The organism is Streptomyces sp. PH10-H1 (assembly GCF_030063355.1).
Lineage (GTDB): Bacteria > Actinomycetota > Actinomycetes > Streptomycetales > Streptomycetaceae > Actinacidiphila.
Map to the genome: position 1 here is coordinate 1 of NZ_JASISZ010000030.1, position 56,026 is coordinate 56,026.

52 protein-coding genes and 7 pseudogenes (1 of these 59 cut by a window edge) are annotated in these 56,026 nt (G+C 70.7%); 30 read left to right on the top strand and 29 right to left on the bottom strand.

What is annotated here, in order from left to right; translation table 11 throughout:
• Positions 1–161, bottom strand: a 161-nt coding sequence (locus QMK24_RS19100; protein WP_349361996.1) for a transposase domain-containing protein, incomplete at its 3' end; no start/stop codon positions are given.
• Positions 162–286: 125 nt separating this feature from the next.
• On the opposite strand from QMK24_RS19100, the gene QMK24_RS19105 reads away from it, so the two are divergent.
• Positions 287–904, top strand: coding sequence for a hypothetical protein (locus tag QMK24_RS19105; RefSeq protein WP_283467460.1), 618 nt, complete (start codon positions 287–289; stop codon positions 902–904).
• Between the two features lie 80 nt (positions 905–984).
• On the opposite strand, the pseudogene QMK24_RS19110 reads toward QMK24_RS19105, so the two are convergent.
• Positions 985–1,119, bottom strand: a pseudogene (locus QMK24_RS19110) (AAA family ATPase); the annotation flags it as partial.
• Positions 1,120–1,163: 44 nt separating this feature from the next.
• On the opposite strand from QMK24_RS19110, the pseudogene QMK24_RS19115 reads away from it, so the two are divergent.
• Positions 1,164–1,769: pseudogene (locus QMK24_RS19115) on the top strand (ABC transporter substrate-binding protein); the annotation flags it as partial.
• 206 nt (positions 1,770–1,975) lie between these two features.
• On the opposite strand, the gene QMK24_RS19120 reads toward QMK24_RS19115, so the two are convergent.
• Positions 1,976–2,383, bottom strand: coding sequence for a hypothetical protein (locus tag QMK24_RS19120; protein WP_283467462.1), 408 nt, complete (start codon positions 2,381–2,383; stop codon positions 1,976–1,978).
• A gap of 422 nt (positions 2,384–2,805) precedes the next feature.
• Here QMK24_RS19120 and QMK24_RS19125 point away from each other — a divergent pair, with 422 nt between their 5' ends.
• Positions 2,806–4,770 carry a sigma-70 family RNA polymerase sigma factor gene (locus QMK24_RS19125; RefSeq protein ID WP_283467463.1) on the top strand — a complete coding sequence of 655 codons (1,965 nt, stop codon included), beginning with the start codon at positions 2,806–2,808 and terminating at the stop codon, positions 4,768–4,770.
• Between the two features lie 64 nt (positions 4,771–4,834).
• Here QMK24_RS19125 and QMK24_RS19130 read toward each other — a convergent pair whose 3' ends face one another.
• A complete protein-coding gene (locus tag QMK24_RS19130) occupies positions 4,835–5,800 on the bottom strand; it encodes a helix-turn-helix transcriptional regulator (protein ID WP_283467465.1) in 966 nt (321 codons plus the stop codon).
• Between the two features lie 62 nt (positions 5,801–5,862).
• Between QMK24_RS19130 and QMK24_RS19135 the strand changes: the two genes are divergently transcribed.
• The 6 genes and pseudogenes from QMK24_RS19135 (at position 5,863) to QMK24_RS19160 (ending at position 13,634) form a co-directional block, all read left to right on the top strand.
• Positions 5,863–7,014 (top strand): epoxide hydrolase family protein, encoded by a 1,152-nt coding sequence (locus QMK24_RS19135; RefSeq protein WP_283467466.1) that lies wholly within the window; start codon positions 5,863–5,865, stop codon positions 7,012–7,014.
• A gap of 162 nt (positions 7,015–7,176) precedes the next feature.
• Positions 7,177–8,128, top strand: a pseudogene (locus QMK24_RS19140) (LysR family transcriptional regulator).
• Positions 8,129–8,227: 99 nt separating this feature from the next.
• A pseudogene (locus QMK24_RS19145) lies at positions 8,228–9,393 on the top strand (NAD-dependent formate dehydrogenase).
• Between the two features lie 120 nt (positions 9,394–9,513).
• Positions 9,514–10,179: an NAD-dependent epimerase/dehydratase family protein gene (locus QMK24_RS19150; RefSeq protein ID WP_283467468.1), complete on the top strand. Its 666-nt coding sequence runs from the start codon at positions 9,514–9,516 to the stop codon at positions 10,177–10,179.
• A gap of 110 nt (positions 10,180–10,289) precedes the next feature.
• Positions 10,290–10,952, top strand: a complete 663-nt coding sequence (locus tag QMK24_RS19155; RefSeq protein WP_283467470.1) for a DUF6629 family protein — start codon at positions 10,290–10,292, stop codon at positions 10,950–10,952.
• A gap of 138 nt (positions 10,953–11,090) precedes the next feature.
• Positions 11,091–13,634, top strand: a complete 2,544-nt coding sequence (locus QMK24_RS19160; RefSeq protein ID WP_283467471.1) for a galactose oxidase family protein — start codon at positions 11,091–11,093, stop codon at positions 13,632–13,634.
• A 53-nt stretch (positions 13,635–13,687) separates the two neighbouring features.
• On the opposite strand, the gene meaB is transcribed toward QMK24_RS19160, so the two are convergent.
• The 4 genes from meaB to QMK24_RS19180 form a co-directional block, all read right to left on the bottom strand.
• On the bottom strand, positions 13,688–14,683 hold the full coding sequence (meaB, locus tag QMK24_RS19165; protein WP_283467472.1) for a methylmalonyl Co-A mutase-associated GTPase MeaB: 996 nt from the start codon (positions 14,681–14,683) through the stop codon (positions 13,688–13,690).
• A gap of 4 nt (positions 14,684–14,687) precedes the next feature.
• Positions 14,688–16,940 carry a methylmalonyl-CoA mutase gene (gene scpA, locus QMK24_RS19170; RefSeq protein WP_283467474.1) on the bottom strand — a complete coding sequence of 751 codons (2,253 nt, stop codon included), beginning with the start codon at positions 16,938–16,940 and terminating at the stop codon, positions 14,688–14,690.
• Positions 16,940–18,832, bottom strand: a complete 1,893-nt coding sequence (locus QMK24_RS19175) for a methylmalonyl-CoA mutase family protein (RefSeq protein ID WP_283467476.1) — start codon at positions 18,830–18,832, stop codon at positions 16,940–16,942. The genes scpA and QMK24_RS19175 overlap by 1 nt, the downstream gene beginning before the upstream one ends.
• A 71-nt stretch (positions 18,833–18,903) precedes the next feature.
• A complete protein-coding gene (locus tag QMK24_RS19180) occupies positions 18,904–19,410 on the bottom strand; it encodes a GNAT family N-acetyltransferase (RefSeq protein WP_283467572.1) in 507 nt (168 codons plus the stop codon).
• A 265-nt stretch (positions 19,411–19,675) separates the two neighbouring features.
• Here QMK24_RS19180 and QMK24_RS19185 point away from each other — a divergent pair, with 265 nt between their 5' ends.
• From QMK24_RS19185 to QMK24_RS19210, 6 genes are all read left to right on the top strand, one after another.
• Positions 19,676–20,662 carry an AraC family transcriptional regulator gene (locus QMK24_RS19185; protein WP_283467478.1) on the top strand — a complete coding sequence of 329 codons (987 nt, stop codon included), beginning with the start codon at positions 19,676–19,678 and terminating at the stop codon, positions 20,660–20,662.
• A gap of 504 nt (positions 20,663–21,166) precedes the next feature.
• Positions 21,167–22,429, top strand: coding sequence for a cytochrome P450 (locus tag QMK24_RS19190; RefSeq protein ID WP_349307906.1), 1,263 nt, complete (start codon positions 21,167–21,169; stop codon positions 22,427–22,429).
• Between the two features lie 75 nt (positions 22,430–22,504).
• Positions 22,505–22,699 (top strand): ferredoxin, encoded by a 195-nt coding sequence (locus QMK24_RS19195; protein WP_283467479.1) that lies wholly within the window; start codon positions 22,505–22,507, stop codon positions 22,697–22,699.
• A 256-nt stretch (positions 22,700–22,955) separates the two neighbouring features.
• The gene (locus tag QMK24_RS19200) at positions 22,956–23,549 is read left to right on the top strand and encodes a TIGR03086 family metal-binding protein (RefSeq protein WP_283467481.1); all 594 of its coding nucleotides are present in this window, start codon (positions 22,956–22,958) and stop codon (positions 23,547–23,549) included.
• 118 nt (positions 23,550–23,667) lie between these two features.
• Entirely contained in the window at positions 23,668–24,609 is a 942-nt protein-coding gene (locus QMK24_RS19205) for a sigma-70 family RNA polymerase sigma factor (protein ID WP_283467483.1), read from the top strand.
• A 33-nt stretch (positions 24,610–24,642) separates the two neighbouring features.
• Positions 24,643–25,107 carry a winged helix-turn-helix transcriptional regulator gene (locus QMK24_RS19210; protein ID WP_283467485.1) on the top strand — a complete coding sequence of 155 codons (465 nt, stop codon included), beginning with the start codon at positions 24,643–24,645 and terminating at the stop codon, positions 25,105–25,107.
• Between the two features lie 4 nt (positions 25,108–25,111).
• On the opposite strand, the gene QMK24_RS19215 is transcribed toward QMK24_RS19210, so the two are convergent.
• A complete protein-coding gene (locus QMK24_RS19215) occupies positions 25,112–25,561 on the bottom strand; it encodes a PaaI family thioesterase (RefSeq protein WP_283467487.1) in 450 nt (149 codons plus the stop codon).
• Between the two features lie 134 nt (positions 25,562–25,695).
• On the opposite strand from QMK24_RS19215, the gene QMK24_RS19220 reads away from it, so the two are divergent.
• Positions 25,696–25,995 carry a GNAT family N-acetyltransferase gene (locus tag QMK24_RS19220; protein ID WP_283467489.1) on the top strand — a complete coding sequence of 100 codons (300 nt, stop codon included), beginning with the start codon at positions 25,696–25,698 and terminating at the stop codon, positions 25,993–25,995.
• Here QMK24_RS19220 and QMK24_RS19225 read toward each other — a convergent pair.
• From QMK24_RS19225 to QMK24_RS41855, 5 genes and pseudogenes are all read right to left on the bottom strand, one after another.
• On the bottom strand, positions 25,911–26,324 hold the full coding sequence (locus QMK24_RS19225; RefSeq protein ID WP_502962622.1) for an LLM class flavin-dependent oxidoreductase: 414 nt from the start codon (positions 26,322–26,324) through the stop codon (positions 25,911–25,913). The genes QMK24_RS19220 and QMK24_RS19225 overlap by 85 nt on opposite strands.
• A gap of 107 nt (positions 26,325–26,431) precedes the next feature.
• A pseudogene (locus tag QMK24_RS19230) lies at positions 26,432–26,728 on the bottom strand (LLM class flavin-dependent oxidoreductase); the annotation flags it as partial.
• A complete protein-coding gene (locus QMK24_RS19235; RefSeq protein ID WP_283467490.1) occupies positions 26,725–28,137 on the bottom strand; it encodes an NtaA/DmoA family FMN-dependent monooxygenase in 1,413 nt (470 codons plus the stop codon). The pseudogene QMK24_RS19230 and the gene QMK24_RS19235, both read right to left, overlap by 4 nt.
• 21 nt (positions 28,138–28,158) lie before the next feature.
• Positions 28,159–29,394: an LLM class flavin-dependent oxidoreductase gene (locus tag QMK24_RS19240; RefSeq protein ID WP_283467492.1), complete on the bottom strand. Its 1,236-nt coding sequence runs from the start codon at positions 29,392–29,394 to the stop codon at positions 28,159–28,161.
• A gap of 75 nt (positions 29,395–29,469) precedes the next feature.
• Positions 29,470–29,601 (bottom strand): putative leader peptide, encoded by a 132-nt coding sequence (locus QMK24_RS41855; protein WP_502989156.1) that lies wholly within the window; start codon positions 29,599–29,601, stop codon positions 29,470–29,472.
• A 62-nt stretch (positions 29,602–29,663) separates the two neighbouring features.
• Here QMK24_RS41855 and QMK24_RS19245 point away from each other — a divergent pair, with 62 nt between their 5' ends.
• The gene (locus tag QMK24_RS19245; protein ID WP_283467574.1) at positions 29,664–30,767 is read left to right on the top strand and encodes a glutaminase; all 1,104 of its coding nucleotides are present in this window, start codon (positions 29,664–29,666) and stop codon (positions 30,765–30,767) included.
• Positions 30,768–30,891: 124 nt separating this feature from the next.
• Here the strand turns inward: QMK24_RS19245 and QMK24_RS19250 are convergent, their stop codons facing one another.
• Together QMK24_RS19250 and QMK24_RS19255 are read right to left on the bottom strand one after the other, a co-directional pair.
• Complete coding sequence (locus QMK24_RS19250) at positions 30,892–31,449, bottom strand: dihydrofolate reductase family protein (RefSeq protein ID WP_283467493.1); 558 nt, start codon at positions 31,447–31,449, stop codon at positions 30,892–30,894.
• Positions 31,450–31,979: 530 nt separating this feature from the next.
• Entirely contained in the window at positions 31,980–32,234 is a 255-nt protein-coding gene (locus QMK24_RS19255; protein ID WP_283467494.1) for a hypothetical protein, read from the bottom strand.
• A 373-nt stretch (positions 32,235–32,607) separates the two neighbouring features.
• Here QMK24_RS19255 and QMK24_RS19260 point away from each other — a divergent pair, with 373 nt between their 5' ends.
• Positions 32,608–33,045 (top strand): phosphatase domain-containing protein, encoded by a 438-nt coding sequence (locus QMK24_RS19260; protein ID WP_283467496.1) that lies wholly within the window; start codon positions 32,608–32,610, stop codon positions 33,043–33,045.
• A gap of 13 nt (positions 33,046–33,058) precedes the next feature.
• Here QMK24_RS19260 and QMK24_RS19265 read toward each other — a convergent pair.
• Positions 33,059–33,250, bottom strand: a pseudogene (locus QMK24_RS19265) (mycothiol transferase); the annotation flags it as partial.
• A gap of 227 nt (positions 33,251–33,477) precedes the next feature.
• Positions 33,478–34,617, bottom strand: coding sequence for a TetR/AcrR family transcriptional regulator (locus QMK24_RS19270; protein ID WP_283467497.1), 1,140 nt, complete (start codon positions 34,615–34,617; stop codon positions 33,478–33,480).
• Positions 34,618–34,814: 197 nt separating this feature from the next.
• Here QMK24_RS19270 and clpX point away from each other — a divergent pair, with 197 nt between their 5' ends.
• Together clpX and QMK24_RS19280 are read left to right on the top strand one after the other, a co-directional pair.
• On the top strand, positions 34,815–36,116 hold the full coding sequence (clpX, locus tag QMK24_RS19275; protein ID WP_283467500.1) for an ATP-dependent Clp protease ATP-binding subunit ClpX: 1,302 nt from the start codon (positions 34,815–34,817) through the stop codon (positions 36,114–36,116).
• Positions 36,117–36,169: 53 nt separating this feature from the next.
• Positions 36,170–36,895, top strand: coding sequence for a class I SAM-dependent methyltransferase (locus tag QMK24_RS19280; RefSeq protein ID WP_283467501.1), 726 nt, complete (start codon positions 36,170–36,172; stop codon positions 36,893–36,895).
• 24 nt (positions 36,896–36,919) lie between these two features.
• Here QMK24_RS19280 and QMK24_RS19285 read toward each other — a convergent pair whose 3' ends face one another.
• A complete protein-coding gene (locus QMK24_RS19285) occupies positions 36,920–37,714 on the bottom strand; it encodes a CAP domain-containing protein (RefSeq protein ID WP_283467502.1) in 795 nt (264 codons plus the stop codon).
• Positions 37,715–37,942: 228 nt separating this feature from the next.
• Positions 37,943–38,479, bottom strand: coding sequence for a hypothetical protein (locus QMK24_RS19290; RefSeq protein WP_283467503.1), 537 nt, complete (start codon positions 38,477–38,479; stop codon positions 37,943–37,945).
• 35 nt (positions 38,480–38,514) lie between these two features.
• On the opposite strand from QMK24_RS19290, the gene QMK24_RS19295 reads away from it, so the two are divergent.
• Together QMK24_RS19295 and QMK24_RS19300 are read left to right on the top strand one after the other, a co-directional pair.
• A complete protein-coding gene (locus QMK24_RS19295; RefSeq protein WP_283467505.1) occupies positions 38,515–39,231 on the top strand; it encodes a response regulator transcription factor in 717 nt (238 codons plus the stop codon).
• Positions 39,228–40,658 (top strand): sensor histidine kinase, encoded by a 1,431-nt coding sequence (locus tag QMK24_RS19300; protein WP_283467506.1) that lies wholly within the window; start codon positions 39,228–39,230, stop codon positions 40,656–40,658. The genes QMK24_RS19295 and QMK24_RS19300 overlap by 4 nt, the downstream gene beginning before the upstream one ends.
• 36 nt (positions 40,659–40,694) lie before the next feature.
• Here QMK24_RS19300 and QMK24_RS19305 read toward each other — a convergent pair whose 3' ends face one another.
• Positions 40,695–40,910, bottom strand: a complete 216-nt coding sequence (locus QMK24_RS19305; RefSeq protein WP_283467507.1) for a hypothetical protein — start codon at positions 40,908–40,910, stop codon at positions 40,695–40,697.
• A gap of 50 nt (positions 40,911–40,960) precedes the next feature.
• Positions 40,961–41,380, bottom strand: a complete 420-nt coding sequence (locus tag QMK24_RS19310; RefSeq protein ID WP_283467508.1) for an SRPBCC family protein — start codon at positions 41,378–41,380, stop codon at positions 40,961–40,963.
• Between the two features lie 303 nt (positions 41,381–41,683).
• Between QMK24_RS19310 and QMK24_RS19315 the strand changes: the two genes are divergently transcribed.
• From QMK24_RS19315 to QMK24_RS19325, 3 genes are all read left to right on the top strand, one after another.
• Entirely contained in the window at positions 41,684–42,157 is a 474-nt protein-coding gene (locus QMK24_RS19315; RefSeq protein WP_283467509.1) for a VOC family protein, read from the top strand.
• A 161-nt stretch (positions 42,158–42,318) separates the two neighbouring features.
• Positions 42,319–43,824, top strand: a complete 1,506-nt coding sequence (locus QMK24_RS19320; RefSeq protein ID WP_283467511.1) for a metallophosphoesterase family protein — start codon at positions 42,319–42,321, stop codon at positions 43,822–43,824.
• 184 nt (positions 43,825–44,008) lie between these two features.
• Positions 44,009–44,680, top strand: coding sequence for a hypothetical protein (locus QMK24_RS19325; RefSeq protein ID WP_283467512.1), 672 nt, complete (start codon positions 44,009–44,011; stop codon positions 44,678–44,680).
• A 1-nt stretch (position 44,681) separates the two neighbouring features.
• Here QMK24_RS19325 and QMK24_RS19330 read toward each other — a convergent pair.
• Positions 44,682–44,795 (bottom strand): annotated as a pseudogene (locus tag QMK24_RS19330) (carboxymuconolactone decarboxylase family protein); the annotation flags it as partial.
• Between the two features lie 74 nt (positions 44,796–44,869).
• Here QMK24_RS19330 and QMK24_RS19335 point away from each other — a divergent pair.
• The gene (locus QMK24_RS19335; RefSeq protein WP_283467513.1) at positions 44,870–45,409 is read left to right on the top strand and encodes a 2'-5' RNA ligase family protein; all 540 of its coding nucleotides are present in this window, start codon (positions 44,870–44,872) and stop codon (positions 45,407–45,409) included.
• A 192-nt stretch (positions 45,410–45,601) separates the two neighbouring features.
• On the opposite strand, the gene QMK24_RS19340 is transcribed toward QMK24_RS19335, so the two are convergent.
• A complete protein-coding gene (locus QMK24_RS19340; RefSeq protein WP_283467515.1) occupies positions 45,602–46,003 on the bottom strand; it encodes a VOC family protein in 402 nt (133 codons plus the stop codon).
• A gap of 117 nt (positions 46,004–46,120) precedes the next feature.
• Here QMK24_RS19340 and QMK24_RS19345 point away from each other — a divergent pair, with 117 nt between their 5' ends.
• Entirely contained in the window at positions 46,121–47,101 is a 981-nt protein-coding gene (locus QMK24_RS19345; protein WP_283467518.1) for a helix-turn-helix transcriptional regulator, read from the top strand.
• A gap of 25 nt (positions 47,102–47,126) precedes the next feature.
• Here the strand turns inward: QMK24_RS19345 and QMK24_RS19350 are convergent, their stop codons facing one another.
• Together QMK24_RS19350 and QMK24_RS19355 are read right to left on the bottom strand one after the other, a co-directional pair.
• The gene (locus QMK24_RS19350; protein WP_283467520.1) at positions 47,127–47,624 is read right to left on the bottom strand and encodes a hypothetical protein; all 498 of its coding nucleotides are present in this window, start codon (positions 47,622–47,624) and stop codon (positions 47,127–47,129) included.
• Between the two features lie 845 nt (positions 47,625–48,469).
• Positions 48,470–49,510, bottom strand: a complete 1,041-nt coding sequence (locus QMK24_RS19355; protein WP_283467522.1) for an ArsR/SmtB family transcription factor — start codon at positions 49,508–49,510, stop codon at positions 48,470–48,472.
• Between the two features lie 59 nt (positions 49,511–49,569).
• Between QMK24_RS19355 and QMK24_RS19360 the strand changes: the two genes are divergently transcribed.
• Entirely contained in the window at positions 49,570–50,805 is a 1,236-nt protein-coding gene (locus tag QMK24_RS19360) for an MFS transporter (protein WP_283467524.1), read from the top strand.
• Between the two features lie 35 nt (positions 50,806–50,840).
• Here the strand turns inward: QMK24_RS19360 and QMK24_RS19365 are convergent, their stop codons facing one another.
• Positions 50,841–51,419, bottom strand: coding sequence for a DUF6817 domain-containing protein (locus QMK24_RS19365; RefSeq protein ID WP_283467526.1), 579 nt, complete (start codon positions 51,417–51,419; stop codon positions 50,841–50,843).
• A 244-nt stretch (positions 51,420–51,663) separates the two neighbouring features.
• Here QMK24_RS19365 and QMK24_RS19370 point away from each other — a divergent pair, with 244 nt between their 5' ends.
• Positions 51,664–52,371 (top strand): hypothetical protein, encoded by a 708-nt coding sequence (locus QMK24_RS19370; RefSeq protein ID WP_283467530.1) that lies wholly within the window; start codon positions 51,664–51,666, stop codon positions 52,369–52,371.
• A 59-nt stretch (positions 52,372–52,430) separates the two neighbouring features.
• Here the strand turns inward: QMK24_RS19370 and QMK24_RS19375 are convergent, their stop codons facing one another.
• Positions 52,431–52,634, bottom strand: a complete 204-nt coding sequence (locus tag QMK24_RS19375) for a hypothetical protein (protein ID WP_283467533.1) — start codon at positions 52,632–52,634, stop codon at positions 52,431–52,433.
• A gap of 30 nt (positions 52,635–52,664) precedes the next feature.
• The gene (locus QMK24_RS19380; protein ID WP_283467535.1) at positions 52,665–54,635 is read right to left on the bottom strand and encodes an ABC transporter ATP-binding protein; all 1,971 of its coding nucleotides are present in this window, start codon (positions 54,633–54,635) and stop codon (positions 52,665–52,667) included.
• 797 nt (positions 54,636–55,432) lie between these two features.
• On the opposite strand from QMK24_RS19380, the gene QMK24_RS19385 reads away from it, so the two are divergent.
• Positions 55,433–56,026 carry the 5' portion of a VOC family protein gene (locus QMK24_RS19385; protein WP_283467575.1) on the top strand. Its footprint extends 222 nt past the window's final position, so 594 of the gene's 816 nt are visible here — the first part of the coding sequence; its start codon is at positions 55,433–55,435; its stop codon lies off the right edge, out of view.

Genomic DNA, 56,026 nt, shown 5'->3' on the forward strand with positions numbered 1-56,026 from the left:
ATCAGCCGAGCCGGCAGCAGCCGAGACCGCCGCTCCACCCGCCCGCACGCCTCCAGCACCTCGTCCACCAGCCCCGCCGGATACACCCGGGCCAGCAGCCCAACATTCACCACAGCACGCAACTCAGGCCCCACAACCGCCCCTGAACATCCGTCATACACGATGAAGGAGCAGGTTAACCTAACGGCATTGGATCCGTATCAAGCTTCTCGGCGACCGCCCCGAGCCGCTGTCGGGCTGCTGGATCCACTGGATGGCGGTCCCTACCGGAGATCAGCAGGGAATCATGGATCTCCTCGGCCTGACCCAGCCGCGGCCAGTCACCTTCGCGCTGGCCAACGATGTCGTTAACGCCGACAGCCATGATGGCCCGACAGATGGCCCCGGGTGCTTCGCTCGGGTATTCGTCAGCCCCGAGCTCGACGGCTGGACCTTCGTGGCCGGCCGGTGGTGTGACCCGATCGACAATGAACGCGCCGACGAAGTACTCCGGGCCTGCGAGGGGCTCAGCACCCGTTACAGCCAGGCACAGGCGTACTACTACGGCGCCCAAGGAGACGGATCCGCGTGGGTCGTCGCCGAGAATGGTGTCGTCATCCGTCGCTGCAGCGAGACCGGTGACGGCGATGACCACCTGCTGACCATCGGCGACCCCCTGCCGTACGAGCGGGACCGCCGCGTCCAACTGGGACTGTGTCCCGAATGGGACGCGGCCCAGGCATCGGAAGGCGAGGAAGACGATTGGAAGTGGGCCGTGTTCGATATGGCTCCGGCCCTCGCCCAGGCCATCGGCCTCAGCCCCCTGGCCGTCCACTCCGACCTCCCGATGCGCGGAACAGGGGTACTGGCCCTCACCCCGTACGGAACCGCTAACGGGGTACCGCCTGGTGCCTACCGCATCTGACGAACCACGACGCTGCAGCCACGAGCGGCGTCGGCAGACCATCGATTACGCAGAGCTACTTGTCACTTCGCGGCAGCTTCGGGAGTACAGGGCCGCGACAGCGCGCGCAGCAGGGTGGACTTGCCGCAGGCGTTGGGCCCGATGATGACCGTGAAGGACTGGTCGGGAATGACGACCGAGAGGTTCTCGGTGATGACGCGCTGGTCGTAGGCGATTGTGAGGCCCTCGGCGGTGAGCCGCGGGTCTCCGGGACGGTGGGCCCGACGCCCTGTGGTACGTGCCGGACGACAGCAAGAAGGAGATCCTCTCCCTCGCCCCCAGCGTCGCCCTCACCACCGCAAGCGTCCCGCTCACCGAGCCGATCCGGCGCTACGCCGAACTCGCCGCCTCCCTCGGCGCCGACCTGAAGGCCGCCAAGGTCACCGATGCCAAGGCCCGCTTCGAGAAGGCCTCCGAGACCCTCCGCCGTGCCGCCAAGGGCAAGGGCGGCCTCAAGGTCCTCGCGGCCTCCGCCAGCGCCGACCTGTTCTACGTCTCCACCCCCGGCATCTACACCGACCCCAGTTGCTTCCGGTCCTTCGGCCTGGACCTCATCACCCCGGAGAAGGTCACCAGCGGCTTCTTCGAGAACCTCAGCTGGGAGAACGCCGGCAAGTACCCCGCCGATCTGATCCTGCTCGACGACCGCACCGCCGCGCTTCAGCCGAAGGACCTGGCGGCTAAGCCCACCTGGGCCCGGCTCCCGGCCGTCAAGGCCGGCCAGATCACCCCCTGGGCCAGCGAACCGCGCTTCTCCTACGCCGGCTGCGCCCCGCTGATCGAGCGCCTGGCCGCCGCCGTCGAGAAGGCGGCGAAGGTCGCATGAGCGCCGCGCCGTTCCGGTTCTTCGGCCTCCACGACGACACCGGCCCGGCCTCCCGGCCAAGGTGTGGATCGAGATCCCGCACGCGGAGGACCGCCGCGAACTGCCCAGCCGGGCGGGGACCGTGGTGACCTGGCTCGTCGGCGACGAGCTCCTCGCCGAGGCGGCCGCCTGAACGGTGTCGGAGGGGGCGAGGGCGGGCGCCGGCGCTATCCCGTGGTGCAGGCGATGGACAGCCGACCCGCCGCGTCCGCGAGCGGTGCGACGTCCGGGCCCCTGCCGTCCCTGGCACGGTCCCTGGCGTGAACGAGCGCGGTGGACAGATCGTCCACGGCCCTGCGGACGTCCACATGAACGGTGTTGCCGCCGACCTCCCGGAGGTCCTTCTCGATCTTCGCCAGGGACGCGGAGGTGTCCTGGCGGCGGCTCTTCTCCGACAGCTGGCCGATGTTGGTGGCCGCCGACTGCAGGTCCTGCACATCGCCGGCGATCCTGGTCGCGACCTTGGCGCAGTCGAGTGCCTTGTCCATGCCGTCGCAGGCGGCAAAGACGGGGACGGCCAGGAGCAGCGACAGCGTGGCGACCATCGGGCGCCTCATCATCATCCGCTGGGGCATGTGCGGGACTCCTCCCCGAGGGGCACGGCGAACTGCCCTCACCACTCTCGCAGCGCGCACCTCAAGCAGTACTCGAGCCCCGGCCCCGGGTGGGCCAGAACGGGACATCCGGCCCCGCACCCGCGGGGAATGGCTGATTCGCGAGGGAGGGGCGAGGCCATCGACCTGTGAACCGACCCTTCCGGGCGCGCGGCGTGTGCCGCAGGTCCGGACGGCCGACGTCTGAACGGCCGAACGGGCCTTCCCTCGTCGGGTCGCCGGGTGATGGAATGCCCGGCGAGAAGGAGAGTCCGGAAAAGCCTGACGTTTTTCTGTTGTCCGGATGCCGTGCGGGAGTCTCCTTATCGGCAGGCAGGTGCCGAGCCCCGCCGGACGGCGCACGGGGGACGGGATCACGGGCGAACGGCAGGGAGCGAAGCGCGATGCGAGAAACCTACCGGAGCGGACCGGACACCGGCACGGTGATCGCGGCCCGTGGCGGCGACCAGCGGGCGCTGGACGCACTGCTGGCCCAGTGCGTCCCACTCGTCTACAACATCGTCGGACGGGCGCTCGACGGGCACAGCGATGTCGACGACGTGGTCCAGGAGACGCTGTTGCGGATCGTGCGCGGGCTGCCCGGCCTGCGGGATCCGGGGTCCTTCCGGTCCTGGATGGTCGCCATCGCAGTGCACCAGGTGCGCGACCGGGAGCAGTACCAGCGGGCTGCCCGGCACCACCGCGCCGACCTGGAGACGGCGGAGCAACTGCCCGACCCGGGATCCGACTTCGCGGCGGTCACGATCCTGCGGCTCCGTCTCACCGACCAGCGCCGCGAGGTCGCCGAGGCGACCCGGTGGCTCGACGGAGACGACCAGGCGCTCCTCGCCCTGTGGTGGCTGGAGCAGACGGGCGAACTCGACCGGGCCGAACTGAGCGGCGCCCTGGGCCTGTCAGGAAGCCATGCCGCGGTGCGCGTCCAGCGGATGAAGGAACAGATGGAGTCGGCCCGCATGGTAGTGCGCGCCCTCAACCACACGGGCCATGCGGGCGGTTGCGCCGCGCTGGGCGCCCTCACCCGCGGCTGGGACGGCACGCCGAGCCCGCTGTGGCGCAAGCGCCTCGCCCGTCATGTGCGCGGCTGCGCCGCCTGCGGGGGACAGGTCGGCGAGCTGCTGCCCATGAACCGGCTGCTGGGCGGACTGCCGCTGCTGGTGCCACCGGCCGGCCTGGGCGCGCATGTCCTCCGGGCCGTGTCCCCGAACGCCGCCATTGCCCACGCCGTTCTTCCCCATACGGCTGTTGCGCACGCCACCGGACAGGGCGCCGCGCCCGGGAGATCGCACGCCGCGCACCCGCGGCGGCCGCGCGGACTGCGGTCGGCGTTCCGGCGTCCTCCGGTGGCGGGCGCGGCGGCACTCGCGGCCGCGGCGGTCATCGTCGCGAGTGCGCTGGTCGCCGCTCATCTGACCGCGCGTCCTGCGGGTCCACTCGCCGCCGACGCGAGCCCCGGACCGCGAGTCTCCACCGCGGCCCCCGTCACCCCATCGGCCGCGCCGCCCTCCGTCGTACCGCCCACGACCGCCACGCCCTCCCGCATCACCCCGACCGCCGCCCGGCCGGGTTCCCCGTCCCGGCTTCCGGCCCCGGCGGTCACCGTCCCGGCGGCGCCCTCGGCGAAGAAGGGGGTGGGCGTGTGGACGTTTCCCGGCGTGGACCAGGCGCTGACCCAGTCAAGGGCGAGTTGGTACTACACCTGGTCCACGCAGCACCAGGGGATCGCCGGCTCCGGCGCGGCCGGCTTCGTCCCGATGATCTGGGGCGCCGCCTCCGTCACCGACACCGCCCTGTCCCAGGCCCGCGCCAACGGCCCCTATCTGCTCGGATTCAACGAACCCGACATGGCCGCCCAGTCCAACATGACCGTGGACCAGACCCTGTCCCTGTGGCCGAAGCTCATATCGGCCGGCCGGACGCTCGGCAGCCCGGCAGTGGCCTACGGCGGTGACACGCCCGGAGGCTGGCTCGACCGCTTCATGTCCGGAGCCGCCACGCGCGGCTACCGCGTCGATTTCATCGCACTGCACTGGTACGGCGGCGACTTCAGCACCCCCAGCGCCGTCAGTCAGCTGAAGTCCTATCTGCAGGCCGTCCACGACCGCTACCACAAGCCGATCTGGCTGACGGAGTACGCGCTGATCGATTTCTCGCAGGGCACCCGCTTCCCCACCCCGCAGCAACAGGCCTCCTTCGTCACCGCCTCCACCGCCATGCTCGCGGCCCTCCCCTTCCTGCAGCGTTACGCCTGGTTCGGCCTCTCCGCCCTGGACACCGGGCCGAGCAGCGGACTCTTCCGCAGCGGCGCGGTCGCGACCGAAGCGGGCAGGGCGTTCCGCGACGCCCATTGACGACCGTTGAAGACCGGGCGCCCAGCCCCAGCCCAGCCCCGACACCGTCAGCCGCCCGGCCGGTTCAGCCGGGCGGAGCGGACCGGGCGTAGCGGCCGGCCAGTTCGCGCAGATGGGCCAGGAGTTCCGGCGGGCCGGTGACGTCGAAGTCGTAGCCCAGCATGCCCAGATGGACGCCCAGCGTCTCGACCGAGTCGGCGCCCGTGTCCAGAACGCAGCTGTTCGCGTCGACCGCCTCCACCACGCCCACCGCCGGGTTGATCCGTTCGAGCACCGCGCCGGCCGGGGCATGCACGGTCACCCGCGACCGGTAGCGCCATGACGCGGCCGAGACCCGCTGGGAGACATAGGCCGCCGCGTCGCCACCGGGCAGCTCGCGTGGGGTGAAGCGCGGTCCGGCCGGCAGCCGCGGCTCGATCCGGTCGACCCGGAAGATCCGCCAGTCGTCGCGCTCCACGTCCCATGCCACCAGGTACCACCGGCGGCCCCAGTTCACGAGCCGGTGGGGTTCCGCGATCCGCCGGGTGGCGGAGCCGCTGTGGTCCCGGTAGTCGAAGCGCAAGCGCTCGTGGTCACGGCAGATGGAGGCGAGGGTGGTCAACAGCTCGGTGTCCACGGCCGGCTGGGGCCGGTCGGCGGGTACGGGCACGGTGTACGCCTGCAGGGCCCGGACCCGGCGGCGCAGTCGTGACGGAAGTACCTGCTCCAGTTTGGCCAGCGCCCGGAACGAGGTCTCCTCCATACCGGCCATGGCGCCCTGGGCCACCGTGCGCAGGGCGATGGTGACCGCCACGGCTTCGTCGTCCTCCAGCAGCAGCGGCGGCATCGCGGTCCCGGCGGCCAGCCGGTAGCCGCCGGCGGCCCCACGCGAGGCGTCGACGGGATAGCCCAGCTCCCGCAGTCTGTCGATGTCGTTGCGCACGGTGCGGCCGCTCACCCCCAGCCGTTCGGCCAGTTCGGAGCCGGGCCATTCGCGGGGCATCTGGAGCAGGGACAGGAGTCGCAGCAGACGTGCGGAGGTTTCCAGCATGGGAGCGAGTCTTCTCCTTAATTAGGAAGCAGACTTTCCTAGTGCCAGCCTACTCTGAGGTCATGAAGAAGAGCGAGAACACCAGCAGCGTCCAGGCCGAGATCCGCCCCTTCCGTATCGAGATCCCGGAGGCGGATCTGGACGATCTGCGCGACCGCCTCCACCGCACCCGCTGGGGCACCGACGTCCCCGGCACGGGCTGGACCCGCGGAGTGCCGGTCGACTACCTCAAGGGCCTCGCCACGTACTGGGCCGACGGATACGACTGGCGGAAGGCCGAGGCGGGGCTCAATGAATTCCCGCAGTTCCTCACTGACATCGACGGCCAGACGATCCACTTCCTGCACGTGCGTTCCCAGAACCCGCGGGCTCTCCCGCTGGTCCTGATACACGACTGGCCGGGGTCCTTCACGCAGTACAGCGAAGCCATCGGCCCGCTCGCGAAGGACTTCCACGTCATCGTCGTCTCCACCCCCGGCGTCGGCTTCTCCGGCCCGCTCAGCAGCACCGGCTGGACCACCGGCCGGATCGCCGCCGCGTACAACGAGCTGATGGCCCGGCTCGGTTACGAGCGGTACGGCGTCCAGGGCGGCGGCGGAGGCAGCTGGATCGCCACCGAGATGGCCCGGCAGGCCCCGGACCAGGTCGTCGGCGTACACGTCAACGGCTTCATCACCTTCCCCTCGGAGGACCCTGCGGACTTCGCCGGCCTCACCGAGGCCGAGCAGGAGCGGCTGGCGCGGCTGCAGAACTTCCGGGACGACATGATGGGCTTCAACATCTTGCAGTCGACCCGCCCGCACACCGTCGCCCACGGCCTGCACGACTCGCCCGTCGGCCAACTCGCCTGGATCGTGGAGAAGTTCAAGGAGTGGACGGACGCCGAGGCGGCGCTTCCCGAGGACGCGGTGGGACTCGACCACCTGCTCACCAACATCAGTGTGTACTGGTTCACGGGAACGGCCGGCTCCTCCGCGAACCTCTACTACGAGTCCTCCCACGATGCGACGGCCTGGACTCCCAAGGATCGCGGCACCGTTCCCACCGGCGTCGCCGTCGCCCTCTCCACGGACATCGCGATCCGCCGCTTCGCCGAGCGCGAGAACAACATCACCTACTGGTCGGAGCTGGAGCGCGGCGGCAACTTCCTCTCCCTGGAGCAGCCCGAACTCTTCGCCGGTGACGTCAAGGCCTTCTTCGCCACCCTCGACTGACCCGTCGCCGGCGCGCGCCACCCGCGGGATGTCCGGGTGGTGCGTGCCAGGTGGCCGGCCGGTCGCGGTCGCAGGCTGTACAACGGGGCCGCCCGGACGGGCCCAGCGCCGAAAGGGACCCCGCCCGACATGGGGCCGGGGACGGCGGAGCAGCATGACCGCATGCTGTTGCGCCAATTGGAGTATCTGGTGGCCCTCGCCCGGGAACGGCACTTCGCCCGGGCCGCGGCCTCCTGCTACGTATCGCAGCCGTCGCTGTCCGCCGGGATCCGCAGGCTGGAGCACGAGCTGGACGTCCCCATCGTGCGGCGCGGCCATCGCTTCGAGGGCCTCACCCCCGAAGGAGAGAGGGTGCTGGTCTGGGCACACCGGATCCTGGCCGAGCGGGACGCACTGAGCCAGGAGCTGTCGGCGATGCGCGGCGGGCTCACCGGGACGCTGCGGCTGGGCGCCATTCCCACCGCGCTCACCGCGGCCTCCCTGCTGACGACACCATTCTGCGAACGGCATCCGCGGGCCCGCGTCTCGCTCGAGTCCCTGTCGTCGCAGAGCATCGGCCGGCGGCTGGAGGCGTTCGAACTCGACATCGCGCTGACCTATCTGGACGACGAGAGCCTGCGCAACGTACGCAGGATCCCGCTGCACGAGGAGCGCTATCTGCTGCTCACGCCGCAGGACGGCGAACTGGCGGGCGGGCCGGTGGCGCGCTGGGCACAGATCGCCGGCGTGCCGCTGTGCCTGTTGTCGCCCCGGATGCGCAACCGGCGGATCATGGACGAGTACTTCGCCGCCGAGGGCGTCACGGCCCCCCCCCGCGATCGAGACCGACACCGTCGCGGGCCTGTACGCTCATCTCGCGAGCCGCCGGTGGTCCAGCGTCATCTCCCATGCCTGGCTGCACATGTTCGGCGTCCCGGAGGGCATGCGCGTCGTCCCCCTGCAGAGCCCCGCGCACGGCCCCCGGGTCGGACTGGTGCTGGCCGACCGCAGCCCGGAGCCCATGCTGGCGCGGGCTCTGCTCGACGTGGCGAGAGGGGCAGGGGTGCGCGACGCGCTCGACCACCTGCTGGACGCCTACCTCGGCCCGTCCACGCAGGCCGGGGGCGGTCGATAGGCCGCTCCTATCCCGGCATAGCGAGGTTCGCTTTGACCCTGGGGGGCGCCCGCGAGGACGGTGAAGTCATCTTCCCGTACCGGATGAGGAGCCGCAGTCATAGCCCAGGTTCTGTGCGTGCTGTACGACGACCCGATCGACGGATACCCCACCTCGTACGCCCGCGAAGACCTCCCGCGCATCGACCACTACCCCGGCGGCCAGACCACTCCCACGCCGCAGGGCACGGACGTCACCCGCGGCCATCTCCTCGGGAGCGTCTCCGGCGAACTCGGCCTGCGCCACTTCCTGGAGAGCCGCGGCCACACCCTCGTGGTGACCTCCGACAAGGACCGCGACGGCTCGGTGTTCGACCGGGAACTCCCCGACGCCGACATCGTCATCTCCCAGCCGTTCTGGCCCGCGTACCTGACCGCAGAACGTATCGCCCGGGCGAAGAACCTGAAACTGGCGGTCACCGCGGGCATCGGCTCCGACCACGTCGACCTCGACGCCGCCATCGCGCACGGCATCACCGTCGCCGAGGTCACCTACTCCAACAGCATCAGCGTGGCCGAGCACGTCGTCATGATGACGCTGTCGCTCGTCCGTAACTGTCTGCCCTCCCATCAGTGGGTCCTCAACGGCGGATGGAACATCGCCGACTGCGTGGCCCGCTCCTACGACCTGGAGGGCATGCACGTCGGCACGGTCGCCGCCGGTCGCATCGGCCTGGCGGTGCTGCGCCGGCTGGCTCCGTTCGACGTGCGCCTGCACTACACCGACCGCCACCGGCTCCCGGACTCCGTCGAGCGGGAGCTCGGTCTCACCTTCCACCCCAGCGCCGCCGACATGGCCCCGCACTGCGACGTCATCACCATCAACGCACCCCTGCACCCGCAGACCGAGGGGCTCTTCGACGACAAGCTGATCGCCGGCATGAAGCGCGGCGCCTATCTGATCAACACCGCCCGGGCCAGGATCTGCGACCGGGAGGCCGTCGACCCTGCGCAGCGGACAGCTCGCGGGCTACGCCGGCGATGTCTGGTTCCCGCAGCCCGCCGGGACCCGACCACCCCTGGCGCACCATGCCCCACCACGGCATGACCCCGCAAATCTCCGGCTCCTCCCTCTCCGCCCAGGCCCGCTACGCCGCCGGGACCCGGGAAATCCTCGAGTCCTGGTTCGCCGACGCGCCCATCCGCGACGAGTACCTCATCGTCGACAAGGGCGCGCTGGCCGGAACCGGAGCGCACTCGTACTCCACCACTGCCGCCGCCTCCTGACCCCGCGGCCCGACACCACCGGCCTCCGCCCACCTCGCAGCACGAGGGGTGGGCGGAGGCCGGTCACGACACCGGATCGCGCACGAGGACCGCGCAGGAGGATCGCGTACAGTCGAGCACGTGAAAGTGATCATCTTTGGTGCATCCGGCATGGTCGGCCAGGGGGTCCTGCGCGAGTGCGTAGTGGATGACCGGGTGGAGAGTGTGCTGCTGGTGAGCCGTGCACCGCTCGGCCGCAGTCACCCGAAGATCCGGGAAGTGATCCACCGGGACTTCACCGACTTCTCCGCGATCGAGGACGAGTTCGCCGGTCTTGACGCGTGCTTCTTCTGCCTGGGCGTCTCGGCGGCCGGCCGGAGCGAGGAGGAGTACCGGCGCGTCACCCACGACTACACTCTCGCCGGGGCGCGGTCGCTCTTCGCGCACAACCCGTCCCTGACCTTCGCCTACGTCTCGGGGGAGGGCACCGACAGCACCGAGCAGGGGCGTTCGCTGTGGGCCCGGGTGAAGGGCCGGACGGAGAACGACCTGCTCGCCCTGGGCTTCCACGCGTACATGTTCCGTCCCGGCTACATCCAGCCCCGGCACGGAGCGAGGTCCAGGACCCGCTGGTACCGGTTGTCGTACGCGCTGACGTCCTGGCTCTACCCGGTCCTGCGGCGGCTGGCGCCCGGGTACACCACGACCACCGAACATCTGGGGCGCGCCATGCTCGCCGTGGTGGACCTGCAAGGCAACGGCGAGCGTATCCTCTACAGCCGGGAGATCAACCGTCTGGGTGCCTGACCCGATTCCGGTCCCGGGACAGCGGTGTCACCAGCGGAAACCGCCGTCCTGGTCGTACGGTTGCGAGCGGTGGGCGATGATCCACTCTCCTCCGATCCCTGGGCGACGCCATGTGCTGGAGCGCGACAGCCGACCTCGCGGCGGGTGCCGGCATCGCCGCGATCGGAATGGCGTGCGTGACGCGAGTCAGCAGGGTCCGCGATCTGCTGCTCGCCGCGCTGCCGCTGCTCCTCGGTGCCCACCAGATCATCGAGTCCGTCGTCTGGCGGTCCGGCGGCGGCGCGGGCCCGACCACCACGGCCTGGGCCGTCATCGCTCTTCCGCTGCTGCCGGTGTGGGTGCCGCTCGCGGTGCTGCTCGCCGCACCGGCGCGCGCCCGGCTCCGGCTGCTGGTCCCTGCCGCTGCCGGGCTCGCCACCGCCGCGACCCTCGCGTACGCCCTTGTCACCGGGCCCGTGACGGCCGCCGTCCGGGGCCACACCGTCGGCTACGGACTCGGCCTGCCGCACTCGCCGCTGATCATTGCGGGATATCTCCTCGCCACCATCGGCTCCCTGCTGCTCAGCGGTGAACCGCTGCTGTGGCTGCTCGGAGTGCTCGTCGCGGCCGGGTCGGTGATCTGCTCGGCGCTGTGGCGGCTGGAGTTCATCTCCACCGGTTGCGCCTTCGCCGCCGTCGCGTCCGTCGTCCTGTACGCCTGGGTACGGCGGCGCCCCACGGGTCCCCCGCCGGACGGTATGTGTCGGGTGGATCGTCCGACGAACCGTCACTGACGCGGCGCCCGTGGGCGCGTAGGCCGGATTCGCCCCTTTACGGTTGCGGCTTCGCATGGCAGGGTCATGCATTCGTTGGTGTGCTCGGGGGGCGCCGTACTTGGGGGTGCGGCGCAACCGACGTCTCTGGGGGATGTTGTGCTGTCTTTCTCGTCTCATCTGCAGTGGTTGCTCCGGCTGCGGTCGCGGGGTCTCGTCCTGATCGCTCTCGCCGCGGCGGTCGCCGCCTTCGTTCCGCTCGCGGGAGCGGGTGGTCCCGCCGCCGCGGACACCCGCAGAGCGGTGCCCATGGTGGGCGGCACCGCGCCGCCACCCGCTCCGCACCACGGTGTGGCGCCCGCGTCCGCGATGGTGCCGATCGCGCCGGTCCTGTCCCGGACCGGCTGGACCGCCTCCGCGAGCGACGAGGAGACGGCCGCCCAGGACAACCGCGCCGCCAACGTCCTGGACGGGGACGCCAACACGCTCTGGCACAGCAAGTGGTCGGCGCCCGCCACCCCGCTGCCGCACAGCCTCACCATCGACATGCACCGCACCACCGTGGTGTCCGCACTCGTCTACCGGCCGCGCGCCGCGGGCGCCAACGGCAGGGTCGGCGTCTACGCCATCGCCCTGAGCGCGGACGGGCAGACGTGGACACCGCCGGTCGCCACCGGCACGCTCCCCGACGACAGCACCATCAAGACGCTGAACTTCGCCGCCCAGGGAACCCGGTTCGTCCGGCTGACCGCCACCACCGAGGCCGGGCACCGCGGTCCGTGGACGTCGGCCGCCGAGATCAACCTGCTGGGCGACCCGGGCCTGCCCGCCTCCGTCGTCGAACTGCCGGTGACGGGCTGGACCGCCGCGGCCAGCGACGAGGAGACCGCCGCCCAGGACAACCGGGCCGCCAACGTCCTGGACGGCAACGCCGACACGTTGTGGCACAGCAAGTGGTCCGGCACCCCTGCCGCGCTGCCGCACTCCATCACCCTGGACATGCACCGCACCCAGATGGTGTCCGCGATCAGCTACCAGCCCCGCGCCTCCGGGGTCAACGGCCGTATCGGCGCCTATGCCGTCGCCACCAGCCTCGACGGGATCACCTTCGGCGCTCCGGTGGCCACCGGAACGTGGAAGGACGACGGCACGGTCAAGAGCGCCAGCTTCACGGCGGCGGTCACGGCACGGTTCGTGCGGCTCACCGCCACCAGCGAGGCGGGTGGGCGCGGCCCGTGGTCCTCCGCCGCCGAGATCCGGCTCAGCGGCCCCGCCAATCCCGCCGCGGCCGGCTCCTGGGGCCGGGTCACCGGCTTCCCGCTCGTGCCGGTGGCCACCGCGCTGCTGCCGAACAACAAGCTCCTGGCCTGGTCGGCGTATGCCACCGACCGGTTCGGCGGCAGCAACGGATACACCCAGACCGCCATCATGGATCTCACCACCGGCCAGGTCACCCAGCGGCGCGTCGACAACACCGGTCACGACATGTTCTGCCCCGGCATAGCGATGCTCGCCGACGGCCGGGTCCTGGTCACCGGCGGCAGCAACGCCGCCCGTGCCAGCATCTACGATCCGCGCACCGACGCCTGGTCCGCCACCGCGGACATGAACATACCCCGCGGCTACCAGGCCATGACGCTGCTCTCCAACGGCGACGCGTTCGTCCTCGGCGGATCCTGGAGCGGCGGCCAGGGAGGCAAGGACGGCGAGGTGTGGTCCGCGGCGACCGGCACCTGGCGCAAGCTGTCGGGCGTACCGGTCACGACCACCATGACCGCGGATCCCGCCGGGCCCTACCGGGCCGACAACCACCAGTGGCTCTACGGCACGTCCAACGGCCGGGTGCTCCAGTTCGGGCCCAGCAAGCAGCTCAACTGGATCAGCACCACCGGTGACGGCGCCATCACACCGGCCGGGGTCCGCTCCGACAGCCCGGACGCGATGAACGGCAACGCCGTCGCCTACGACATCGGCAAGCTGCTCACCCTCGGTGGCGGCACCGCGTACCAGAACGTCAACGCCACCAGGCGCGCCTACACCATCGACCTCAACAAGGGTCCCCAGCCCATCAGTACCCGCACCGGGGACATGACCTTCGCGCGCGCCTTCAGCAACAGTGTCGTCATGCCGGACGGCAAGGTGGCCGTCTTCGGCGGCCAGTCCCTCCCCGTGCCGTTCAGCGACGCCACCTCGGCCATGACACCGGAGATCTGGAACCCGGCCACCGGCGCGTTCACCCCGCTGGCCACCATGGCCGTGCCGCGCAACTACCACAGCGTCGCGAACCTGCTGCCGGACGGCCGAATATTCTCCGGCGGCGGCGGACTGTGCGGCGACTGCGCCACCAATCACTTCGACGGAGCGATCTTCACCCCGCCCTACCTGCTGAACGCCGACGGCACCGAGAAGCCGCGTCCGGCCATTACGAGTACCCCGCCCGCGTCGGCGGCGTACGGCGCCAAGCTGACGGTCACGACGAGCAAGCCGGTCACCGCATTCTCCCTCGTCCGCACCGGAGCGGCCACCCACTCCACGGACAACGACCAGCGGCGGGTTCCCCTGGTGTCCCGTCAGATATCCGCCGGGGTCTACGAGTTGACAATCCCGACCGACCCCGGGGTGGCGACTCCCGGCAACTACCTGCTCTTCGCCCTCGACGCCGCAGGAGTGCCCAGCATCGCCAGAACGATCACGCTCGGCTGACGAGGAGGCGGCCCGGGAGTGCGGCGCGCGCGAGCACGTCGCCTCCCGGAGGGTCAGCCGGTACCGGTCGGCTGGAAGGCGGCGAGCAGGCGCTCGGCGGCCAGGGTCGCGGTGAGTGTGCCGTCGCGGACCTGCCGCTCCAGGGCGGGGGCGAGGCCGCGGACGTCGGGGTGCTCGCGCATCCGGGCCAGGAGCTGGTCACGGACCATGGACCAGGTCCAGTCGATCTGCTGATCGCGCCGCTTCGCCTCCAGCCGGCCATTGGTCTGCAGCACGCGCCGGTGCTGTTCGAGACGTTCCCAGACGGCGTCGAGCCCGCTGTTCTCGCGCGCGCTGCAGGTCAGCACGGGCGGTGTCCAGCCGGCGTCCAGGGGCTGCAACAGCCGCAGCGCGCCGGCCAGTTCCCGGGCTGCCGACGCGGCCTCGCGCTCGTGCGGACCGTCGGCCTTGTTGACGGCCACGATGTCGGCGAGTTCCAGGACGCCCTTCTTGATGCCCTGCAACTGGTCCCCGGTGCGGGCCAAAGTGAGCAGCAGGAAGGAGTCGACCATGTTGGCCACCGAGATCTCGGACTGGCCGACGCCGACGGTCTCGACGAGAACCACGTCGTAGCCCGCCGCCTCCATCACGATGATCGACTCGCGGGTGGCGCGGGTCACGCCGCCCAGCGTGCCGGAGGTGGGGGAGGGCCGGATGAAGGCCGCGGGGTCCGCCGCCAGCCGTTCCATACGGGTCTTGTCGCCCAGAATGGAGCCGCCGGTCCGGGTGGAGGACGGATCGACGGCCAGGACGGCGACCCGGTGGCCGAGACCGGTGAGCAGGGTGCCGAGTGCGTCGATGAACGTGGACTTGCCCACGCCGGGCACTCCGCTGATGCCGACCCGGCGGGCCGTGCCCGAGTGCGGCAGCAGCTCGGTCAGCAGCCGCTGGGCCAGCTCGCGGTGGGTGGCGCGGGTGGACTCCACGAGGGTGATCGCCCGGGCGATGTGCGAGCGGGATCCGTCGAGGACGCCCTTGGTGTAGCTGTCGATGTCGATCGTGGGTGCCATCGGCTCACAACTCGTGGCCGAGAGTGGTGGCGAGGGTGTTCAGCAGATCGTAGGCGGCGTCCGGGATGACGGTGCCGGGCGGGAAGACCGCGGCGGCGCCCGCCTGGTGGAGGGTCTCGATGTCCTGCGGCGGGATGACCCCGCCGACGACGATCGTGATGTCCTCCCGGCCCGCCTCGGCCAGTTGCTCGCGCAGCGCCGGCACCAGCGTCAGGTGTCCGGCCGCGAGTGAGGAGACACCCACGATGTGGACATCGGCCTCGACCGCCTGCCGGGCCACCTCGGCCGGGGTCTGGAACAGCGCGCCGACATCGACGTCGAACCCGAGGTCGGCGAATGCGGTGGCGATCACCTTCTGGCCGCGGTCGTGGCCGTCCTGGCCCATCTTGGCGACCAGGATGCGGGGGCGGCGGCCCTCGGCCTCGGCGAACGCCTCCGCCAGCTTGCGGGTGCGCTCCACGCCGGGGGACGTTCCGGCCTCGTCCCGGTACACACCGGTGATGGTACGGATCTGGCCGACGTGCCGCCCGTAGACCTCTTCCAGGGCCAGTGAGATCTCGCCGACGGTCGCCTTCGCGCGCGCCGCGTTCACCGCGAGCGCGAGCAGGTTGCCCTCCATGCCGCCGCCGGGCCGGCTCCCGGCTCCGGCGGCCGCGGTCAGCGCGCGCAGCGCGTCCTGGCAGGCCGCCTCGTCCCGCTCCTCGCGCAGCCGCCGCAGTTTCTCGATCTGCTGGGTGCGGACGGAGGAGTTGTCGACCTTGAGCACATCGATCTTCTCGTCGGTCGCGACGCGGTACTTGTTGACGCCGATCAGCGCCTGCCGCCCGGAGTCGATGCGCGCCTGGGTGCGGGCCGCGGCCTCCTCGACACGCAGCTTGGGGATGCCCGCGTCGATGGCCTTGGCCATGCCGCCCGCCGCCTCGACCTCCTCGATGTGCTGCCAGGCGCGCCGTGCGAGGTCGTGGGTGAGCCGCTCGATGTACGCGCTGCCGCCCCACGGGTCGATCACCCGGCAGGTGCCCGACTCCTGCTGCAGGAACAGCTGGGTGTTGCGGGCGATACGGGCGGAGAAGTCGGTGGGCAGTGCCAGCGCCTCGTCCAGGGCGTTGGTGTGCAGCGACTGGGTGTGCCCCTGGGTGGCCGCCATGGCCTCGACACAGGTGCGCGGAACGTTGTTGAACACGTCCTGCGCGGTCAGCGACCAGCCCGAGGTCTGCGAATGGGTGCGCAGCGAAAGCGACTTGGGGTTCTTTGGATCGAAACCCTTGACGAGCTTGGCCCACAGCAGCCGGGCGGCGCGCAGCTTGGCGATCTCCATGAAGAAGTTCATGCCGATCGCCCAGAAGAACGACAGCCGCGGTGCGAAGGCGTCCACGTCCAGCCCGACCTCCAGCCCCGCCCGCAGGTACTCGACACCGTCGGCCAGGGTGTAGGCCAGTTCCAGGTCGGCCGTCGCCCCGGCCTCCTGGATGTGGTAGCCGGAGATGGAGATGGAGTTGTAGCGCGGCATCTTCTGCGAGGTGTAGGCGAAGATGTCGGAGATCACCCGCATCGACGGCTGCGGCGGGTAGATGTAGGTGTTGCGGACCATGAACTCCTTGAGGATGTCGTTCTGGATGGTCCCCGCCAGCTTCTCCGGGGGCACACCCTGCTCCTCGGCCGCGACGATGTAGAGGGCAAGGACCGGCAGTACCGCACCGTTCATCGTCATCGACACGCTCATCCGGTCCAGCGGGATGCCGTCGAACAACTGCCGCATGTCGTAGATGGAGTCGATGGCCACGCCCGCCATGCCGACATCGCCCGTGACCCGCGGATGGTCGCTGTCGTAACCGCGGTGGGTGGGCAGGTCGAAGGCGATGGACAGCCCCTTCTGCCCGGCCGCCAGATTGCGCCGGTAGAAGGCGTTGGACTCCTCGGCGGTGGAGAACCCGGCGTACTGGCGGATCGTCCACGGCTGGTTGACGTACATCGTCGGGTACGGGCCGCGCAGATACGGCGCGATGCCCGGGTAGGTCTCCAGGAAGTCGAGACCGGTCAGGTCGTCGGAGGTGTACAGCGGCTTGACGCCGATGCCCTCCGGTGTCTGCCACACCAGGTCGTCGTCGTCCTTGCCGGTGCTCTCCCGCACGGCCGCCCGCCACTGGTCCCCGGTGACGCCGCCACCGGACGTGCCCGCGGCGGTCGTACCTTCCGGCTCCAGGCCGATGTCCGCGAAATCCGGGATCGGTCCCTGCTGCCCCGTGCTGCCCTGCATCACGCCACTCCCATGCGGTCAAGGACGGAGGCGAGGACGGCGACCGCGTCGCCGCCCGCGAAGACGAACTCGTCGACTCCGGCCCGTAGATACGCTTCCCGCTGCCCGCCCGGGCGGCCCGCGAGGAACACCCGCCGCGCGCCTGCCTCGACCAGGGCCGCCGCGACCTCCCCGGCCTGCTCGGCGTACAGCTTGTCGCTGGAACACAGACACGCCACCGTGGCGCCGCTGCGCGCGAACGCCTCGGCGGCCGATCCCGCGTCGACCGTCACCGGGTCATGGACGGTCTCGATGCCGCCCGCCTGGAAGAGGTTGGCGGCGAAGCTCGCGCGGGCGGTGTGCGCCGCGGCGGGGCCCAATGCGGCCAGGAATGCCCGCGGCCGGGCGCCGGTGGCAGCCAGATGGGCGTCGGAGCGGGCCCGGAGGATCTCGAAGGCGTCGTCGCGCCGGACCTTCGGCAGCCCGCCCTCGCCGTCGGCGCCCGGATCCGGCGCGGCCTCGCGCTCCACCGGCGGTTCGGCGAGATTCGGGAACTCACTGACGCCCGTGATCGGCTCGCGGCGGTGCGCGAGGTCCGCGGACCGCTTCTCCCACGTGTCCTTCAGCCGCTCGGCGACCAGGCCGGACCGCAGGGCCGCCGCCTGTCCTCCGGCGCGTTCGATCTCCTGGAACCAGGCCCACGCCGCGTGGGAGAGTTCGTCCGTGAGCTGCTCCACGTACCAGGAGCCGCCCGCCGGGTCGATGACCCGGGCCAGATGCGACTCCTCCATCAGGATCGACGAGGTGTTGCGGGCGATCCGCCGGGCGAAGGCGTCCGGCAGGCCGAGCGCGTCGTCGAAGGGCAGCACGGTGACGGTGTCGGCGCCGCCCACGCCCGCCGCCACGCACGCGACGGTGGTGCGCAGCATGTTCACCCACGGGTCGCGCCGGGTCATCATCACCGGCGAGGTCACGGCGTGCTGTCGCTGCGCCCCCGCGGCTGACGCCGCCCCGCTCGCCTGCGCCACCCGGGCCCACAGCCGCCGCGCCGCGCGCAGGGTGGCGATGGTCAGGAACTGGTCGGCGGTGGCCGCGTACCGGAACTCCAGCTGAGCGCAGGCCGCGTCAACGGTCAGTCCCGCGCCGGTCAGGTCCCGCAGATACGCGACTCCGGTGGCGATGGAGCAGCCCAGCTCCTGCGCGGCCGAGGCGCCGGCCTCGTGATAGGGCAGCGCGTCGACCGTCATCGCCCGCAGCCGGGGGTGGTCCCGGTCGCACAGCGCGGCCAGCTCCGCGGCGGCCGCGGAGTGCGCCTCGATGTCGGTGTGCCGGCCGGAACGGGCCGCGTATCCCAGCGGGTCCGCGCCGAGGTTGCCGAGCGCCGCGTGCGGTGACACCCCGCTCGTCGCGTGGTGCCGCAGCAACTCCTTGGCGGCGGCCTCGAAATCGGCGCCGGCGTCCAGCACGATGGGCGCCAGGTCGAGGTAGACGCCCTCGAGCGCCGCGGGGATCCCGGACACGGGAATCCCGCCCTCGCCGACGACGAGCCATACCGAGGTGACGCCGTTCTCCAGGTCGGAGAGCACGGCTTCGTTCGTGCGCCGGGGGTCGGGCCGGGAGTGCCGCTGGCGTACGTCCCACCCGGCGGCCGCGGTGCCCTCCGGCCGCCCGGCACGGACGAACGGGGGAAAGCCGGGATAGCCGGCATCCGCTCTGCTGTCCTGTGCGGTGTACAGCGGACGGATGGAGATCCCGTCCTGGAGCTCGGTGGACAGCGTTTCCTCGGCCGGGGTACCCGGGACCGCTGTGCCCGCTTTGTGGAGGACGCCTTCGACAAGGCGTTGCCACTGCTCGCGGGTCGCGTCGGGGAACTCGTCGGCCAGAGGGAGTCCGTGATCAGGCAGGACCGTCATGGGGAAAGGCTAGGGCAGCCGCTAGAGGCAGGGCAGGCCCACGGCTGTGACCTTGCCCTCCTTCTCCGAGGTCACCGGTCTGTCAGGGGTCTGCCAAGGGGTCGTCCGACGACGGAGCTGCGACGTTCCAGCAGCACGACGTCCCGCCAGACGCCGTGCTGCCGGGCGACGCGCTCGCGGGTGCCGATCACGCGGAAGCCCGCGTGGGCGTGCAGCCGGAGGCTCGCCGTGTTCTCCGGGAAGATCCCGGACTGGACGGTCCAGATGCCGGCCGCTTCGGTGGACGCGATCAGCGCATGGAGCAGGGCGCGGCCGACCCCGCGCCCGCGCGCCCGGGGGTCCACGTAGACGGAGTGCTCCACCACTCCTTCGTACACCCGGCGACTGGACACCGGTGAGACGGCCACCCACCCCAGGACACGACCGTCATGACCGTCGACTGCGACCATCCGGTGCGCGGTGAGCCGTGCCGCGTCGAAGGCCGGCCACCGCGGCGCCTCCGTCTCGAACGTGGCGTTGCCCTCGTCGATCCCGGCCTGGTGGATCGCCAGCACTTCGGCCGCGTGCTCCGCGAGCATCATGCCGATCCGCAGCCCGGGTGAGGGCGCCGGTTCCGCCGCGCGAGCCGCGCCGTGAGCTGAGGGAACGTCCGCCATGGGGGACCACCGTCCTTCGGGGGAGCAACGGCGCCCACGGTAGCCGCCGTGATCGTGCGCGGCGGCGTCGCGTGACTGTGGCCGGAACCTGAGCGACACGGTACTGACGACCTGCATAGCCTTGGCGGGGGCGGCAACCGGCGACCCCCACGCCGGAGATGGCGTGCCGCGATGAGAGAGGTCGGGGATGCGCGTGTCCCAGCAGTGGGAGCCAGGCCCGCTGTCCTTTCGCACGGCAGATCTGGACGAGGCCCGGATCAAGATCGGTGAGATGTTCTATGACAACGTCATGGACCGGCTGGAGCCGCGGGGGGTGTTCGCGGCCCGGTTCGACGTCGCCCGGCTGGGGCCGTTGACCGTGGGTGATCTGAGCTGCGGTACCGATGTGCGGATGCGCTTCGGTGAACTGGGCGCGTACCACGTCGCTGTGCCGCTGCGCGGGCAGGTGTCCTGGAGCCAGGGAACGCGCGTTTCGGCCCAGGCGACCCCGGCGCGGGCGGCGGTCTTCCACCCCGAGGGATCGACCGCGGTGGAGCGCTGGAGCGGCGACTGCCGCGTGCTGGCGGTGAAAATCGAACCTTCCGCGTTGCAGAGTCATCTTGAGCTGATGCTGGGCAGGACGGTACGCGCGCCGGTGTCCTTCGCTCCGGAACTCGATGTGACCCAGGGAGCCGGCTACACCTGGGCGCAGCTCGCCTGGGTCGTCGCGCGGGACCTGCACGACGACCAGGGCCTCCTCCAACAGCCGCAGATGGCCAAGCAGTTCCAGGAGGCTCTGCTGAGCGGGCTGCTCCTCGCGGCCGATCATCAGTACCGTGAACAGCTCGCCCGACCGGCGACGTCCTTGCGGCCGGCGCCCGTCAAGCGCGTCATGGACGCGATCCAGGAGCGGCCCGACCATGCGTTCACCATGTCGGAACTGGCCGCCATCGCCCGTGTCAGTGTCCGGTGGCTCCAGGAGGGCTTCCGTCAGCACGTCGGCATGTCGCCGATGGCCTATCTCCGCGACGTGCGGCTGACCCGCGTGCACGACGACCTCCGCGAGGGCGACCCCGCCGAGCTGCGCGTGAGTGATGCGGCCTACCGGTGGGGCTTCACCCATAGGAGCCGATTCGCCGGCAGCTATCGCGCGCGTTTCGGTGAATCCCCCTCGCATACCCTGTATTCGTCCTGATTCCGGCCACGGCGGGTCCCGCAGGCGGGGTCAGGACCAGGCCGCAGCGCATTTCGTGCCATGGCCGCGCGGAGCGGATCAAGGTGCGGGGGCTTCGTGGCTAGCGTGCTCCTCACGGTGCCGTGCCGGCATTCCAGGTGCGCCTGGGAGCACGGTCGGCGATGCTCGGACGGCGGGCCGGGGACACGGCTCGCAGCGCAGGCGGCGAGCGCGCTGCCCCGGGATGCCGGCGCGGCACCGGTTCGTCCGGAGGCGGCCGGCCGGGTGGAACGCGCGGTCAGCGGGGCCGGCCGTTCGACGGCCCGCCCCTGCCGCGGTGGCGGCAGGCGATTACGGCAAGCGCTGCCGACCGGCGGCGCGCCGAGGAGAACCGGCCAGGTCCCGGAGAGTCGCGGGTGTCCGGAACGCGCCCTACCGCTACCGGCTCCCGACGATCTACCGTCGAGATTGGTTTCCTCGGGCGACCATTTATTCGGGGGTTCCCACCGGAGGTGCACGCTCTCCATGACCCACGCCGATGCCACACCGTTCCGCCCCGGCCAATCACCCGTACCGTCCGCCGGCCAAGCCGTACATCCCGCCCACCCCGCCTACCCGGCCCACCGCGGCTGTCCGATGGACCCGCCGGCCCTGCTCGGCGCGTTGCGGGAGCAGGCGCCCGCGTCCCGGGTCACCCTCTGGGACGGCAGCCGGCCCTGGCTCGTCACCCGGCACGCCGAGGCCCGGCAGGTCCTGCGGGACGAACGGTTCAGCGCCGATGCCAGGCGCGACGGCTTCCCGTTCGTCTCGCCGTCCGTGACCGGCCTGCGCGACTCGCCCCCTTCGTTCATCAGGATGGATCCGCCGGAGCACGACCGGCAACGGCGCATGGTGACACAGGAGTTCATGATCAAGCGCGTCGCCCGGCTCGGTCCCCGCGTCGAGATGATCGTGGCCGGTCTGCTCGACGACCTGATGGCGACGGGGCCGCCGGCGGACCTCGTCGAATCGTTTGCCCTGCCCCTGCCATCGCTGGTGATCTGCGAACTCCTGGGCGTGCCCTACGCCGACCACGACTTCTTCCAGGCCCACAGCCGTGTCCTGCTGAACCAGAAGACCCCCGCGGCAGAGGTCCGCGCCTCCCGCGACGAACTGAGCGGCTATCTGCACGACCTGGTCGTGGAGAAGGCCGTCCGGCCGCAGGACGATCTGCTCAGCAGGCTCCTGGCGGACCACACCCGCCATGACGACCTCACGGTGGACGACACGGTCGGCATGGCCCTGCTCCTGCTCATCGCCGGACACGAGACCACCGCCAACATGACGGCGCTGTCGGTCCTGGATCTGCTGGAACACCCACGGCAGTGGGAACTGTTGTGCGCGGACCCGGGCCGGGTACCGGGGGCTGTGGAGGAACTGCTGCGGCACCAGACCATCGTGCACACCGGGCTGCCCCGCGTCGCCCTGGAGGATACGGAGATCGGCGGCATCACCGTCCGGGCGGGTGAGGGCGTCCTGGTCTCGCTGGCTGCCGCCAACCGGGACGAACGGGCCTTTCCCGATCCCGACCGGCTCGATGTGCAGCGTCCCGGCCGCAGCCACCTGGCCTTCGGGTTCGGGGTCCATCAGTGCCTGGGCCAGCCCCTGGCCCGTCTGGAACTCCAGGTTGCCCTCGCCGGCATCGTGCGACGTCTGCCCGGTCTGCGGATCGGCGTCCCCGCCGGGGATCTGTCCTTCCGTCACACCATGGCGGTGTACGGGCTCTTCCACCTGCCCGTCGTCTGGTGAGCCATGTCGCCGCCGGAGCCCCGCCGCCCCAGCCGCCCCCGCTGCCCCGCCGCCCCCGTCATGAAGGAGTACCCCGTGCGCTTCACCGTGGACCGCGCCCTGTGCTGCAGCTCGGGCCTGTGCGTCCTGACCGCTCCCGATGTCTTCGACCAGGCGGACGACGACGGCCGGGTCGTCCTGCTGACGAGCAGCCCGCCGGACGGTGAGGAGGCCGCCGTCGAGGAAGCGGTCGCGTGCTGCCCGTCGGGGGCCATCAGCGTCACGGACTGAATCACGCGCCCGTTCCGGGGCGACGCCGTAGCCGACAACCCGAGCGCCCTCGGATCGGCGGAACACCCGTAATGCCTAACGGAGTTGGCCAGGAATCCGGTCGGCGCGCGCGTCCGCCCGGCCGCCTGCGGAGGTCTCGGATCCGGTGTCAGGATGCGCTGCCGACCCCCGTCCCCCAGGATGGCTCACGGCACAGCGGTCCGCTCCAGTGCTTCAGCGCCCCGGCGCTCGGCGCTCCAGAACCCGAGGAATGCCCATGGCCCGTTCCACCGATCCCCTCGCACTGCTGTCCCGGTCACTCGACCAGACGAGTGCGCTCATCGCCTCGGTCACCGACGACCAGCTGTCGCTGCCGACCCCCTGCCGCTCCTGGACCGTCGCCGAGCTGGTCGATCATCTGATCCAGGATCTGCCGCATTTCACCGAGCGGGCCAACGGCGGCACGCCGGCGCGGAGCGAGCCGCGGAAGGACGCCGGCGCCGGCAGGCCGGAGGCGTTTCGCGACGGTGCCGCCGAACTCGTCTCGGCCTGGCGGCGCGCCGGCGATCTGACGGGCACGATCGAGATCCCCGGAATGGGGGAACTCCCGGCCGGATTCCCCGTCGACCAGCAGCTCACCGAGTTCGCGGTGCACGCCTGGGATCTGGCGAAAGCGCTGGGCCGGCCCACCTCCCTCGACTCGCAGGTCGGCGAGTCCGCACTCGAATGGGCCCGGGGCGCGCTGCGACCGGAGTTCCGGGGCGAGGAAGGCGGGCCGAAGGTGTTCGGGCCCGAGGTGCCCGTACGGCCGGACGCGCCGGTGTACGACCGGCTCGCGGGATTCTTCGGGCGCGATCCCGGCACTGCCTGAGGGCTCCAGGGCCTCCGTCGCGGCCCGGGGATGAGGCGCGGGTCACATTCCCCGGTGGGGATGTCACACTCCTGACGCCCGTGCGCTCCTAGGAAGCAACCGCGACAGGAGGCCCCACGTGTCCGACACCTCGCCGCCCGGCAGCGCCCGGGAACGGGCGGAGGAGACCGCCACACCGGTGTTCGTCGACCACCGTGACCTGCTCTTCTCCATCGTCTACGACATGCTCGGCAGCGTCGCCGACACCGAGGACGTCCTGCAGGAGACCTGGCTGGCGTGGGCGTCCAGAATCGAGGCGCCCGGCGCGGAGGAGATCGTCAGCCCGCGCGCCTATCTGGTGCGGATCGCGGTGAACAAGGCCCTCGCCCGCCAGGCCGCCATCAGCCGCCGCCGTGAAACGTACATCGGCCCGTGGCTGCCGGAACCGCTCCTCACACCCCTCGTCGACACTCCCGCCCCCGGCGATGCCGCCGACGCGGTCGAGCGCACCGAGTCGGTGTCGATGGCGCTGCTGGTCGTGCTGGAAACCCTCACACCGCTGGAACGCGCGGTGTTCGTGCTGCACGAGCTGTTCGGCTACGCCCACACCGAGACCGCGGACATCCTCGACCGCAGTCCCGCGGCGGTCCGCCAGATCGCCCACCGTGCCCGTGAGCATGTGCACGCCCGGCGCCCCCGCTACCGGCCAGACCCTCAGCTGAGGCAACGGGTCACCGAGCAGTTCGCGGCCGCGGTGTCCGGCGGTGACCTTCAGGCGCTGCTCCAGCTGCTGGCACCGGATGTGACCCTGTGGGCCGATGGCGGGGGCAAGGCCACAGCCGCCGGCCTGTGGCCGGTCCACGGCCGCGGCAAGGTCGCCCGGGTACTGGCCGCGGGGTCCACCCGCACCCCCAGCGGCCTGGACATCCGTTACCGGCGGATCAACGGGGACCCCTCGGCGGTGCTGTTCAGCGGCGGTTCGCCCTTCGCCGTACTGGTCCTCGACCTGGCCCCGGCCGGCGAGCAGGTGTGCGGCATCTACTTCGTGACCAACCCCGACAAGCTCTCCCGGCTCGCCTGAGGACCCCGGAAGGCAGCGCGTACGATCGGCGGCATGCGGTGGAGCGATATAGGGGCGGAGCAGTGTTCGGTCGCGCGCGCCTTGTCGGTGGTGGGGGACCGCTGGACGCTGCTCGTGCTGCGCGACGCGTTTCACGGGGTGCGCAGGTTCGAGGACTTCCAGACGAGCACGAAGGCTTCGCGTCCGGTGCTGACCGAGCGGCTCGCCACCCTGGTCGAGCATGAGGTGCTGCGCCGGATCCGCTACCAGGAACGGCCCGAGCGGTACGAGTACCGGCTCACCGAGAAGGGGGTCGGCCTCTACCCCGTGATCGTCTCCTTGCTCGCCTGGGGTGACCGGTGGATGGCGGGCGACGAGGGACCGCCGTTGCGGCTGCGACACGATTGCTGCGGCGGCACGGCGACACCTGAGCTCGCGTGTCCCGACTGCGGGGAATTGATCGATCCGCGGGACTTGAGTCCCGTACTGCGGGAGCCGGGACCGGCTCCGCACCGGTGACGGTTCAGGGCTGCAGAATCATGCAGGTGGTGGTGGCGTGCGCGACCAGCTTGCCCCGTGCGTCCGTGACCCGTCCTTCCGCCGTGGCCATCCGCCGCCCGACGTGGATGGTCGTGCCCACGGCGGTGAGCCTGCCGGCATCCAGTGCGACGGCGCGGATGTAATTCACCTTCAGCTCCAGCGTGGTGTAACTGACGCCGGCCGCAAGGGTGGTGTGTACGGCGCAGCCCATGACCGAGTCGAGCAGGGTGGCGGCGATTCCGCCGTGCACGATGCCGAGCGGGTTGGAGAAGTCGGGCTTGGTGTCGAGGGAGAAGACGGTCCGGCCCTCCTCCAACTCCTCGACCTCCATGCCCATCAGCCGGCCGATGGACGGGGCATCCGCGGGCCGCTCCTTGAACATATGGCGCAGTAGTTCCAGCCCGGACATGGTGGCGTAGTCGAGGGTGCTCATCGTTCCTCCTGAGATACCGGCAGGTAGGGGGAGAAGCTATCGCGGAGAAGAAGGCCGACAGCGTCGACGCGGAGCTCCTCCCGCAGGGTCTGGACACTCCCGGCCACTCGATCCTGGTCCTGGAGAGCGCGGGAGTGGAGATCGGGACCGGTTGGCTGAAACACCACCACATCCCGGGTGTGACCTTCGGCTTTTCACTGGAGATCGATGCGGAGCACCGCGGCCGGGGGTACGGCAGGGCCGCGATGGCGGTGGGGGAGCGGGCCACCGTCGAGGCCGGCGACTCAGCCCTGATGTTCAACGTGTTCGGCGGCAACGACGTGGCGATGAACCTGTACACCAGCGCCGGCTACCGGGTGGTCGCAGAGGCCCGGTCCATCGAGCTGCCCCCGGGGACCGGGCTCGACCTCCCCGTCGCAGGATCAGGACCCTGACGTCGCTCCTCCACCACCGACAGGGCGGTGCGGTGGCCCAGTTGCACCGCTCCGGAGCCGACCCGGATCCGTTCGGTCGCGGCCGCGACCAGCTGGATCAGCAGCGCCGGGGACACTCCGGCGACACCGGTGGTGAGGTGGTGTTCCGCCAGCCAATACCGCGCGTACCCGGCGGCCTCGGCGTGCTGCGCCAGGTCGACGGTGTTCCGCAGTGCCTGGGCTGCGGACGAGCCCGAGCTGATGGGTGCGAGGTCGAGGACGGACAGCGGTACGGATCGCGCGGTGGCTTCCGTACCTGCGGCGGCGTCCGGTTCCGCAGAGCTGCTCATGCGGCGGTTCCTCCTGCGAGCGTGGGGTGAGCGGCGGTGGGGTGGGTATTCACCGGACCTCAGTGCCACGGTGGGTCGGGTATCTCCCGGCGCAGCACGGGGGCGATGTCCAGGGTCGCGTAGTCCTCGTAGGCGCGCACCAGGTCGAGCAGGTTCAGCGTGGTCACCGCGGTGAACAGCCGGATGCGGGAGGTGAGCGCGGCGATATGGCTCAGGACCACGGGCGGGGAGGAGGAGATGAAGGGGCGCTCATGGCGTTCGCCGACCCCGAATCCGTCGAAGCCGGGTTCCTCGGCGAGCAGCGCGTTGCCGGTCACTTCGCGGCAGCGGTCGCTGGTCGGCTTCTGCACGCCGGTGCGCGGATCGGGGGCGTGCACGATCAGCGTGATGGCCAGGAACTTCACGACGCCGCCCGCTGCGTCCCGGTCGTGCTCGCTGTACTCGCTGTGCTCTTCGCGCTGTTCCTGGCATCGGGCCGGTCCAGGCCGAGATGGTCGCGAAGGGTGGCGCCCTCGTAGTCGTGCCGGAAGACGCCGCGTTCCTGGAGCAGTGGGACGACCGTGTCGGCGAACTCGTCGAGTCCGCCCGGGGTGACGTGGGGCACGAGGATGAAGCCGTCGCTCGCGTCGGCCTGGACGAAGGCGTTGATGGTGCCGGCGACGGTTGACGGGGAACCGACGAAGGTCTGGCGTCCGGTGGTCTCGATCACCAGCTCGCGGATCGAGAGCCCGCCGGCCTCGGCCTTCTGCCGCCATTCCTTGGCGGTGGCCAGCGGATCCTTGAACATCTGCACGCTGGCCCGCCCCCGCGCGACGGTGTGTTCTCCGAGCGCGGGGTCGATGTCGGGCAGTGGTCCGTCCGGGTCGTAGCCGGAGAGGTCGCGGTTCCACAGCTGTTCCAGGTATTTGATCGCGGTCTGCCCGCTGACCTGGGCGCGTCGTACCTCGCGTGCGCGTTCCTGCGCCTCGGCGTCGGTGTCGCCGAGCACGAAGGTCGCGGCGGGGAGGATCAGCAGCTCGTCCCGCGTCCGGTGGTGGCGGGCGAGGCGGTTCTTGACGTCGGTGTAGAAGGCCCTGCCCGCGTCGAGAGTGCTGTGGCGGCTGAAGATCGCGTCGGCGGTGGCGGCCGCGAACTCGCGTCCCTCCTCGGAATCGCCCGCCTGGAAGATGACGGGACGCCCCTGCGCGCTGCGGGGGACGTTGAACTGCCCGGCTATGTCGAAGTGCTGGTCACGGTGGTGGAACGCGCCGGCCTTCGGATCGCGGAGGAACCGGCCGCTCTCCTTGTCGGCGATGATCTCGTCGTCCTGCCAGGAGTCGAACAACTCCCAGGAGGTGCGCAGGAATTGCTCGGCGCGCGAGTAGCGGTCCTCCTGTGCGAGGAATCCGCCGCGCCGGAAGTTCTCGCCGGTGAACGCGTCCCAGGAGGTGACGACGTTCCAGGCCGCGCGTCCATCGGAGAGATGGTCGAGGCTGGCGAACTGGCGGGCGACCTCGTACGGCTCGTTGAAGGTGGAGTTGATCGTGCCGGTCAGTCCGATCCGTTCGGTCACGGCGGCGAGTGCGGCCAGCACGGTGAAGGTGTCGGGGCGTCCGACGACGTCGAGGTCGTAGATCTCGCCGCCCTGCTCGCGCAGCCGCAGGCCCTCGGCGAGGAAGAGGAAGTCGAACTTGGCCCGTTCGGCGGTACGCGCGAAGTGCGCGAACGAGCTGAACTCGATGTGGCTGCCGGCCTTCGGATCGCTCCACACGGTGGTGTTGTTGACGCCGGGGAAGTGGGCCGCGAGATGGATCTGCTTACGAGGCTTGCTCATGGTCGGTCGGATCCCTCCGGCTCAGGCGCTGGCGGTGCTGGTGCTGGTGCTGGTGGCGGCGGCGTAGCGGTTGGCGGGGCGCGGGAGTCCGAGCAGCCCGCGCAGGGTTCCGGCTCCGTACGACCGGCGGAAGGCGCCCCGGGCCTGGAGTTCCGGCACCAGGCCGCGGGTGATCGCCCGCAGGTCGTGGCCGATGGTGGCGGGGCGTAGCCGGAAGCCGGTGAGACCGGCCCGGCGCCACTCCAGCAGCAGGTCCGCCAGTTGTGACGGTGTCCCGGCGAACACTTCGGCGTCGCTCGCGGCGGACTCGCCGGCGAGGGCGTCGAGCCGGTCCCGGCGCGCCTCGGCGGTCGACCGCTCCTGATCGAGGAAGACCACCAGATCACCGAAGACATGCACGGTCTCCGCGCCCCGGCCCGCGGTCTCCTGCTCGGAGCGGATCTCGGCGACGATCGATCGGGCCTGGTCGGCATCGCGCGGAGTGACATAGCCGATGTCGGTCGCACGTGCTACCAGCCGGTGCGGCACGGTCGCGTGGGCGAGCACGCTCACCACGGGCTGTCCCTGCGGCGGACGCGGGGTGATCGAGGGGCCCTTGACGCTGAAGTGCCGGCCCTGGAAGTCGATGTAGTGCAGCTTGTCCCGGTCGATGAAACGGCCGGTGGCCACATCCCGGATCTCCGCGTCGTCCTCCCAGCTGTCCCACAGCCGGCGCACCACCTCGACGTAGTCGGCCGCCTCGTCGAACAGCTCGGTGACCAGCTCCTGCGTCTGCGGCAGGCCCGACTCCTCGACGCGGAACGGCGGGAAGGTGCGGCGACCGAAGTGCGCGGCCTGCTGCGGCTGCGCCGACACCTGGACGCGCAGCCCGGCCCGGCCGGAGCTGACGTAGTCGAGGGTGGCGATCGCCTTCGAGAGGTGGAACGGCTCGGTGTGGGTGGCGACCACGGTCGGGACCAGACCGATGTGGCGGGTCAGCGGAGCGACCCGGGCCGCGATGAGGACCGCGTCCAGCCGCCCGCGTACCTGGTCGGTGCGCCCGTCCGGCCCGGTGTGGTCGGAGGACTGCGGTGCGAGGGAGTCCTCGAAGGTCACGAAGTCGAGCAGCCCGCGTTCGGCCTCGATGACCGCGTCGGCCCAGTAGCGGGCGCCGAACAGGTCCTGGGGACGGGCTTCGGGTTCCCGCCAGGCGGCGGGGTGCCAGCCCGCGCCGTCGAGCGCGACGGCGAGGTTCAGCGGATTCAGGGATGCGGACATGGCGTAACTGCCTTCCTGATCGACCGTATGTGAACGCACCGCCGTGTGGGGGTGGTACGTCAGCAGGGAGTCAGATCAGCGGCAACAGAGTGCGCCGGCCACCCGTAGGAGATCGATGTGCTGGCGCCCGTACAGATGGACGACGGGCCCGCGGGGATGGAGAGTGCCGGTGACGACCCGGTCGAATGAAGTCCGCACTGTCGTCACCTCTCTCCGGCTCGAACGGCCCCTGACCGTAATGGAGCCGCTTTGTTGCTGACGCTCGTAACCTGCTCAAGACGCTATCCCGCGGGTGTCGCCGGGCGCCCAGCGGCGAGGCGTTCAACGCGATCAGCCTGGACGCGGCGACGGGCCGGCCGGCGAACCCGATGATCAACGCGGGGGCCATCGCGGTCACGGCCCTGGTGCCCGCCGCGGACGCCGGCGCGCGGTTCGCCCGGATCCGGGACTGTCTCAGCGCCTTCGCCGGACGCCGGCTGGGCTTCGACGAGTACGTCTACCGGTCGGAAGTGGCCACCGGGCACCGCAACCGGGCCCTGGCCCATCTGATGCGCGCGGCCGGATCGCTGCGGGGTGACCCGGTCGAGGCGGTGGAGACGTACTTCCGGCAGTGCGCGGTGCTGGCCACCGTGACCGACCTCGCGGTGATGGCGGCGACGCTCGCCAACGGCGGGGTGAACCCGATGACCGGCGTGGCCGTCGTACCGGAGCCGGTGGCGGTCCAGGTGCTGTCCGTGATGGCCACCTGCGGGATGTACGACGCGGCCGGCGAGTGGATGCTGCGGGTGGGGCTTCCCGCGAAGAGCGGGGTGTCCGGCGGTCTGGTCGCCGCCAGTCCGGCCCGCTTCGGTCTGGGGGTGCACAGCCCGCCGCTGGACGCCTCCGGCAATCCGGTCCGGGGGGTGGCGGCCCTGCGCGAGCTGTCGGGACGCCTCGGACTGCATCTGATGCACAACGCCGCGCCGGGAGCGGCCACGGTGACGGCGGCCACCACGGCGGGGCAGGCGCGGTCGGACCGTCCCAGGACACCGAACGACAACGCGGTGCTCCAGCGCCACGGCGACCGGATCGCGCTCGTGGCGGCCCAGGGTGCATTGGACTTCACCGCGGCGGAGCGCGTGCTGTACGCACTGGGGCAGAGCACTCCGGCCGTGCCCGGCTGGGTGGTCCTCGACCTCGAGCGGGTGACGGCGGTCGACGCCACCGCCGGGGCGATGCTGGAACGGGCGCTGGCGCTGCTGGCCGAGCGCGGTCATGACGTCGGCGTCACCGGGACGTTCCTGAAGGCCGGTTCATGGCGGCGGGCCGCCACCCGGGATCTGGCGCTGGCACGAGCCGAGGACGCGCTGCTGGCCTCCGCAGCGGCCGGCTGAACGACGTCCCGGCCGCTCCCGGCCGCCCGCGACGAGTTCGCCGAACGCGGCGTGCGCGCTCAGGACCGCCCAGAGCGTGCCTGAGCTTGCCTGAGTGATGCCGATCGCGCCCCCGACGGGCGCTCTATGCCGGTCGCACGGGCACATAGCTGAGGATGATCATGCCGGCACTGTGCACCTCGGTGCCGTTCAGAGTGAACTTGGTCTGGAGCGCGTCACGGTAGAGCAGATCGTCCGGCTTGGCCTTCCCCGACAGGACGGGGTGCAGCCAGACCCGGAACTCGTCCAGCAGCCCGTTGTCCAGCAACAGCCGCGTCACCGGGCCGAAGCCGTACTGCAGGATGTTCCCGCCGGGCCGCTCCTTCAGCTTCCGCACCTCGGCCACCACGTCACCGCTGATCACGCTGGTGTTCTCCCAGTCGGGTTCGCGCAGCGTGGACGAGACGACGTACTTCTTGATGCCGTTCATCCGGTCGGCGAACTCGTCGGCTCCCGCGCGCCCGGACCATGCCGGGGCGAACCCTTCATAGGTCTTCCGGCCCATGATCAGGGCGTCGCTGCTGACGAGCTGGGCTGTGGCGGCCTTGCCGGCCTCCTCGCCGAAATAGTCCATGTGCCAGTCCTGCATGTTCGTCATGTCGCCGTCGAGGGTCACATACGTGGCGTTGATGATCTTTCTCATGACGCTGGGTCCTCCGTTGTCGGTCTGCGCGCTTTCCTGGGGTAGACGCCCGCGAAGATCCGAACTTATCGGTGCCCGGAGGGAAATCTTCGGCGACCCGGCCTCAGCGAATGGGGGGAGCGGCCTCAGTGGTGGGAGCGGCTCCAGGTGACCGCCCAGCCCGCGAGTCCCGCCGCCAGGCCGAGGGCGCGCCGCCCGCGGTGAGGCGCCGGGGCCAGCGGCTGTCGCCGTCCGGCGGCTCGTCCGGTCTCTCTTCGGCCTCCCGGTTCTGCTCCGGGGGCGAGTCGGAGGACCGCAGTTGCGCCACGACGTAGTCGGGAGCGCCTCCCAGCGCATCGCGCCGCCCTCGCCACGGGAGGCTGTGAAAGCCGGGGGATTCTCCGGGCTCCTCTCGAAGGCCAGCAGCTCCGCGACCAGCTTGTACAGGACGAATTGCGCGGCCGAAGCGTCATCGGTGACCGCGTTGACGCTCCGCTTGCGGAAGGTCTTCTGTAGCCGGCGGGCCTTGCGCAGCTCCGAAGGCGGGATGTTCACGGCGCTCGCGACGGCTCCCGTGCTGGAGGAGAGGACAGGAAAGCGGCGACCAGGTGCACGGGCACACGGATGCCCCGGGTGGCCAGCAGGGTCGACAGCGGTGTCGCGACCGACGACGCGATGATCCGGGTGAGATCCCCGAAGAATCCCCGCCGTTCACCCCGCGCCTCACGCCTGGCGCGGTCCCGCTCGGCCTTCGCGACCCCGTACGCGCGGGCCACCAGATCGGGCAGTACGGCCGCGAAGGCCACATCCCGTTGAGCGGCCTCGGCCGGGCGTTGTCCCGCTTGTGCATCCCTCCGTCGGCCCCGAGGAAGGCGAACTCGCGGCCCACGGAACTGACGGGTATCAGCCGTATGCGTCCCGGAGGAACCGGCATCCCGCGGATCTGCCAGTCCCTTCTGCTCCTGGCCAGGGTCGCGAAGTCCGGGCGCTCCATCAGGCGTTCATGGATCTGCCGCAGCGAGTAGTGGCCGGCCAGCAGATCCCACTTGGTGATGACGAAGCGGATGGGTCCCTCGCAGTCCTGCATGAGCGAGAACACCTCGGCACCGCACAATGGTGACACCGCCGCCGCGGCCATGGGCGTGGAGCCACAGCGGGGACAGCGGCTACGGTGAGGGTGTGTCCGAGACCGAGACCTGGACGCGGACCGATCCCGGTGTCCTCCGCCTTCCCTCCGGACGACTGGTCCGGGGCCGTGCGCTGCGCCGGCCCCTGCCGGCCGGGCCGACGCCCGCCTTCGCCGTCCATCTGCTGGGCAAGCAGCCGCCCGAGGTCCCCTGGGAGGCGCGGTGGCTGCGGTGGCCGGACTTCTGGCTGCCCAGCAGCCGTTCCCAGGCCCAAGCCGTCCTCGGCGAGGCCTGGGCGCGTGCCGGAACCGAACGCGTCGAGATCGCCTGCGGCGGCGGCCGTGGACGAACCGGCACGGCTCTGGCCTGCCTCGCCGTCCTCGACGGCGTGCCGGCCGGCCAAGCGGTGGAGTTCGTGCGCCGCCACTACGACGCACACGCCGTGGAAACCCCCTGGCAACGGCGTTACGTGCACCGCTTCACGCCCTGACGCCGCCGCGAGGTCAGGCCCCGACCGTCCCGTCGATGCCTTCGCGCAGGAAGTCGGCATGGCCGTTGTGCCGGGTGTGCTCGACGTGTACACAGGGCAGCTCTCGTCGCTGGCGGAGGCGAGTGGGGCGCGCTCGAGGCGGCACACATGGCGGCGGCCGTCGACCGTCCGCCGGACGAGGCCGGTGCGCTCGAGCACTTGGGCTTCGACGCGGCCGCCAGCGACATCGTCAGCGGTTCGGCGAGTTCACCGACGGTCAGTTCGCCGTCGGCGAGCCTGCTGAGCATCTCGCGACGGGCCCCGGTTGCGAGCGCGTGGAACACCGCGTGCATCCCGGCTTCTTCCTCAACCATACGGTTGAGGGTCGGGTGGTTCACGGCGACGTGGTTCACGGCGGCAACGTTCGCTGCGAGCGGCGTCCGGGTTAGGCGGTCAGCCGCGACGCTTCGGCGACGGAGTCCGGGTCCGGCCCTCCGGGGCGGCTCCGTCGGCCCCGCCGGCTTCACCGGTCGACGCAGCCGCGTGGCACGCGCCGCGGCCGTCGGCGCGGGCGACGATCCGGCTCGCCTCGATGCGGACTGCGGCTTCGGTTCCGTCGCTGACGGCGGGTACGCCGGCCGCCGCGGCGAGGACGCCCGCCTCGTCGAACACCACCTGCAGGTGCGGCCATGCCGAGGGCGGGAAGGCCTGGCGCAGGCAGCCGCAGAGGTCGGCGACGGCCAGCCGCGCCAGCGGTGCCAGTTCGGCGGGGTCCCCGGTGACCAGGACGGCGGTGACCGTCGCCCCGGGTGGCGCGGCCCGTACCGCCTCCTCGACAGCCTCGAGACGGTGCAGTCCGAGGATCGCCACCACGCCGTCGTCCACGAGCCGCGCGGGCTCGCCGCGCACCGCGTCCGCCGCGCCCGGCGGGGACCACGGCTCGTCGGCCGGCCACGCCTGCGTGATCACATGCGGGGGCGGCCACCAGTCGTTGAGCTCGAGGCCGGCCAGCTGCTCGCAGGCGCTGACGACGTTGAAGGGCTCGATGAATCCGGGCGCGGCGGCGGCCATCTGGCTCGCGCCGTGCAGGGTCGTCAGCACGGCCTCCGCGACTCGCACCAGACTGCCGGTCGGCGTGCCGGGCGGCCGCAGACCCTCCAGGGCCAGCCCGAGCAGAAGCGCGTCCAATTTCATCAGCTGCGCGAACGGCCGCCGGATCCGGTCCTCGGCGAGGACTTCGGGCATCACGTACATACCGAGCCGGGCCGGGCCGTGCTGCTCATCGGTGTCGGCGAGCGGGAGCCGGGCGACCCAGGCGCGGGCGAGCGCGCCGAGCGTCTCGCGGGCGGTGCGGCCCGGCTCCGAGTGCGGCGGTTCCGGCGCGCGCTCGGCGAGATCGGCCAGGACCGCGAAGTACAGGGCCCGTTTACTGGGGAAGTTGGAGTAGACCGCGCCACGGGTGAGCCCGGCGCGCTCGGCGATGCGGTCCACCTTCGCGTCGCGGAAACCGCGCGCGGCGTATTCGTCCCTGGCCGCGGCCAGAACCTTGGCGCGATTGTGCTCCTGCAGCTCCACCCTGCTGGGCCGGCCCATCGTCCTCACTCTTGCCTTCACGTCGCGTTCGTCGCGGTTCAAGATACCTTGACCATTCAGATGTTGACGTCATATGGTCTCGGCATTCGAATGACGCTCACCCGAGTGGACCCGGCCGCGCGAAGCGGTCGCGCCGACTCCCGGGGCCGGCCCTCACAGCAGCCCGGCCTGCACAACCGTTGAGGAGACATTTCCGCGTGGCACGCATCGGTGACGGCGGCGGCGACCTGCTGAAGTGCACGTTCTGCGGGAAGAGCCAGCAGCAGGTCAAGAAGCTGATCGCGGGGCCGAGCGATATCTGCATCTGCGACGAATGCGTCGGGCTCTGCAACGAGCTGATCGAGGAGGAGCTCAACGAGCCCTCCGGGGGCGCCTTGCAGGACGTGCCGAAACCGCGGGAGATCCACGAGTTCCTCGGGCAGTACGTCATCGGGCAGGAGGGCGCCAAGAAGGCACTCTCGGTGGCCGTCTACAACCACTACAAACGCGTCCGGGCGCGGGCGGCCGGTACCGGGTCGCATGCCGCGCGGGAAGAGCCGGTAGAGATCGGCAAGTCCAACATCCTGCTGATCGGCCCGACCGGCTGTGGCAAGACGTATCTCGTCCAGACACTCGCCCGGATGCTCGACGTCCCGTTCGCGATCGCCGACGCCACGGCGCTCACCGAGGCGGGTTACGTCGGCGAGGACGTCGAGAACATCCTGCTCAAGCTGCTCCAGTCGGCCGACAACGACGTCAAGAAGGCCGAGACCGGCATCGTCTACATCGACGAGATCGACAAGATCGCGCGCAAGGGCGAGAGTACGTCGATCACCCGCGATGTCTCCGGTGAGGGCGTCCAGCAGGCGCTGCTGAAGCTCCTGGAGGGCACGACCGCCTCGGTGCCGCCGCAGGGCGGCCGCAAGCACCCCCAACAGGAGTCCATCCAGATCGACACGAGCAATGTGCTGTTCATCGTCGGCGGTGCGTTCGCCGGTCTGGAGCGGATCATCGAGCAGCGGGACAGCCGCAAGGGCATCGGGTTCGGCGCCGTGCTCCGAACCAAGGAGGAGCAGGAGAGCGAGGACGTGCTCGCGGGGGTCGTGCCCGCGGACCTGGTGACGTTCGGGCTGATTCCGGAGATCGTCGGCCGGCTCCCGGTGGTGTCGACCGTTCAGCCGCTGGACCGGACGGCGTTGACGCGGATCCTCACCGAGCCGCGCAACGCGCTGATCAAGCAGTACCAGAAGCTCTTCGCGATCGACGGTGTCGAGCTGGAGTTCACCGAGGACGCGATCGGCGCGATCGCCGAACAGGCACTGCTGCGCCGCACCGGCGCCCGGGCGGCCCGCACCATCCTCGAAGAGGTCCTGCTCCATGTGATGTACGAGGTGCCGAGCCGGAACGATGTGGCCCGCGTCGTGGTCAGCCGGGACACGGTGCTCGACAACGTCAACCCGACCCTGGTGCCGCGTGAGCTGCCCGACGGCACGGGGGAGCGCCGCGAGAGGTCCGCCTGAGGTGTCCGCGTCCCCGGTCCCGGAGCCGGGACGTTCTGACTACTGTGGACCCGGTGTTCACCCCCCAAGGACCCATGTTCCGCGAGCTGACGGTGCAGGCGCTCACCTCCATCGAGCGCGGCTACGACCTCCTGGCCCCGAAATTCGATCACACCCCGTTCCGCACCCCTGATCGTTTCCTGGACGCGGCCGCCGGCACCCTGCGCACCCTCGGCCCGTTCGAGGCGGGCCTCGACGTCTGCTGCGGCACGGGCGCCGGCGTTCGGGTATTGCGGCCCCTGTGCCGGGAACGGGTCACCGGAGTCGACTTCAGCGCCGGGATGCTGGCTGCCGCCCAGGAGGCCGTCGCTGGGGAGGGGACGCCGGCGGTGGAGTGGGTGCGGGCTGATGTCCGCGCCCTGCCGTTCACCGGTGCCTTCGACCTGGCAGTGAGTTTCGGGGCGTTCGGGCACTTCCTGCCCGCCGAGCGGCCCAAGCTGTTCGCAGAGGTCCACCGGTCACTGCGGCCGGGCGGGCTCTTCGCCTTCCCCCTGGGCGCGCCTCAGCCCTTCCGCTCCCCGCTGTACTGGGCGCTGCTCGGCTTCGACTCGGTGATGCGCGCCCGCAATCTGCTGTGGCGCCCGCAGTTCGTCATGTACTACCGGACCTTCCCGCTGCGGGGTGTGCGCGACGATCTGGTCAGGGCCGGGTTCACGGTGCGGCTGCTGCCGCTCGAGGAGTTCGGCCGCCGCGAGGACGGCAGCCCCAACTGGCGGCTGGTCGTGGCCCGCCGGATATGACCACGACCGGCTCCTTGACCGCGCCTACTGGGAGAAGTCCTGGGTGAGCCAGACGGTGCCGGAACCGTCCCGGGTGACGGCGATGCCGATGTGGGTGAAGGAGGAGCTCAGGATGTTCCGGCGGTGACCGTCGTTGGGCGGTCGCTCGTCGAGCATGCCCTGGGTGAGGTTGACCGCCATCGTCGCCATGGCCTGCTCGGTGGCCGAGACCGGGCCGCCTTCGCCGATGTTCTCGCCCGCAGAGGACCACTGCACGCCCTGGGCCCGCTCGCGGTCACCGAACGCGGGCTCGCCGGGGCACTGGTGGGAGAGCCCGCAACCGCTGAGCATCACCTGGTTGTGCCCGGCGGCGCTGCGGTTCAGTCCGGCGCTGAGGAGGTAGGCGGGCAGCCCCTGGTCGGCCCGGGCTTTGTTGATCAGGGCCAGCACCTGCTGCGCCGCATCGCCGGAGGCGGGGGGCCGGGACGGGGTGGTGGAAGGAACTGGCTTTGTCGGCGTCGGGACCGGACGGGTCGTCGGCGTGTGACGCGGGGGTATGCGGGAGGGTGTCGCCGTCGGGTGCGTGGGGCGTGTCTCCGGTGTCCGCGGCGGGGTGGCGGGCGACGTCGGGGGCGCTCCGGATCCAGCGGTGGGCGTATCGGTGGTGGGCTGCGAGGAGGTGTGGGTGGCGCCGCCGCCGATGCAGGCGAAGGCGGTCCCACCGCCCAGCGCGGCGATGACGGCGGCTCCGATGACGGCCTTGCGCAGGCGGGGCCGGCGCGGAGCGCGGTGCTGCGGCGCGGAGTCACCGGGAGAACCGGCGCGGCGATGAGAACTCATGGGGAGAAACCCTCGGGAATCGGCAGTGCGGGGTTCCCGGCGCGGCACACGAGTGTGGGGGGAGGTGGCCACGCCGGGAAGCTGTCGGGCCCGGCCGGAAGGTTCGCGATACGACGACCGGGCGAGATCGAACCTAGATGCTTTCCGTTCGGTTCACACTGCGCGACGGGAACCTTAGATTCCCCTAAGGTTCCCCGCAGGTGCCGCTCGGTTCAGCGCCCGGCACGACTACCAGGAGACTTCGCGCGTGACCGCCTGTGGCTGGGGGTGGATGGTGCCCGTGGTCTCCGAGCGGTGGTTCGCGCTGGAGAAGGTCACGGTCAACGTGTCCGGTGCGGACTGAGCGGTGCTGGTGGTGAATCCGGGCGCCGGCACCGCGGAGACCAGGCAGATGGCATCGGCGCCCATGTTGAAGGTCACCTGGCCGCCCATGGACTGCATGGTGTGCACCCCCGCCCCGCCCCGGCAGGTGTATCCCGCGCCCTGGACGGCGGCCGGGACCGGCGTCGTCGGGCGAGCGGTGGTGGCCCGGGGGGAAGGAGCAGGCGGCGTGGTGGGGGAGGGGGAAGCGTTCGGCGCGGAGGTGGCGGGGCCGATGAGACCCGGAGTGGGGGTCGGCGTGGTGAACACCGTCGGAAGCGCGTGGGCGGTCGGCGGAAGGGCGGCGGTGGAATGCACCACAAAGCGCACGGCGAGGAAGGCCGCGGTCACGGTCAGAGCCGTACAGCACAGCCAGATCATGAGATAGCGCAGAGACCGGGGCACCGCACCATCATGGCCGATCCGTTACGGTGTGCCGCATGTCCAGCGTCCTTGTCGTCGAAGACGACCCCGCCATACGCGCGGCACTGATCGAGATCCTGACCGGTGACGGCCACATGGTGCGCAGTGCGGCCGACGGATTCAGCGGACTGCGAGAGGTGACGCAGGGACATTTGGACGCGGTGATCCTGGACCTGGGACTGCCCGATCTGGACGGAAGTGACGCGCTGCGCATGATCCGTGGGATCTCGCAGGTGCCGGTGCTCGTGGTGACCGCCCGTGACGAGGACTCCGAGATCATCCGGCTGCTCAACGCGGGAGCCGACGACTATCTCGTCAAGCCCTTCTCCAGCGGGCAGCTGATCGCGCGCCTGACCGCGGTGCTGCGGCGCGTCGGCAGGGCCGGCGTCGGGGTGCCGGGCGGCCTGCACGAAGGACCGTCGGCGGCGCAGGGTCCGATCTCGATCGGTGAGCTGCAGGTGGACGCCATGGCCCGCACGGCACATCTGCTCGGGCGGGAACTCCACCTGACGCGGCGCGAGTTCGACCTGCTCGCCTACCTGGCGAGCAATGCCGGCTGCGTCGTCTCCAAACGCAGGATCCTGACCGAGGTGTGGCGCGAGTCGTATGTCGACGACGCGACCATCGACGTGCACCTGTCCGCGCTGCGTCGCAAACTCGGTGAACGGGCGGCCCGTCCGCGATATCTCCACACGGTGCGCGGAGTCGGCATCAAACTGGTGACGCCGCCGTGAGACGCACTCTGGCAGGGGTGGCGCTGGCGGTCACCTCCATGGTGGCCCTGTCCTTCCTGATACCCCTCGCCCTGCTGGTGCGTTCCGAGGCCCGCAACCAGGCGATCACCGCCGCCGAACAGCGGGCCGCGGCCCTGGCTCCCGTGCTCGCTCTCACCGCTGACGTTCCCGATCTGCGCCAGGCCATCTCCGTCCTGGCTCCGGGCGACGAGCTGAGCGTTCACCTTCCGTCCGGCGCGCTCGTCGGACCCACCCATACGCCCGCCTCGCTGCTGGTGCGCGCCGCGCGGGACGGCGAGGCCATCGCGCAGAACCGGCCGGACGGATGGGTCTACCTCCAGCCGGTCGTGCTGGGTCCGCAGCGGGTGGCGGTGATCGAGGAGTTCGTCCCGCAGGGTCGGCTCACCCGGGGGGTGGCCGCCTCCTGGGGAGCGATGACCCTGCTCGCGCTGGCCCTGGTCGTCGGCTCCACGCTCGTCGCGGACCGGCTCGCGGCCCGGGTGGTGCGCTCCTCCCACAACCTCTCCCGCGCCTCCCACGCCCTGGGCCGCGGAGACCTCAACACCCGCGTGGACCCGATGGGACCACCTGAACTGTACGAAGCCGGCCTGGCCTTCAACGCCATGGCCGACCGGATGCTGGAGCTGCTCGCCGTCGAACGCGAGCTGGTGGCAGACCTCTCCCACCGCCTTCGAACGCCCCTGACCGCCCTGCGGCTGGCCGCCGACCGGATGGGACCGACCACGGACGCGGAACGCATCGCCGCAGCGATCCACCACCTCGACTCGGAACTGCACTCCATCATCACCGCCGCCCGCACCCCGCTGGCGGTGGGACCGATGGGATGGGGCCTGCGATCCCTCGCGGATCCAGCCGCTCCCGGCCGGTTCGGCGCTCAGGGACCACCCGCCGCGGGCTGTGCGGCCGCCGCGGTGATCCGGCGCAAAGCCGGCTTCTGGGCCGTGCTGGCCGAACAGCAACGCCGCCCCTTCCAGGTGGACATCACCGTTGAGGACGCCCTGATCGAGCTGCCCGAGGACGACCTCGCGGCCGTGCTCGACGCCCTGGTCGGCAACGTGTTCCGGCACACCGCGCCCGGCACCGCGTTCGCGGTGCGCCTGGAGCGGAGCGCACAGACCGTGGCCCTCGTCGTCGAGGACGCCGGCCCTGGCATCCCGGATCCGGGCGGCGCCGTGGCGCGGGGAGTCAGCACCGTCTCCACCGGCCTCGGACTGGACATCGCCCACCGGGCGGCGGCGGCGACCCGGGGGACCGTGGACATCACCCGCGGCCGCCTGGGCGGCACTCAGGTCGAGGTGACCTTCGGACTCGCCGCCGCACACAGCCGCGGAGCGCGCACCAAACGCCGACGCCGTCCCGGCGTCTCCTCCGGACGCGCACGACCGCGATGGTGGCCCGTGCGATGACGCCAGGCGGAGCCCCGACTCAGCCGTCGAGGTCCTTCAGGGCTTCGTCGAACGATCGTCCAGACGTTGACCGCCTGAACGCGGTCGCCGGCGCGCACGGACCGCCACGAGTTCCCAGCCGAGCTCCGGCTCATCGGACTCCATATCCAGCCCGCTGTCCAACAACCCCGGATCATCGATCAGTTGGAGGACGTGGTCGACAAGGTCGTGCTGCATCTGCCGCACCACGTCGGTCAGATCGTCCGGATCCACGCCGCATGCCGCCTGGGCCGTCGCCAGGGCCGTCGCCGGAGCTGGGGGCATCAGCCCTGCGAGGCCAGTGCGACCAGCGAAGCCATCGTGTCGGGCCAGTCGGCGGTGATGCCCGGGCCGATCTGCGGGCCGGCTTCGTCGGCGCCGGTGCCGGTGATCTCCATCCGGTACACGACGCGGATCCGGTTCGGGCCGACCGGTTCGATCCGGTGAATGGTCCGCAGCAGCAGCTCGTCGAAGCGGGCCTCATCGATGAACCGTTCGCCCTCGACCGCCTCCGCGACGCGCAGCAGGACCGGATCGTCCCCGGGCGGGGTCATCGAGATCTGCGCGCCGGCCGCGAACGGACCACTGATCTCGACCTTTTCGATCTCGGCGTTCCAGGTGCCCCAGTTCTCGACGTCGGCCCAGAGCCGCCAGATCGCCTGGGGGGTGGCGGTGGTCTCGATGCTGTGCTCGTACTCCCACATGAGTGGCCTCCTCGCTCGGTTAATCTACGCATAGATTATATGCGCGCATGCTATTAGTCCAGAGGTGCGCGGCCCTCATTCGCCATCCCGGCGTGCTCTCGCCGCACCCTACGGACCCCCTGCGGGAGAGCAGGTGCGGCCGTCGGCGGGGCCTGGGCGCGGGGGATTCGCCCAGGTGGGCGAGGCGGGTGCGGGTGGCGCGTGTTGGTTTCCAGGGATCTCCCGGAACAGCGATGATTTCCGACCTGCGCAACGGTCAGTACAGGTGCAGGGCCGGAACACCGACGACGCCAGGAGAGCGCCATGCCGCGGATCACGCCCAACCTTTGGTTCGACACCCAGAGTGAGGAGGCCGCCGAGTTCTATGTCTCGGTGTTCCCGAACTCGGAGATCAAGAGCATCACCCACTACGGCGAGGCCGGTCCGGGAGTGCCCGGCTCCGTGCTGACCGTCGACTTCGTGCTTGACGGCCAGCAGTACACCGCGATCAACGGCGGCCCCCAGTTCACCTTCGACGAGGCGATCTCGTTGCTGATCAACTGCGCCGACCAGGACGAGATCGACTACTACTGGGACAAACTCTCCGAGGGCGGCTCGGAGGGTCCGTGCGGCTGGCTGAAGGACAAGTACGGACTGTCCTGGCAGGTCGTCCCCGGCGGGATGAACGAATTGCTGAACGATCCGGACCAGGCACGCGGCCAACGGGCCATGAAAGCGGTGCTCGGCATGAAGAAGCTCGATGTGGCCGCGATCCAGGCCGCCGCCGACCAGGCCTAGGGCCGGTCCGCGACGTCCCGAGGTGAGACCGCCGCGGGGCGCTCGTCCCGGGCGAAGAGCACGATCGCCTCGGGCAAGCGCCCCGCTGCGGTCAAACGCCGTCCCAGGGCGCAAATCCTCGTGGTGGCAGCGGGGTTGACCGCGGTTGCTAGGGTTCGGCGGTGTCTGATTCCTCGCGCGATTCAGCGGCTGGTGCCGGATGGCACGGCCAGCAGCCCGGCCGGTTCAGAAGCCTGATGCCGGCCGGGGTCACCAAACTCTCGTGGCTGAATCCGGCCACCCTCTGGAGCGCGCGCAACGGGCCGCTCGCCTCGTTGCTGGGCGACCCGACCAACGACGACCGGAGGCGCTGGGTCGCCCGGCAACGAGGCGAGCAGCCCGACCGCGGGAGCTCCCCGGATTTCGTGATCGAGCGTGACGACCCGGAGTCGTACTCCTTCATGCTCATAGCGGACACCGGTGAGGGCGACGCCCCGCAGTACGCCGTGGTGCCCGGGTTTCTGGAGGCAGGCGCGGGAACCCGGTTCGCGGTTCTTTCGAGTGACGTGATCTACCCTGTCGGCAGCGTCAATGACTACGGTCCCAAGTTCTTCCAGCCGTACAAGGACTACGACGCCCCGATCTACGCCGTGCCCGGCAACCACGACTGGTACGACGGCCTGACGGGATTCATGCGGGTCTTCTGCGACGCTCCGGCACTGCCGCCGGCCGCTCGCCCGAAGCCCTTGTCGGCGGGCTGGTGGCGGGGGCTGCTGTGGAAGAGCTCTGACGTCGCCGACGAGCGGCGGCTGGACGAGGCGCGGCTCCTGAGGTCCGCTCCGGCACAGCAGGCGATGCAGCCCGGCCCGTACTGGGCCATTGATTCAGGGCCGTTGCGCATCATCGGCATCGATACCGGGCTGCTCGGCTCCATCGACAAGGAGCAGGGAGAGTGGCTGCGCCGCGTCTCCCAGGGGCCCGGACCCAAGATCCTGGTCACCGGTTCGCCTATCTACGTGGACGACAAATACCACCCCTGCGCCATCGAGGGCGGCGGCACCGTCGATGAGATCGTCCGCAACCCGGCCTGTCACTATGTGGCGGCGATCGGTGGCGACATACACAACTACCAGCACTATCCGGTCAACGTCGACGGGCGCACCATCGAGTACATCGTCTGCGGGGGCGGCGGGGCGTTCATGCACGCCACCCACACCATCCCGCGGGTCGCGGTGGCCGGAGTCACCGAGCAGGACTTCCGCTGCTACCCCCTGCGCGGCGACTCCCTGGCCTTCTACAGCAAGGTCTATGGACGACGGCTGCGGATGAAACGATTCTTCGAACTCACCGCGGAGCAGGCGTCAGCGGTGATCGCCAAGCGGTTCGGCATCCCCCCGACCCGTACGGCGAACGCCCCGGTGACGCTGCGCGCGAGGCTCGTCGCCACCCTCCTCGGTGTGCCGTCCCGCCCGCACGGCAGGTCGTGGTTCCGGCTCCCGGTCCACAAGATCTACTCGCGGGTCTTCTCTTCCAGCTCCGCGAGCTACTCCCCGCCGTTCTTCAAGAGCTTCCTCCGCCTGGACGTCACCCCGGGCAGCCTACGGATCCGGTGCTTCGCCGCCACCGGATACCCCGAGCAGGAGATCGCCCCGCCGGTCGAGGACGAGATCACCATTCCGCTCGGCTGAGCGGCTCCGCGAGAGGCGGCCGAAAACCGCCGTCCACGGTTTTCCCCCGTGCTCCCGTGCGGAACAGACAGTTCGGGCCACCCTCTCCGCATCGTCGGCGAAAGCCGACAGCATGAGGGGCGGCGACCGTCCGCAGCGGCGGCCCCGGCCTCATGTCGTTGCGCCCGTTAGGAGATACGAGCCCATGACCGAAAGCACGACCATGGTGGTCCTGGTCCCCGACAACGACGACTTCATCGTCCGGTTCACCTCACTCGACGAACTGCTGCTGACGCCGCTGTCGGGGGCCGAGGAGCACGCGGAAGCGGGCGGACAGGACGTGTGGCGGCTGCCCGCCACGTTCCCCGCGAGGGCTGCTCAAGGGGCCTGGTACCGGATCTGGCTGGCCATACCGGAGGCGGTACGGCTGTGGCAGGCGCGTGATCGCGACGAGCAGCCGCCGAACCGCCAGGCGCGGCGGCTGTTCGCGCCGGAGGGCGGGCACGAGCACATGCCGTTCTACCCCGTGACCGTGAACAGCGCCGACCTGAAGACCCTGCGCACCGCACACGCCGCGCTCATCAAGGCGCTCATCGCCGGTGATGAGGAGGACGACGACCTGCGGGAACTGCTGGACCAGCTCGCCGACGGCGAGGAGGCCACCGCCGAGAAGCTCGTCGGCCTCCTCGCCCTCACTCTGGACGTCCTCACCTTCGACACCGCCGACAGCCAGGTGCTGATCGCCGAGGTGACCGCCGCCGGCCCCGGCGCGAGCGTCACGCTGACCAGGGCCGGCGAAGCCGCGTACCGGCGGCTGGCCGTCCACTACAACCAGCTGATCTCCGGAGGCAACGCCCGGGACCTCCAGCGCTACTGAACTACCAGGCGGCGCCGGCTATCTGTTTCGTGGTGGCGTTGAGACGGTTGAAGAGGTTGGTGACGCCGATCATGAGGACCAGGGCGGCGAGCTGCTGCTCGTCGAAGTGGGTGGCACGCCCGGCCATGGGCCGACGCCCAGCCACCCCGCATTCGCCCTCGGGCCGCCGCGGTGGCATCATCCCGACCCATGGCGTCAGACAACTCATCCCGGTTCCCAGCGGGTCGGACGGCACTGGTCATCAAGGTTCCCGAGGCGGAGCCACTCGTGGGGGCGTGGCGACAGCGGTTCGATCCCGCCATGGAGGCCGGGGTTCCGGCGCATGTGACGGTGCTGTACCCGTTCCTGGACCGTGAACGGATCGATGTCCGTGAGGTCGAGGCCCTGGAGGAGGTGTTCGGTGCGCACGCCGCCTTCGACCTGAGCTTCCACCAATGCGGGCGTTTCCCCGATCTGCTCTACCTCGCTCCGGAGCCCACCGGCGGCCTTCGGGCGCTCACCAGTGCGGTGGCCGACCGATGGCCGGAAGCGCCACCTTACGGTGGCCGGTACGCGGACGTCGTACCGCACTTGACCGTCGCCTACAGCCCGGATCCGAGCGTATTCAACACGATCGAAGCCGACCTGACAGCCGGGCTTCCCGTCGTCGCGCGGGTCTCCTCGGTTCAGTTGGTGGTCAGTGACGGCGAGAAGTGGCACAACGCGGAGACGTTCTCGCTACGAGGATGAAGTGCGCGCGTCCCCACCGGGTGCGCCACCGGGCCGACCCCCGCCGACCCGCGCCGGGCGCCTGAGGTGCGACACACCATCCGGCGGGTGGCCGGGTACCCGGTGCGGTGCACGGCCGGGCGGGGGTGCACGGCCGAGTGGTCCGGCGATGCGGACCGCTGAGGGCGCTGAGGGCGGCGAGGGCGGCGAGGGTCATGCCGGGGTGGCTGATTCCAGGACCTCCAGATAGTGCGGGTTGGACATGACGCCCAGGATGTTCCCGAAGGGATCGACCACCGAGGCGGTCCTGAACCCCTCCCCGCGCTCGATGGGCGCTTCGTGTTCCTTCGCTCCCCTGGACAGCAGTTTCTCGAGCGTCGCTGACACGTCGTCGACGTGCCAGTAGATGACGGCGCCGGCCGGGCCGGCCGTCGTACCGCCGGGCGCGTAGCGGCTGTCGATCAGACCCAACTCGTGCTGGTAGTCCCCGAGGCGGAACTCGACGTATCCCGGGCGCTCGAAGTAGGGGTTGATGCCCAGCAGATCGGCGTACCAGCTCTTCGCCGCTGCCAGATCGGATGCCCAGAAACTGACGGTCGCAAGTCCTCGCAACATCTGAGTGCCCTTCCCTGTGCCAGGTGGTGGATTCCGGCCGCTTCGCCTTGGCCGATGGTTCAACTGTAGGCGGCCAATAGGTCAGTGAACGTCCTCTTAGTGCGGCAGGATGAACTCATGCGTGATCCGTCGGGCCGACTGCTGCAACTGCTGTCCCTGCTACAGACCCCGCGCGCATGGCCGGGCCCCGAACTCGCCGAGCGTCTGGGCGTCACCCCTCGCACCATCCGGCGCGATGTGGACCGGCTGCGCGAGCTGGGCTATCCGGTCGACGCCCTCCAGGGCAACATCGGCGGCTACCGGCTGACCGCGGGGGCGGCCATGCCGCCACTGCTGCTGGACGACGACGAGGCGGTGGCCATCGCCATCGGCCTGCGCACCGCCGCCACCGCGGCTGTCACCGGAATCGAGGACACGGCTCTCCGCGCCATGGCCAAGCTGGAACAGGTCCTCCCCGTACGGCTGCGCCACCGCGTGACCGCGCTGTCGCGGGCGGCTGTCGTTCTGCCGCCCGGGGACGGCCCGGCCGCCGACGCCGATACCCTCGCCACGTTCGCCGCCGCCTGCGCGAACCATGAGAAGGTCCGTTTCGGCTACACGACGGCACAGGGCGGGATGACGCGGCGGCTGGTGGAGCCGCACCAACTGGTGGTCTCGGGCCGCCGCTGGTACCTCGTGGCCTTCGACGGGCACCGAGCCGGCTGGCGCTCCTTCCGCGTGGACCGGATCACCGGCGTACACCGCACCGGCGTCCGGGTTCCCGCCCGGGTCCTGCCCGAAGGGGTCGACACCGCGACATGGGTGACCCGGGCGATGGCGGCCGGCACGATCCGGGCACGGTTGCTGCTGCACGTGCCCCTCGAGCAGGCCGCCCAGCACATCGCCGCCGGGCAGGGGGACCTGGAGCCCGTCGATAACGGCTCGTGCCTGCTGCACACCCGACCCGACTCACCGCAGTACCTGGCGTCCCGCATCGTGCTCCTGCCCATGGACTACACCTTGCTCGACCCTCCGGAGCTGGCGGAGCACCTCGGCGCGATCGCCGCACGCGCACGGCACGCCATCCGACCGTTCACCGAAAAGGGGAGCCGGGCGTGATGCGTATCGGTTCGCGGGATTTCGATCAGTTGGGCCAGTCCTCTGAAATGGACCGGTCTTCCCTCCCGATGGACTTGCAGAGCTGCCTGGCGAGGGTGTGGGGGCCCACGTGTTTGGCGGCGAGCTCGAGGGCTTTGTCGAGGGCGAAGTCGAAGGGGTCGCGCAGGAGTTCCTCGCGGAGACGGGGATCGGCGGCCGCCGCGCTGAAGAGTTTCTTGACGGTGCCCCCCTGGCGGGTGGACCAGGCGTCGAGCAGCCCGAAGGTGTAACGCCGGCCGGCGGTTGGGTGGGCCTGGTCGGCGTCCCCGGCATTCTGCGGGGCCGTCCACTCCTGCCCTTCGGCACGGTAGATGCGGGTCAGGTAGGTCACCGCGATCTTCGTCAACGTGAACAGGGTGTCGTCGTCGAAGGCGAGCAGCGCGTCGATCCTGCCGCGGGCCGTGGGCATCTCGCCGAGCGTGGCTTCGGCGACGGCGGCTTGGAGCAGAACATCGCCCCGCTGGAGGGTGGTTATGTCGAGCACGGGCATCCTTGAGTGGGTGACAGGTACGGCTGATCACAGAGCGGTGCGGCAGGCAGCCACTGGACGGTCCAATGCCGGCCCGGTGGCCGGCGCACGGGTCAGCCGCGCGGAGTGGGCCGTTGCAGTCTGTCACCGGTGACTCGCGCGGTACCGGATTCCTGCCGTAGCCAGACCAGCCGGACCAGCCGGGGCCAGCCGGACCGGCCGGGGCCAGTTGCGCCGGCCCGGGACATGAACCGTTCCGTTGCGGCCGGCCCCAACGGGCGGAGGTGCCGGATCGGACGGGACCCAACCACAGGCATCCGATCCGGCTGACCGATGGTGACGCGTGCCGGGTGGGCGCCGCCGACAGCGCCCGCCCGGTGGACCCGCGGACCTGCGGAGTGGTGAACCCGCCGACCGGTGGACCTGCGGCAGGATGCCGGGGGGAAGTCCGGCATCCTGCCCCGCCACGCACCCAGGTGCGGCACAGCGGCGATGAGTTCGGACCACTCACGATCCGCCTGACCCGGCAGCATCCGCCCGGCCTGTTGCCACCGTGCCGCGAGTGTCGCGTAGATGGGCGGCTCGGTGATGAGCAGAACCGATTCGCCTGCACAGTCGCCCAGCGGGGTCTTGCGCCGTCGCCCAGTGGGGATCGTGGCCTGGTGCATCACTGTCACACCGGGACCAACGACCGTTGGCCGGGGAGGCATGCGCTTGCGGCCGGGCTTCATCCCACCGAGTGCATCCAGCTACTTCCGGCCACGGCATTCGCACCGGCACGCCTCCTCGTTGACGTCCAGGATGTTGACGTGGAAGCGGCCCGAACCATCCGAGGCAGCAGCACGGCCGAAACTGGCTGCTCAGCCGTTTTCCTGGGCTGTCACCAGGACTTCGCCGGCGGGCGATCGGTAGTAGAGCACGGACCGCCCGGTACGTCGGCGCTGGATCAGGCGGGCGTCGCGCAGAACCTTGAGGTGGCGGCCCACTGATCCCAGCCCCTGGCCGGTCAGTGCCACCAGCTGCGTCGTGCTCTTGGGAGTGTCCAGGAGGACGAGGACGCCCGCCCGCGCAGGCCCGAGCAACGTGCCCAGGGCCTCGGGCACCGATGCTCGGCCCGCCTCGGCCAGAGCGCCCGAGCACGGATACACCACGGCGTACAGGTGCGGCGCGTCCCACGCGACCCAGCTCTGGCGTGAGGTGACGGGAACGAAGAGCAGCTGGGTCCCGGCGAGTTCCCGTGGCGGATAGTCGTGGGTGTTGATCTGCAGTCGGCTCTCCCCGAGCCAGCGCATCCCGGGGTGCATGTCGTCCAGGGCCGCGGCCCAGCCGCCCTGGCTCAGCTGCGCGGTGCGCGCGATGACATCGGCCTCGAGGATCCGTCGGCGCTGCGGCCAGGAGGGGAGTACCGACTCCGTCCACACCCACTCCAGCAGGTCGGCGGTGCGTTCCGGCAGATCGGAACGGTGCAGCTGGGCGGGGAGCGGGCCGTTCAGCGACACGGTCAGGTCGGCGCGGGCGGACTCGGGTGGTGTCTCGCGGATGCGCGCCAGCTCCTGCGCGAAGGTGACCGGGGGTCCGGGGGGAGTTACCCGGGAAGACACGGAACCCCCGTCGGTGGGCGCGGGCGCGGCTGTGGGCTTGGGCGCGAGCAGAGGCGGGGGAGTGAGGAAGTCCGCGTTCCAGGTGCGCCCCAGAGCGGCCCGTATGAGCAGCGCGGTGATCGGGTCGCCGGCCTGCCGCTTCCGGTACGCGGGGAGGTGGATGTCGAGCCACGCGCGCTCGCCCGGGTGCGCGGCCGTTCCCCGCTCCAGGGTCTTCAGGCTCGCGATGGTCTCGGCCAGGGGGGAGACGACGAATCGGCTTCCCGCGACCGTGTCCGCGTTGACCAGCCACCAGCCCATCGTTTCGCCTCCCCGCGAAACAGTAACGCCCCTGAAGCGGGGACGCTGAGACTCTGGCCATGCGCACCTACCAAGAGCTCTTCCGCAGACCGGAGTTCACACCGCTCTTCCTCACCGCCTCCGTGCAGGTGGCGGCCTCGACGGTGAGCGGGCCGGCCCTGGGCACGCTGATCTACACCGTGACCGGTTCACCCCTGCTGGCCGCCCTCGCCATGTTCGGCCCCTCCCTCGCCCAGGTGATCGGCGCGACGACGCTGCTGTCGGCGGCAGACCGGCTGCCGCCGCGCGCCGCGCTGACCGGCATGACACTGTTCTTCGGCCTCAGCACCGCCGCTCTCGCCATCCCCGGCCTGCCGGTGTGGGCCGTCTTCGCCGTCCTGCTGGGCCAGGGACTGGTCGCCTCGCTGGGTGGCGGAGTGCGCTACGGGCTGCTCAACGAGATCCTCGCGCGGGACGGATACCTGCTCGGCCGTTCCGTGCTCAACATGTCCGTCGGCACCATGCAGATCTGCGGGTTCGCGGTCGGCGGCGTGCTCGTGAGCACCCTGTCACCGCGCGGCACGCTGCTCGTCGGTGCCGCGCTGTTTCTCGCCTCCGCCGCCGCCGCCCGGTTCGGCCTCAGCCGACGGCCGCCGCGTGCCGCCGGGCGTCCGTCGGTCGCCGAGACCTGGCGGAACAACGCACGGCTGTGGTCCTCCAAGCCTCGCCGCTACGTCTACCTTGCCCTCTGGGTCCCCAACGGGCTGATCGTCGGCTGCGAGTCCCTGTACGTCCCTTACGCGCCCCAGCACGCGGGGCTTCTCTTCGCTTGCGGCGCACTCGGCATGCTGGCCGGGGACACCCTGACCGGCCGGTTCCTCCCCCAGCGGTGGCGGGAGCGGCTCGGCGCCCCGCTGCGCCTGCTGCTCGCCGCTCCGTTCCTGGTCTTCGCCCTGCACCCGGCGCTGCCCCTCGCGGTGGCGGCCGTCGTGCTCGGCAGCGTCGGATACGCGGCGAGCCTGCTGCTTCAGGAGCGACTGATGTTCCTGACACCGGACGAGTTGTCCGGGCACGCCCTTGGGCTGCAGTCCTCCGGCATGCTCACCATGCAGGGCGTGGGCGCCGCCCTCGCGGGAGCCGTGGCCCAGCGCACCTCGCCTGCTACAGCGATGACCGTCATGGCGGCGGCCTCCCTCGCCGTCACCCTGTACCTGGCGCCCGGGCTGCGAACCGAGCGTAAGCCGCCCGGGTCAGCCGGCCTGCGCGACCGAATCTCCGGCACGCCGGAACCTGCCCAGGGCAAAGCCGCACCGTAGGTTCGGAGGCGGCCGGCGGCCGGTGTCCCTCTGCCTCAGCCCAGGGTTTCCTCGGTCGCCGCCCACGCCTCATCGCTCAGCAATGGCCGCAACAGGGTGAGAAGTTGCAGAAGTTCGCCACCCCAATCGTCACGGTATGCCGGGCTGACGCGGACGATGTCGAGTTCGTTCGCCGCGGTGAGAATGGCGAAATCCCGGCGTTGCTGCAGAGAAGGGGAGAAGGAAGTCCCGGTGAATCTGTCGCGGAAGACCGCGTCGTCGCTGGCGAGCGTGCTGTAGGAGGCCTTTCGGTCGCAGCTGGCGTAGAAGTACACGAGTTCCTCAGCGTCCACACCGATGTGCCGCACCAACTCGCTGCGGGACGCGACCGGAATCAGGACCGTCGGGAAACCGTCGGTTCCGTAGAACGCGTGGCACAGGCCGGCCAACTGAAGGTCACGCCGGACGCCCCAACCCACCAGCAGCTCGCGGACCCGCTGGAGATGCTTCAGCAGTGTGCCTCCCGGGTGCTCGATCCGTGCGGCGCCCAGCGTCTCCAGCAGAGCGTTGACGGCTCCCTCCGGGTCGTCCTGCTTCTGACCGTCAACCGCCGGTCCCGATGCTGTCTCCTCCACCGGATGCCTCCCCTTCCGGGACTCGGGCCGGCATCCGTCCGGCGTCGGCATCCGGGTCCGGATCCCCGACGGAGCTCAGCGGGACGGTTTGCTGCCTGGAAGTCCAGCTCGATCGTTGTGCAGACGGGTCGCTGAAGTCAATCCCCACCCGGCGCCCGGCGCGCAGTCGTCGAACGCGGATCCTGGACGGGACGCTGAGTCGCCGCGCCCCTCGCCCAGCCGCCGCTCGGGGTACGGTCCTGCCATGCCCCGACCCGCTGACGCCGCACCGTCCCAGTCCCCGTCTCCCGTCACCGCGGACGATCTCGACCAGGCCGTCCAGCTCGCTGTCGCCACCCTCCGACAGGCGCCTCCGGACGCCTGGAGCGGCATGGCCGGTTCGCTGGAGTGGGATTGCTGGGAGACCGTCGAGCACTTGAGCGACGACCTCTTCGCGTATGCCGTGCAGCTGGGCCCCAGGACACCGCCGTTGGACGGCGAGGTGCCGTTCGTCTGGGAGAGCCGAAGGAGCGGTGGCCCCAAGAACGCCGTCCACGCGGACCGTACGGCGGGTCCTGCCGGGCTGTTGCACGTGCTGGAGGCGACCGGCGCGCTGCTGGTCGCGATGGTGCGTACGACGCCGTCGCAGGTCCGCGCCTACCACGGCTTTGGCGTCTCGGACCCGGAAGGCTTCGCCGCGATGGGGATCGTGGAGACCCTGGTGCACACCGACGATCTGGCCGAGGGGCTCGGGCTCACCTGGACCGCGCCCGCCGATATCTGCTCGCGCGTGCTCACCCGGCTGTTTCCCGACGCCCCGCGGACCACGGAGCCCTGGCCCACCTTGCTGTGGGCCACCGGACGCGCAGAACTGCCCGGGCGCCCCCGCCTGACCACCTGGCGCTGGAACGGCGCTCCCCGCTCATCGATCGCGGATGCGACGACCGGGGAGCTCCCCCACAAGGCCGGCTGAACGAGGCGGTTGAACACGGCCGGCCGACGGGACCGTCCGCGATGCCCGCAGACGTGGGCTCAGCCGTGCATGGTCACGCTGTCGCTGTTGATCTGCGTGTTCCCGAGGCCGGCATCGTTCAGGATGTCGGTCTCGTCGTTGGAGGCGTCGCTCTGGTGGTGGCCTCCTGAGGGCTGAATATCGGCGTGCGCGCCGGGCGTGACCAGGGCGGTGACCACACCGACGGCGAGTGATGCGATGGCGAGCATGCTGCGTTTCTTCATGCCGTGATCAACGGCTGCGACGAACAAGGGTCACGCGCCGGGCGCGGCGGTCTGCCGGGGCACCGGGCCGTTGGCCGGGATGTACTGGTCGGCCTGGGACTGGAACATCCGGTAGTACCGGCCGCCCTCGATGGCGAGGAGTTCCTGATGGGTGCCCTGTTCCACCAAGCGCCCGTCGTGGAGCACATAGATGAGGTCCGCGTGCTGGACGGCCGCCATGCGGTGCGTGACCAGGACGACGGAGGTCGCCGGTGACCTGAGATGGCGGATCTTCTCGAAGCAGGCGATCTCCGCCTCCGGGTCCAGAGCGGAGGTCGGCTCGTCAACGATGATCACGGAAGCGTCGCGGTAGCGGGTCCGGCTGAGGCCGATCTTCTGCCACTGACCGCCGGACAACTCCGATCCGCCGCGGAACTGCAGCGCGAGCAGCGTCTGCATACCGTGCGGCAGCCCCTCGATCACGGCATCCGCCCCGGAGAACGCGGCCGCCGCCGCGAGCCGCTCGGGATCCGCCGGCTGCTCCGGCTTGCCGATCGCCAGGTTCGTCTCGGCGGTGAAGGGCCACTTCTCGAAGGCCTGGTCCAGCAGGGCGACACGGGCGAAGACCTGATCGCGGTTGGCCTGCCGGAGATCCACCCCATCCCACTGGATGCGGCCGGCTTGTGGCATGTGCAGGCCCGCCAGCAGTTTCACCAGCGTGCTCTTCCCGGATCCGTTCTCGCCGACGAGAGCGACCACCGTGCCCGCGGGAATGGTCAGGGTGATGTCGTCCAGGGCCGGCTGGTCACGGTCGGGATAGCAGTAGGTGACGTGTTCGAAATCGATCCGCGCAGGGTGCTCGGGCACCGTGAGACCGCCGGTGGGAATCGCGCGGGCGGCGGCTTCGAGGTTGTAGCGGTCCAGGTCCCGGACGTAGAGGGACTCCTCATGGAGCCGGTTGACGGACCCGACGAGCGTGCCGAGATTCGCCGACCCGGTGCGCACCGCCAGCACGGCGGTCCCGGCGACCGCCATGCTCATCCGCCCCGAGAGCAACAGCCAGCCCAGCACGGTGTACGCCAGCAGCGCGGCGGCTCCGGACAGCGCGGCGGCCAGCAGTTCGGTGCCGGCCCTCTCCTTGGCCAGCCGGGTCTGTTCGGCCTCGGCGGTCTCGGCCATCTGGCCGAAGTGCCGCAGCAGGAATTTGCCGACGCCATGGACGCGCGTCTCCTGGGCGCCGCTGCGGCCGGTGATGGAGAGGCTGATTACCCGGGCGGCCCGCTCGTGCTCGATCCACGCCATGGCCGAGGCGTAACGGCGCTGGGCGACCTGCAGGGCGCCCCAGCCGCGCGGAGCTGCGATCAGCAGTAACAGGGGGAGCAGAACCGGGTGCAGGACCGACAGCACACTGGCCGCGGCGGTCAGGGAGAAGACGCCGTTCAGCGACGCCACCGTGGCGCTGATCATGCGACGGGAGGACTGGGCACCGAACTGCGCGGAGTCCAGCAGTTTGCGGAACGCGCCGTCCTCGACGGCTTCCAGTTCCACCCGCTCGGCGTGCCGCAGATACTCCTCGGTGGCCAGCCGTTCGACCTTGGGCTCCAGACGGCCGGTACTCGCCGTCGACAGGGACGCCAGGACCGCGCTCGTCATCGCGATGAGCGTGGCCACGACCATCGCCGGCAGCGCCGCATGGACCCGCGCGACGGTATCCCCGCCCCCGAACAGCGACTTGAGCACCGCGTTGGTGGCCAGCAGAGCCACCGCGTGCGCCACGCCCTGGAAGATCTCGCTCAGCACCATGGTCAGCAGCGCGGACCGGTCGGCCCGCCAGGCCAGCCGTACGGTGCCGCCGACCAGCCGCGGCGCGGTCCGTGCCATCGACAGCCCGGACTGCTCCAGCACGGCGTACTCGTGCTTGGACCAGCCCATGTCATAGCGCAGCGCGCCGCCGAACAGTAATCGCTCACTGTCCGAGACGGCCGGCTCGACGGGACGCGGCCGCTGAAACAGGCGCCTCATCGCCCCACCGACCCCGGTGACCCCGGAACAGCGGGTGACCCTGGAACAGCGGCGAGAGTCAGCGCAATTGGCGGGTGGTGGATCTGGATGCGGAGCGGCGGTGCGGTCACGATCGGTCCTCCCGGCGGACGGCGTCATCCACCGTCAGTAGCCGCGACGCCCGGGTGCCCGTGACCGGGCTGGCGTCGAGTCTATCGGGCGCAACAGGCGATCCGTGCCAGATATGTCCCAACAAGTTGGCGCGATCGGGACGGCGTTGATGGTTCACAGGGCGGGCCCGCCTTCCCGCGCCGCCGGTAGGTCCTACCGCGGATAGCCGATGGCTGTGATGTCCTTCGCGAGCTCGTCCACCGTGGTGTCAGGGTTCAGCGCCGAGACCCCACCCTCGTGAACGGTCATCCGGCCATCCAACCCGATGCCTCTGACACTCCACATCGCGGCAGAGGACGGCAGAGGATGGCAGAGGATGGCAAAGGATGGCAAAGGGCGGTAAAGGACGGCTGACAAGCTGGCGTGCAGGTGGGTTCCGGGGGAGAATCGATGGTGCGGGCGGTGCTCCGTAAGTACGTCGTGCCATACGCCTGGTGACCCTGGGTTGCCTGCCGGGGCTTCGTGGACACCGTGTACATCGCGTACACCTTATATGGCCCGATGGGCCGACACCCGGCCCGCGAAGCGGCCCCGGCTGCGGAACCATTCCGGAGGCGAGCATGCGCCTTCGATTCCACGGTCCGCCCACGGCGTGAGTGGCACCCGCGACCCGTCTGGAAGCGTTCAACGTGAACGAGATGTCTGCCATGGACGAAGAGACGACAACGGCATACGTCGCACAGCTGCGCACAAGCGACGCCGTTTTCGGCGCGCCCTGCTGGATCAGCCTGATGGCCCGGGACCTGAAGTTGGCGCAGGAGTTCTACGGCATGGTTCTGGGCTGGGAATTCCGGTCGGGGCGGCTCGGGGAGGGATTCAGTGTCGCGCTCGCGGACGGTGCCCCGGTCGCCGGTATCGGCGCGCTGGCGACCGCCCTGCAGGTGGCCGTGGCCTGGACGCCCTACTTCGCCGTCGGCGACGCGGACGAGACCGCGGCGCGCATCAGTGAGCGCAGCGGCACGGTAGGGGTCGGGCCGCTCACGCTCGCGTCGGGACGCGGGGCGCTGGCAGCGGACCGGGACGGTGCCGTCTTCGGTATCTGGGAAGGGCAGCTCCTCACCCATTGGCATACCTGGCGCCGGGACGCGCCCGCCTGGCTGCGACTGCGGACCCGTGATGCGTTCGATGCCGCCATCTTCTACGGCGAAGTCCTCGACTGGGCGTGCGAACGGCCCGGCTGCTGCGAGGTCGAATACGAGGATCAGGAAGTCGTGCTGCGCAGCGCGGGGCACGTGGTCGCG

Bases quoted from the DNA above. Each gene is read 5' to 3' on its own strand.
- QMK24_RS19375 (WP_283467533.1), bottom strand. From the start codon at position 52,634: ATGAAGAAACGCAGCATGCTCGCCATCGCATCACTCGCCGTCGGTGTG.
- QMK24_RS19185 (WP_283467478.1), top strand. From the start codon at position 19,676: ATGCGCGTGTCCCAGCAGTGGGAGCCAGGCCCGCTGTCCTTTCGCACG.
- QMK24_RS19315 (WP_283467509.1), top strand. From the start codon at position 41,684: ATGCCGCGGATCACGCCCAACCTTTGGTTCGACACCCAGAGTGAGGAG.
- QMK24_RS19215 (WP_283467487.1), bottom strand. From the start codon at position 25,561: ATGAGCACCCTCGACTACGCCACCATGTCCGGGCTGGAACTACTGCGC.
- QMK24_RS19190 (WP_349307906.1), top strand. From the start codon at position 21,167: ATGACCCACGCCGATGCCACACCGTTCCGCCCCGGCCAATCACCCGTA.
- QMK24_RS19135 (WP_283467466.1), top strand. From the start codon at position 5,863: ATGAAGAAGAGCGAGAACACCAGCAGCGTCCAGGCCGAGATCCGCCCC.
- QMK24_RS19310 (WP_283467508.1), bottom strand. From the start codon at position 41,380: ATGTGGGAGTACGAGCACAGCATCGAGACCACCGCCACCCCCCAGGCG.
- QMK24_RS19225 (WP_502962622.1), bottom strand. From the start codon at position 26,324: ATGAGCAGCTCTGCGGAACCGGACGCCGCCGCAGGTACGGAAGCCACC.
- scpA (WP_283467474.1), bottom strand. From the start codon at position 16,940: ATGCAGGGCAGCACGGGGCAGCAGGGACCGATCCCGGATTTCGCGGAC.
- QMK24_RS19175 (WP_283467476.1), bottom strand. From the start codon at position 18,832: ATGACGGTCCTGCCTGATCACGGACTCCCTCTGGCCGACGAGTTCCCC.
- QMK24_RS19345 (WP_283467518.1), top strand. From the start codon at position 46,121: ATGCGTGATCCGTCGGGCCGACTGCTGCAACTGCTGTCCCTGCTACAG.
- QMK24_RS19180 (WP_283467572.1), bottom strand. From the start codon at position 19,410: ATGCTCGCGGAGCACGCGGCCGAAGTGCTGGCGATCCACCAGGCCGGG.
- QMK24_RS19240 (WP_283467492.1), bottom strand. From the start codon at position 29,394: ATGTCCGCATCCCTGAATCCGCTGAACCTCGCCGTCGCGCTCGACGGC.
- meaB (WP_283467472.1), bottom strand. From the start codon at position 14,683: ATGGCACCCACGATCGACATCGACAGCTACACCAAGGGCGTCCTCGAC.
- QMK24_RS19250 (WP_283467493.1), bottom strand. From the start codon at position 31,449: ATGAGAAAGATCATCAACGCCACGTATGTGACCCTCGACGGCGACATG.
- QMK24_RS19130 (WP_283467465.1), bottom strand. From the start codon at position 5,800: ATGCTGGAAACCTCCGCACGTCTGCTGCGACTCCTGTCCCTGCTCCAG.
- QMK24_RS19285 (WP_283467502.1), bottom strand. From the start codon at position 37,714: ATGAGTTCTCATCGCCGCGCCGGTTCTCCCGGTGACTCCGCGCCGCAG.
- QMK24_RS19105 (WP_283467460.1), top strand. From the start codon at position 287: ATGGATCTCCTCGGCCTGACCCAGCCGCGGCCAGTCACCTTCGCGCTG.
- QMK24_RS19295 (WP_283467505.1), top strand. From the start codon at position 38,515: ATGTCCAGCGTCCTTGTCGTCGAAGACGACCCCGCCATACGCGCGGCA.
- QMK24_RS19335 (WP_283467513.1), top strand. From the start codon at position 44,870: ATGGCGTCAGACAACTCATCCCGGTTCCCAGCGGGTCGGACGGCACTG.
- QMK24_RS19370 (WP_283467530.1), top strand. From the start codon at position 51,664: ATGCCCCGACCCGCTGACGCCGCACCGTCCCAGTCCCCGTCTCCCGTC.
- QMK24_RS19125 (WP_283467463.1), top strand. From the start codon at position 2,806: ATGCGAGAAACCTACCGGAGCGGACCGGACACCGGCACGGTGATCGCG.
- QMK24_RS19270 (WP_283467497.1), bottom strand. From the start codon at position 34,617: ATGGGCCGGCCCAGCAGGGTGGAGCTGCAGGAGCACAATCGCGCCAAG.
- QMK24_RS19355 (WP_283467522.1), bottom strand. From the start codon at position 49,510: ATGGGCTGGTGGCTGGTCAACGCGGACACGGTCGCGGGAAGCCGATTC.
- QMK24_RS19235 (WP_283467490.1), bottom strand. From the start codon at position 28,137: ATGAGCAAGCCTCGTAAGCAGATCCATCTCGCGGCCCACTTCCCCGGC.
- QMK24_RS19360 (WP_283467524.1), top strand. From the start codon at position 49,570: ATGCGCACCTACCAAGAGCTCTTCCGCAGACCGGAGTTCACACCGCTC.
- QMK24_RS19120 (WP_283467462.1), bottom strand. From the start codon at position 2,383: ATGCCCCAGCGGATGATGATGAGGCGCCCGATGGTCGCCACGCTGTCG.
- QMK24_RS19325 (WP_283467512.1), top strand. From the start codon at position 44,009: ATGACCGAAAGCACGACCATGGTGGTCCTGGTCCCCGACAACGACGAC.
- QMK24_RS19340 (WP_283467515.1), bottom strand. From the start codon at position 46,003: ATGTTGCGAGGACTTGCGACCGTCAGTTTCTGGGCATCCGATCTGGCA.
- QMK24_RS19380 (WP_283467535.1), bottom strand. From the start codon at position 54,635: ATGAGGCGCCTGTTTCAGCGGCCGCGTCCCGTCGAGCCGGCCGTCTCG.
- QMK24_RS19155 (WP_283467470.1), top strand. From the start codon at position 10,290: ATGTGCTGGAGCGCGACAGCCGACCTCGCGGCGGGTGCCGGCATCGCC.
- QMK24_RS19210 (WP_283467485.1), top strand. From the start codon at position 24,643: ATGCGGTGGAGCGATATAGGGGCGGAGCAGTGTTCGGTCGCGCGCGCC.
- QMK24_RS19200 (WP_283467481.1), top strand. From the start codon at position 22,956: ATGGCCCGTTCCACCGATCCCCTCGCACTGCTGTCCCGGTCACTCGAC.